The sequence below is a fragment of the Pseudomonas shahriarae genome, assembly GCF_014268455.2.
Classification (GTDB): Bacteria; Pseudomonadota; Gammaproteobacteria; order Pseudomonadales; family Pseudomonadaceae; genus Aquipseudomonas; species Aquipseudomonas shahriarae.
Genome location: NZ_CP077085.1, coordinates 1,318,845 through 1,374,685, shown reverse-complemented (window position 1 = coordinate 1,374,685; position 55,841 = coordinate 1,318,845). Strand labels below are relative to the sequence as shown.

The 55,841-nt window shown below is 56.9% G+C and carries 59 protein-coding genes and 1 tRNA gene (2 of these 60 cut by a window edge); 30 read left to right on the top strand and 30 right to left on the bottom strand.

Annotated elements, in window-relative coordinates:
- The 16 genes from hisS to trmJ all read right to left on the bottom strand — a co-directional run.
- A protein-coding gene (gene hisS, locus HU773_RS06130; protein ID WP_057437949.1) for a histidine--tRNA ligase crosses the window boundary here: on the bottom strand, positions 1-282 show its 5' portion. It extends 1,008 nt beyond the left edge of the window; only the first 282 of its 1,290 coding nucleotides appear in the window; its start codon is at positions 280-282; its stop codon lies off the left edge, out of view.
- Between the two features lie 23 nt (positions 283-305).
- Complete coding sequence (ispG, locus tag HU773_RS06125) at positions 306-1,415, bottom strand: flavodoxin-dependent (E)-4-hydroxy-3-methylbut-2-enyl-diphosphate synthase (RefSeq protein ID WP_057437947.1); 1,110 nt, start codon at positions 1,413-1,415, stop codon at positions 306-308.
- Positions 1,416-1,417: 2 nt separating this feature from the next.
- Entirely contained in the window at positions 1,418-2,413 is a 996-nt protein-coding gene (locus HU773_RS06120; protein ID WP_057960567.1) for a RodZ domain-containing protein, read from the bottom strand.
- Complete coding sequence (pilW, locus tag HU773_RS06115; RefSeq protein ID WP_057437943.1) at positions 2,413-3,171, bottom strand: type IV pilus biogenesis/stability protein PilW; 759 nt, start codon at positions 3,169-3,171, stop codon at positions 2,413-2,415. The genes HU773_RS06120 and pilW overlap by 1 nt, the downstream gene beginning before the upstream one ends.
- Before the next feature lie 12 nt (positions 3,172-3,183).
- Entirely contained in the window at positions 3,184-4,332 is a 1,149-nt protein-coding gene (gene rlmN / locus HU773_RS06110) for a dual-specificity RNA methyltransferase RlmN (protein WP_057437941.1), read from the bottom strand.
- 28 nt (positions 4,333-4,360) lie between these two features.
- Positions 4,361-4,786, bottom strand: coding sequence for a nucleoside-diphosphate kinase (gene ndk / locus HU773_RS06105; RefSeq protein ID WP_017846179.1), 426 nt, complete (start codon positions 4,784-4,786; stop codon positions 4,361-4,363).
- A gap of 91 nt (positions 4,787-4,877) precedes the next feature.
- On the bottom strand, positions 4,878-5,078 hold the full coding sequence (iscX, locus tag HU773_RS06100) for a Fe-S cluster assembly protein IscX (RefSeq protein ID WP_057437937.1): 201 nt from the start codon (positions 5,076-5,078) through the stop codon (positions 4,878-4,880).
- Between the two features lie 14 nt (positions 5,079-5,092).
- Positions 5,093-5,434 carry an ISC system 2Fe-2S type ferredoxin gene (gene fdx / locus HU773_RS06095; RefSeq protein WP_016977666.1) on the bottom strand — a complete coding sequence of 114 codons (342 nt, stop codon included), beginning with the start codon at positions 5,432-5,434 and terminating at the stop codon, positions 5,093-5,095.
- Between the two features lie 3 nt (positions 5,435-5,437).
- Entirely contained in the window at positions 5,438-7,300 is a 1,863-nt protein-coding gene (gene hscA / locus HU773_RS06090) for a Fe-S protein assembly chaperone HscA (protein ID WP_057960568.1), read from the bottom strand.
- 51 nt (positions 7,301-7,351) lie between these two features.
- Positions 7,352-7,873, bottom strand: coding sequence for a co-chaperone HscB (gene hscB / locus HU773_RS06085; RefSeq protein WP_057437935.1), 522 nt, complete (start codon positions 7,871-7,873; stop codon positions 7,352-7,354).
- A gap of 8 nt (positions 7,874-7,881) precedes the next feature.
- On the bottom strand, positions 7,882-8,205 hold the full coding sequence (gene iscA, locus HU773_RS06080; RefSeq protein ID WP_010565230.1) for an iron-sulfur cluster assembly protein IscA: 324 nt from the start codon (positions 8,203-8,205) through the stop codon (positions 7,882-7,884).
- 28 nt (positions 8,206-8,233) lie between these two features.
- A complete protein-coding gene (gene iscU / locus HU773_RS06075; RefSeq protein ID WP_028617851.1) occupies positions 8,234-8,620 on the bottom strand; it encodes a Fe-S cluster assembly scaffold IscU in 387 nt (128 codons plus the stop codon).
- Positions 8,621-8,719: 99 nt separating this feature from the next.
- Entirely contained in the window at positions 8,720-9,934 is a 1,215-nt protein-coding gene (locus tag HU773_RS06070; RefSeq protein WP_057437931.1) for an IscS subfamily cysteine desulfurase, read from the bottom strand.
- Positions 9,935-9,984: 50 nt separating this feature from the next.
- Positions 9,985-10,476, bottom strand: coding sequence for a Fe-S cluster assembly transcriptional regulator IscR (gene iscR / locus HU773_RS06065; RefSeq protein ID WP_038446306.1), 492 nt, complete (start codon positions 10,474-10,476; stop codon positions 9,985-9,987).
- Between the two features lie 299 nt (positions 10,477-10,775).
- Positions 10,776-11,561 (bottom strand): serine O-acetyltransferase, encoded by a 786-nt coding sequence (cysE, locus tag HU773_RS06060; protein ID WP_057960569.1) that lies wholly within the window; start codon positions 11,559-11,561, stop codon positions 10,776-10,778.
- Between the two features lie 2 nt (positions 11,562-11,563).
- Positions 11,564-12,334, bottom strand: a complete 771-nt coding sequence (gene trmJ / locus HU773_RS06055; RefSeq protein ID WP_057960570.1) for a tRNA (cytosine(32)/uridine(32)-2'-O)-methyltransferase TrmJ — start codon at positions 12,332-12,334, stop codon at positions 11,564-11,566.
- Positions 12,335-12,479: 145 nt separating this feature from the next.
- On the opposite strand from trmJ, the gene suhB reads away from it, so the two are divergent.
- On the top strand, positions 12,480-13,295 hold the full coding sequence (gene suhB, locus HU773_RS06050) for a type III secretion system regulator SuhB (protein ID WP_003175971.1): 816 nt from the start codon (positions 12,480-12,482) through the stop codon (positions 13,293-13,295).
- 142 nt (positions 13,296-13,437) lie between these two features.
- On the opposite strand, the gene HU773_RS06045 is transcribed toward suhB, so the two are convergent.
- From HU773_RS06045 to queA, 6 genes are all read right to left on the bottom strand, one after another.
- Entirely contained in the window at positions 13,438-13,980 is a 543-nt protein-coding gene (locus HU773_RS06045) for a glycine zipper 2TM domain-containing protein (RefSeq protein WP_029298576.1), read from the bottom strand.
- A 123-nt stretch (positions 13,981-14,103) separates the two neighbouring features.
- Entirely contained in the window at positions 14,104-15,018 is a 915-nt protein-coding gene (gene secF, locus HU773_RS06040) for a protein translocase subunit SecF (RefSeq protein WP_057437925.1), read from the bottom strand.
- A 9-nt stretch (positions 15,019-15,027) separates the two neighbouring features.
- Positions 15,028-16,896: a protein translocase subunit SecD gene (gene secD / locus HU773_RS06035; protein WP_057437923.1), complete on the bottom strand. Its 1,869-nt coding sequence runs from the start codon at positions 16,894-16,896 to the stop codon at positions 15,028-15,030.
- 62 nt (positions 16,897-16,958) lie between these two features.
- Complete coding sequence (gene yajC / locus HU773_RS06030) at positions 16,959-17,297, bottom strand: preprotein translocase subunit YajC (protein ID WP_003175975.1); 339 nt, start codon at positions 17,295-17,297, stop codon at positions 16,959-16,961.
- 43 nt (positions 17,298-17,340) lie between these two features.
- Positions 17,341-18,456: a tRNA guanosine(34) transglycosylase Tgt gene (gene tgt, locus HU773_RS06025; protein WP_032858353.1), complete on the bottom strand. Its 1,116-nt coding sequence runs from the start codon at positions 18,454-18,456 to the stop codon at positions 17,341-17,343.
- 5 nt (positions 18,457-18,461) lie between these two features.
- Positions 18,462-19,511: a tRNA preQ1(34) S-adenosylmethionine ribosyltransferase-isomerase QueA gene (gene queA, locus HU773_RS06020; RefSeq protein ID WP_057437921.1), complete on the bottom strand. Its 1,050-nt coding sequence runs from the start codon at positions 19,509-19,511 to the stop codon at positions 18,462-18,464.
- Between the two features lie 108 nt (positions 19,512-19,619).
- Between queA and HU773_RS06015 the strand changes: the two genes are divergently transcribed.
- The 10 genes from HU773_RS06015 (at position 19,620) to HU773_RS05970 (ending at position 28,133) form a co-directional block, all read left to right on the top strand.
- Positions 19,620-19,704, top strand: a tRNA-Leu gene (locus HU773_RS06015).
- A 165-nt stretch (positions 19,705-19,869) separates the two neighbouring features.
- Positions 19,870-21,111, top strand: a complete 1,242-nt coding sequence (locus tag HU773_RS06010; protein WP_186626008.1) for a tyrosine-type recombinase/integrase — start codon at positions 19,870-19,872, stop codon at positions 21,109-21,111.
- Between the two features lie 246 nt (positions 21,112-21,357).
- On the top strand, positions 21,358-22,296 hold the full coding sequence (locus tag HU773_RS06005; protein ID WP_186626009.1) for a hypothetical protein: 939 nt from the start codon (positions 21,358-21,360) through the stop codon (positions 22,294-22,296).
- 82 nt (positions 22,297-22,378) lie between these two features.
- A complete protein-coding gene (locus HU773_RS06000; protein WP_026078127.1) occupies positions 22,379-22,633 on the top strand; it encodes a helix-turn-helix transcriptional regulator in 255 nt (84 codons plus the stop codon).
- Entirely contained in the window at positions 22,630-22,935 is a 306-nt protein-coding gene (locus tag HU773_RS05995) for a hypothetical protein (RefSeq protein WP_186626010.1), read from the top strand. Before HU773_RS06000 ends, HU773_RS05995 begins: the two co-directional genes overlap by 4 nt.
- A 530-nt stretch (positions 22,936-23,465) precedes the next feature.
- Positions 23,466-23,750: a hypothetical protein gene (locus tag HU773_RS05990; RefSeq protein ID WP_154841789.1), complete on the top strand. Its 285-nt coding sequence runs from the start codon at positions 23,466-23,468 to the stop codon at positions 23,748-23,750.
- Entirely contained in the window at positions 23,747-24,019 is a 273-nt protein-coding gene (locus tag HU773_RS05985) for a DUF3077 domain-containing protein (RefSeq protein WP_170045500.1), read from the top strand. Before HU773_RS05990 ends, HU773_RS05985 begins: the two co-directional genes overlap by 4 nt.
- On the top strand, positions 24,016-26,904 hold the full coding sequence (locus tag HU773_RS05980) for a DUF927 domain-containing protein (RefSeq protein ID WP_186626011.1): 2,889 nt from the start codon (positions 24,016-24,018) through the stop codon (positions 26,902-26,904). The genes HU773_RS05985 and HU773_RS05980 overlap by 4 nt, the downstream gene beginning before the upstream one ends.
- A gap of 95 nt (positions 26,905-26,999) precedes the next feature.
- On the top strand, positions 27,000-27,842 hold the full coding sequence (locus HU773_RS05975) for a coiled-coil domain-containing protein (RefSeq protein ID WP_186626012.1): 843 nt from the start codon (positions 27,000-27,002) through the stop codon (positions 27,840-27,842).
- Positions 27,843-27,905: 63 nt separating this feature from the next.
- Positions 27,906-28,133, top strand: coding sequence for a hypothetical protein (locus HU773_RS05970; RefSeq protein ID WP_225923840.1), 228 nt, complete (start codon positions 27,906-27,908; stop codon positions 28,131-28,133).
- Positions 28,134-28,333: 200 nt separating this feature from the next.
- Here HU773_RS05970 and HU773_RS05965 read toward each other — a convergent pair whose 3' ends face one another.
- Positions 28,334-29,350 (bottom strand): HNH endonuclease, encoded by a 1,017-nt coding sequence (locus HU773_RS05965; RefSeq protein ID WP_217883918.1) that lies wholly within the window; start codon positions 29,348-29,350, stop codon positions 28,334-28,336.
- Between the two features lie 189 nt (positions 29,351-29,539).
- Complete coding sequence (gene drt4, locus HU773_RS05960) at positions 29,540-31,222, bottom strand: antiviral reverse transcriptase Drt4 (protein WP_080662788.1); 1,683 nt, start codon at positions 31,220-31,222, stop codon at positions 29,540-29,542.
- An 886-nt stretch (positions 31,223-32,108) separates the two neighbouring features.
- On the opposite strand from drt4, the gene HU773_RS05955 reads away from it, so the two are divergent.
- Positions 32,109-33,149: a DUF262 domain-containing protein gene (locus HU773_RS05955; protein ID WP_186626014.1), complete on the top strand. Its 1,041-nt coding sequence runs from the start codon at positions 32,109-32,111 to the stop codon at positions 33,147-33,149.
- A complete protein-coding gene (locus tag HU773_RS05950) occupies positions 33,142-33,795 on the top strand; it encodes an MAE_28990/MAE_18760 family HEPN-like nuclease (RefSeq protein WP_186626015.1) in 654 nt (217 codons plus the stop codon). Before HU773_RS05955 ends, HU773_RS05950 begins: the two co-directional genes overlap by 8 nt.
- Positions 33,796-34,157: 362 nt before the next feature.
- Here the strand turns inward: HU773_RS05950 and HU773_RS05945 are convergent, their stop codons facing one another.
- Positions 34,158-34,859: a hypothetical protein gene (locus HU773_RS05945; RefSeq protein ID WP_186626016.1), complete on the bottom strand. Its 702-nt coding sequence runs from the start codon at positions 34,857-34,859 to the stop codon at positions 34,158-34,160.
- Positions 34,860-35,726: 867 nt separating this feature from the next.
- Between HU773_RS05945 and HU773_RS05940 the strand changes: the two genes are divergently transcribed.
- From HU773_RS05940 to phnX, 11 genes are all read left to right on the top strand, one after another.
- Positions 35,727-36,317 carry a hypothetical protein gene (locus HU773_RS05940; protein WP_186626017.1) on the top strand — a complete coding sequence of 197 codons (591 nt, stop codon included), beginning with the start codon at positions 35,727-35,729 and terminating at the stop codon, positions 36,315-36,317.
- 212 nt (positions 36,318-36,529) lie between these two features.
- Complete coding sequence (locus tag HU773_RS05935; RefSeq protein ID WP_057437918.1) at positions 36,530-36,859, top strand: hypothetical protein; 330 nt, start codon at positions 36,530-36,532, stop codon at positions 36,857-36,859.
- A gap of 34 nt (positions 36,860-36,893) precedes the next feature.
- Positions 36,894-37,265, top strand: a complete 372-nt coding sequence (locus tag HU773_RS05930) for a PH domain-containing protein (protein WP_057437917.1) — start codon at positions 36,894-36,896, stop codon at positions 37,263-37,265.
- A gap of 327 nt (positions 37,266-37,592) precedes the next feature.
- A complete protein-coding gene (locus HU773_RS05925) occupies positions 37,593-38,072 on the top strand; it encodes a hypothetical protein (protein ID WP_120731731.1) in 480 nt (159 codons plus the stop codon).
- Positions 38,073-38,084: 12 nt separating this feature from the next.
- Positions 38,085-38,327 (top strand): hypothetical protein, encoded by a 243-nt coding sequence (locus HU773_RS05920; protein ID WP_120731729.1) that lies wholly within the window; start codon positions 38,085-38,087, stop codon positions 38,325-38,327.
- 352 nt (positions 38,328-38,679) lie between these two features.
- Entirely contained in the window at positions 38,680-39,816 is a 1,137-nt protein-coding gene (locus HU773_RS05915; protein ID WP_120731727.1) for a colicin E3/pyocin S6 family cytotoxin, read from the top strand.
- Positions 39,813-40,037 (top strand): DUF7683 domain-containing protein, encoded by a 225-nt coding sequence (locus HU773_RS05910; RefSeq protein WP_120731725.1) that lies wholly within the window; start codon positions 39,813-39,815, stop codon positions 40,035-40,037. The genes HU773_RS05915 and HU773_RS05910 overlap by 4 nt, the downstream gene beginning before the upstream one ends.
- Positions 40,038-40,318: 281 nt before the next feature.
- Positions 40,319-41,410 (top strand): iron-containing alcohol dehydrogenase PsrA, encoded by a 1,092-nt coding sequence (gene psrA / locus HU773_RS05905; protein ID WP_115127475.1) that lies wholly within the window; start codon positions 40,319-40,321, stop codon positions 41,408-41,410.
- Between the two features lie 92 nt (positions 41,411-41,502).
- The gene (locus HU773_RS05900; protein WP_057437908.1) at positions 41,503-42,798 is read left to right on the top strand and encodes an MFS transporter; all 1,296 of its coding nucleotides are present in this window, start codon (positions 41,503-41,505) and stop codon (positions 42,796-42,798) included.
- A 37-nt stretch (positions 42,799-42,835) separates the two neighbouring features.
- Positions 42,836-43,708: a LysR substrate-binding domain-containing protein gene (locus HU773_RS05895; RefSeq protein WP_057437906.1), complete on the top strand. Its 873-nt coding sequence runs from the start codon at positions 42,836-42,838 to the stop codon at positions 43,706-43,708.
- Between the two features lie 82 nt (positions 43,709-43,790).
- Positions 43,791-44,618 carry a phosphonoacetaldehyde hydrolase gene (gene phnX, locus HU773_RS05890; protein WP_057960578.1) on the top strand — a complete coding sequence of 276 codons (828 nt, stop codon included), beginning with the start codon at positions 43,791-43,793 and terminating at the stop codon, positions 44,616-44,618.
- Positions 44,619-44,681: 63 nt separating this feature from the next.
- Here the strand turns inward: phnX and HU773_RS05885 are convergent, their stop codons facing one another.
- Positions 44,682-45,065, bottom strand: coding sequence for a c-type cytochrome (locus tag HU773_RS05885; RefSeq protein WP_057437904.1), 384 nt, complete (start codon positions 45,063-45,065; stop codon positions 44,682-44,684).
- A 55-nt stretch (positions 45,066-45,120) separates the two neighbouring features.
- On the bottom strand, positions 45,121-45,681 hold the full coding sequence (locus tag HU773_RS05880) for a hypothetical protein (protein WP_029300252.1): 561 nt from the start codon (positions 45,679-45,681) through the stop codon (positions 45,121-45,123).
- Between the two features lie 178 nt (positions 45,682-45,859).
- Between HU773_RS05880 and HU773_RS05875 the strand changes: the two genes are divergently transcribed.
- Positions 45,860-46,579, top strand: a complete 720-nt coding sequence (locus tag HU773_RS05875) for an SDR family NAD(P)-dependent oxidoreductase (RefSeq protein WP_186626018.1) — start codon at positions 45,860-45,862, stop codon at positions 46,577-46,579.
- A gap of 17 nt (positions 46,580-46,596) precedes the next feature.
- On the opposite strand, the gene HU773_RS05870 is transcribed toward HU773_RS05875, so the two are convergent.
- On the bottom strand, positions 46,597-47,529 hold the full coding sequence (locus HU773_RS05870; protein ID WP_128593808.1) for a hypothetical protein: 933 nt from the start codon (positions 47,527-47,529) through the stop codon (positions 46,597-46,599).
- 193 nt (positions 47,530-47,722) lie between these two features.
- On the opposite strand from HU773_RS05870, the gene HU773_RS05865 reads away from it, so the two are divergent.
- The 3 genes from HU773_RS05865 (at position 47,723) to HU773_RS05855 (ending at position 51,154) form a co-directional block, all read left to right on the top strand.
- Positions 47,723-48,100, top strand: coding sequence for a response regulator (locus HU773_RS05865; RefSeq protein WP_057444523.1), 378 nt, complete (start codon positions 47,723-47,725; stop codon positions 48,098-48,100).
- Positions 48,101-48,302: 202 nt separating this feature from the next.
- Positions 48,303-48,917, top strand: coding sequence for a biliverdin-producing heme oxygenase (locus HU773_RS05860; protein ID WP_057437896.1), 615 nt, complete (start codon positions 48,303-48,305; stop codon positions 48,915-48,917).
- On the top strand, positions 48,914-51,154 hold the full coding sequence (locus HU773_RS05855; protein WP_186626019.1) for an ATP-binding protein: 2,241 nt from the start codon (positions 48,914-48,916) through the stop codon (positions 51,152-51,154). Before HU773_RS05860 ends, HU773_RS05855 begins: the two co-directional genes overlap by 4 nt.
- Positions 51,155-51,326: 172 nt before the next feature.
- Here HU773_RS05855 and HU773_RS05850 read toward each other — a convergent pair whose 3' ends face one another.
- The gene (locus tag HU773_RS05850) at positions 51,327-51,785 is read right to left on the bottom strand and encodes an REP-associated tyrosine transposase (protein ID WP_186626020.1); all 459 of its coding nucleotides are present in this window, start codon (positions 51,783-51,785) and stop codon (positions 51,327-51,329) included.
- Between the two features lie 174 nt (positions 51,786-51,959).
- On the opposite strand from HU773_RS05850, the gene HU773_RS05845 reads away from it, so the two are divergent.
- Together HU773_RS05845 and HU773_RS05840 are read left to right on the top strand one after the other, a co-directional pair.
- Entirely contained in the window at positions 51,960-53,879 is a 1,920-nt protein-coding gene (locus tag HU773_RS05845; RefSeq protein ID WP_186626021.1) for an alkaline phosphatase D family protein, read from the top strand.
- Between the two features lie 138 nt (positions 53,880-54,017).
- Positions 54,018-55,031 (top strand): sensor domain-containing diguanylate cyclase, encoded by a 1,014-nt coding sequence (locus HU773_RS05840; RefSeq protein ID WP_057960584.1) that lies wholly within the window; start codon positions 54,018-54,020, stop codon positions 55,029-55,031.
- 3 nt (positions 55,032-55,034) lie between these two features.
- On the opposite strand, the gene HU773_RS05835 is transcribed toward HU773_RS05840, so the two are convergent.
- Positions 55,035-55,841 carry the 3' portion of an amino acid ABC transporter substrate-binding protein gene (locus HU773_RS05835; RefSeq protein ID WP_057437889.1) on the bottom strand. The gene runs 222 nt beyond the window's last position, so 807 of the gene's 1,029 nt are visible here — the last part of the coding sequence; the start codon falls outside the window, past its right edge; the stop codon is at positions 55,035-55,037.

The window sequence follows — 55,841 nt, the reverse complement described above, 5'->3', positions numbered from 1 at the left end:
CTCGAGCACAGCGCGCACGCACGCGGCGGTACCTTCCGGACGCAAGGTCAGGGAGTCGCCGTTGCGATCTTCGAAGGTGTACATCTCTTTTTCGACGATGTCAGTCACTTCACCGATGGAGCGCTTGAACAGCTCGGTGAACTCGACGATTGGCATGCGGATCTGCTTGTAACCGTAGTTATCCAGCAGGCGCGCGACCGTGCTCTCGAAATAGCGCCACAGGGGCGTCTGTTCGGGCAGGATGTCGTTCATGCCACGAATGGCTTGCAGAGACTTGCTCACATCAAATCCTTAAATTCGTTCGATCAGCCGCGAGCGATCAGCGCTGCGTCAGAGGCGACCTTCTCGGCCGCTTTCTCGCGGATCAGCCGTTCCAACTGATCCACCAGATTATCATTCGTCAATTTCTGCGACGGCTTGCCGTCGATGTAAATCAGGTTCGGGGTACCGCCGGTCAGGCCTACGTGCGCCTCCTTGGCCTCACCCGGCCCGTTGACCACACAGCCGATCACCGCAACATCCAGCGGTACCAGCAGGTCTTCCAGGCGTACTTCCAACTCGTTCATGGTTTTCACCACGTCGAAGTTCTGCCGCGAGCAACTCGGGCAGGCAATAAAATTGATGCCACGGGAGCGTAAATGCAGGGATTTGAGAATGTCGTAGCCGACTTTCACTTCCTCTACCGGGTCCGCCGCCAGGGAGATACGAATGGTATCGCCAATCCCGTCGGCCAGCAGCATACCGAGACCCACCGCAGATTTCACTGTGCCTGAACGCAAACCACCGGCTTCGGTGATGCCCAGGTGCAATGGCTGCACGATTTCCTTGGCCAGCAGGCGGTAGGCTTCTACCGCCATGAACACGTCGGAAGCCTTTACGCTGACCTTGAAATCCTGGAAGTTCAGGCGTTCAAGGTGCTCGACATGGCGCAGTGCCGACTCGACCAGGGCTGCCGGGGTAGGCTCGCCGTATTTCTTCTGCAGGTCTTTTTCCAGGGAGCCAGCGTTGACACCGATGCGGATCGGGATCCCGCGGTCACGGGCTGCGTCGACCACGGCACGCACGCGGTCTTCGCGACCGATGTTGCCCGGGTTGATCCGCAGGCAGTCGACGCCCAGTTCGGCCACGCGCAACGCGATCTTGTAGTCGAAGTGGATATCGGCGACCAATGGTACCTTGACCAATTGCTTGATGCGGCCGAAGGCTTCGGCAGCGTCCATATCCGGCACGGAAACCCGCACGATATCGACGCCAGCGGCTTCCAGGCGGTTGATCTGGGCCACGGTGGCCGCTACGTCATTGGTGTCGCTGTTGGTCATGCTCTGCACGGCGATGGGGGCATCACCACCCACCGGCACGGAGCCGACCCAGATCTTGCGCGATACGCGACGTTTGATTGGAGATTCGCCGTGCATGACTATTGTCCCAACTTCAGGCGAGCGGTCTCGCCACTGGTGAACGGCGCCACGTCTACAGGCTGGCCGTTATAGGCCACTTGCGCGCCACGGGCAAAGCCCAGACGCAGCGTCAAAGGAGGCTTGCCGACCTGCTCAAGCGTATCTCCCTTACGCTTCAAAGCACTGAACAGGACTTTGCCATTGCCATCGGTGACTTGTGTCCAGCAGTCAGCGACGTAGGTAATGTGGAGACGGCCATCCCCCGCCACGCCGGCAGGCGCCTGGTCGGCAGGTGCAGCGACTGTTGGTGCGACTGGCGCGGCCGGAGCCTGGGCCGGTACAACAGGCGTCTGGACCGTGGCGGCCGGGGCCTGGGTCACGGGAGCCGTTGGAGCCGGTGCAACGGCGGCCGGAGCTGGCTCACCGCTGGCTTCGGCAGGCTGCTGGCCCGCTTGCAGCTCAAGATTGGTTTCAGGGGCCGCCTGGCCCTGGACGACAGCCTGGTCTTCCGGCTCGTCCAAGGGGTGAATCTGGGTGGTACCGTCAGCGCTTTCGACTTCGACGTGTTCCAGGGCGTTGCTGATCAGATCCTTGCTGCGCAGCGAGGTCTGGTCCTGCCACCAGATAAAACCACCACCGATCACTGCAATCAGCAATAACAGGCTGACAATTCGCAAAATAGTATGGGAAACCCGCACCGGCTCTTCAATACGACCGAGACCGTGTACGTTACTGCCCTGGGAATCCGTACCGGTGAACTGGTCGAATTGCTGGACCAGGATGGCCTGGTCAGTACCCAGCAGCTTGGCATAGGCGCGGATATAACCACGGGCGAAGGTATGCCCTGGCAGTTTGTCGAACGCGCCGTTTTCCAGGTTACCCAGGGAAGTGGTGGTCAAATTGAGCTTGAGGGCCACTTCTTCCAGCGACCAACCATTGCTTTCGCGGGCCTGACGCAAGGTCTCGCCTGGGTTTACGCGATTAGCGGCTACAACTTCCGGGTGCGCGGCTTTCATCATTGCTCCGACAGGTATTGCTGATATTCCGGGGTACCGGGATAGAGTCGTTCTAATTGCTGACCAAAACGTGCGGCCTTGTCGCGTTCTTCATGAACCGTGGCCAGGCGCACACCAAGCAATAGACTACGTGCATTTTGCCCACTGAGCAGGCTAAAACGCTCGTAATAGTCACGTGCCGGCACATAATGCCTGTCTTCAAACGACAACTGGGCCATTTCGAGCAAGGCCCGTGGCTGGCGCTGATTCAGGTGCAGGGCTTTTTCCAGTTGCTGGCGGGCATCTTCACGCTGGCCGAGACGCACGGAGGTCACTCCCAGGTTCTCGAAAACCCGCGAACGTTCAGGATATAGGGTATCAGTGGCTGCTTGCTGGAAATAACCGGACGCTTGCTTATAACGCTCCTGCTGAAACAGGAAGCTGCCGTAGTTGTTGAGCAGGCGTGGATCATGGGGGCGAACAGCCAGGGCCTTGCGGTAATACTGGTCGGCCAGCTCGGGCTCGGCCTGGGCCTGGAACACCAGGGCCAACGCCGCATTCGCGTCGGCATCATGGTTGTCGAGGGCCAGGGCCATTTGCAGCGGCACCTTGGCCTGCTCGCTCAGGCCCTGGCGCAGGTATCCCAGCCCCAACTGCACATAGGCAGCACGCGCTTCGTCACGGCCCTTGCCGGTTTGCAACGGACTATCAGAGCCCGATGAAACACAGCCAACCGACAGGCTGGCAACAAGCAACAGCAGCGCAAGGCGCAAGGGCATAGAGATCCTCTCTCAGGTTCGTGTCGCGGCGTTCTGCGCCAGATCGCTGTCGGCGCTCAATTCGCGCACTGCGATGTAACGCTCGCTACGACGGGTGCGATCCAGCACCTGTCCTACCAATTGGCCACAAGCGGCGTCGATGTCCTCACCACGGGTGGTGCGCACAGTGACGTTGAAGCCAGCCTGGTGCAGTTGATCCTGGAAACGACGGATGGCGTTGTTGCTCGGCCGCTCGTAGCCAGAATGGGGAAACGGGTTGAACGGAATCAGGTTGATCTTGCACGGGGTGTTCTTGAGCAACTCGATCATCTCGACCGCGTGTTCAACCTTGTCATTGATATCTTTGAGCAAGGTGTACTCGATGGTCAGGACGCGCTTTTCGCCCAGGGACGACATATAACGCTGGCAAGATTCGAGGAGCATCTTAAGCGGATACTTCTTGTTGATCGGCACCAATTGGTTACGCAATGCGTCATTGGGTGCGTGCAGCGACAACGCCAGGGAGACGTCGATGTGCTTGGACAGCTCATCAATCATAGGCACCACGCCGGAGGTCGACAGGGTCACACGGCGCTTGGAGATGCCGTAGCCCAGGTCGTCCATCATCAGGTGCATGGCCGCAACCACGTTGTCGAAGTTCAGCAGCGGCTCACCCATGCCCATCATCACCACGTTGGTGATGGCACGGTCGACGGTCGCCGGGACGCTGCCAAAGGATTTGTTGGCAATCCACACCTGGCCAATGACTTCGGCGGCGGTGAGGTTGCTATTGAAGCCTTGCTTGCCGGTGGAGCAGAAACTGCAATCCAGGGCACAGCCTGCCTGGGACGAAACGCACAAGGTGCCACGTTTGCCCTGGGGAATGTAGACGGTCTCGACGCAGCTGCCGGACGCCACGCGCACCACCCACTTACGGGTGCCGTCGCTGGAGATGTCCTCGCTGACCACTTCAGGACCACGGACCTCAGCAATCGCCTTGAGCTTGTCGCGCAGGGCCTTGCTGACGTTCGTCATGGCGTCGAAATCGTCGACGCCAAAGTGGTGAATCCACTTCATTACCTGACCGGCACGGAAACGCTTCTCCCCGATTGAGTCGAAGAATTTTTCCATTTCCTGTTGAGTCAGACCCAGCAGGTTGGTTTTTACAGTCGATGTAGTCATGGATTCACCTTCACTCTTAAGCCAATGCTTAGCGAGTGGTTACTTCAGTAGCTGCGAAGAAGTACGAAATTTCGCGAGCAGCAGCGGCTTCGGAGTCCGAACCGTGTACAGCGTTGGCGTCGATGGAATCAGCGAAGTCAGCACGGATAGTGCCGGCAGCTGCTTCTTTAGGGTTGGTAGCGCCCATCAGCTCACGGTTCAGAGCGATAGCGTTTTCGCCTTCCAGAACCTGAACAACAACAGGACCGGAGATCATGAAGGCAACCAGGTCACCGAAGAAACCACGAGCGCTGTGCTCAGCGTAGAAGCCTTCAGCTTCAGCCTTGGACAGTTGCTTGAGTTTCGAAGCTACAACCTTCAGGCCGGCTTTTTCGAAACGAGTGGTGATCTCGCCGATGACGTTTTTTGCAACAGCGTCAGGCTTGATGATGGAGAAAGTACGTTGAACAGCCATGGTGTAACTCCAGAAACGGTAATTTGCGAAAAATTAAACCCGCGAATTATACGCGGGTTCTTGGGTATTGCCTAACTGCGTAAGGGAGGCTTCAGTCCTGTTCTTCTTTCCAGGCAGTCTGGATCGCTTCGAGAACCTTTTCACCACCACGATCCCGCTCGTCTTCGAACCCTGGCAAAGCCATGACCATGTCACGCAAAGCTACAAAGTTCACCGAATAGGGATCCGTATCCGGATGGCCGTCGGCCAGCAGAATAGCGATTTCTTGCACATCAACCCATTTAAGACTCATGACACTTCCTTGAATCAGTGCGGCGCTTCGGCGGCATGGTTGAGCGAATACTTCGGAATTTCGACGGTGAGGTCTTCTGTCCCCACCTTGGCCTGACAGCTCAGGCGCGAAGTCGGTTCCAGGCCCCACGCCCTATCAAGATAGTCCTCTTCCAGCTCATCAGCCTCTTCGAGACTGTTGAAACCTTCGCGGATAATGCAGTGACAGGTGGTGCAGGCGTTAACACCACCACACGCACTCTCGATCTCGATATGGTTGTCATGGGCAACTTCGAGAATGGACTTGCCGGTCTCAGCCTCCACGACCATACCGTCCGGGCAATGCTCGGCGTGTGGCAGAAAAATGACCTGTGGCATCAGTTATTCCTCGATTTCATTCAGGTTGCGTCCCGCCAGGGCGGCTTTCACCGTCTGGTTCATACGACGGGCAGCAAAGGCATCGGTTACTTGTGAAAGGCGCTTGGTCTGTTGTTCGATGGCATAGCCATCGGTGCCTTTCATCAATTGGGCCAGTTCCTGCATCTGCAGGTCGATGACCAGACGCTCTTCAGCATCCAGCAGGCGCTCGCCGTCGGCCTCAAGGGCGCCCTGCACCGCTTCAAGCAGGCGCTGGGCATCGACTTGCTGCTCACGCAACACCCGGGCGACCTTGTCATCACCGGCGTACTGGAACGAATCCTTGAGCATCTTGGCGATTTCGCCGTCAGTCAGGCCGTAGGACGGCTTGACCTGGATGCTCGCCTCAACGCCCGAACCCAGCTCGCGTGCTGCCACGCTGAGCAGGCCGTCGGCGTCAACCTGGAACGTCACGCGGATCTTCGCCGCACCCGCGACCATGGCCGGGATACCGCGCAATTCAAAACGCGCCAGGGAGCGGCAGTCGCTGATCAGCTCGCGCTCGCCTTGCAGCACATGAATCATCATGGCCGTCTGGCCATCTTTATAAGTGGTGAAGTCCTGGGCGCGGGCGACGGGAATGGTGGTGTTGCGCGGAATCACCTTCTCCATCAGGCCGCCCATGGTTTCCAGGCCCAGGGACAACGGAATCACATCAAGCAGCAACAACTCGCCGCCATCGCGCTTGTTGCCGGCCAGGGTATCGGCCTGGATCGCGGCACCGATGGCCACCACCTGATCCGGGTCGATTTCGGTCAGCGGCTGGCGACCGAAGGCGTCGGCTACCGCTTCGCGAACCCGTGGCACACGGGTCGAACCGCCAACCATGACCACCGCGCCAACTTCTTCCAGTTCGATGCCGGAATCACGTACGGCGCGACGGCAAGCCTTCAGACTACGGGCGACCATTGGCTCGATCAGCGCATCAAAGGCTTCACGGGTCAGTTGGGCCGACCAGGAGCCGTAGGAAACTTCAACAGATGCGGCGTCAGTCAGCGCTTCCTTGGCGGCGCAGGCGGTTTGCAGCAGGTTACGCTGCTCGCCCGGATCCAGGTCGGCGGACAAACCGGCACTGGTGATCATCCAACCGGCAATGGCGTGGTCGAAGTCATCCCCACCCAGGGCACTGTCGCCACCGGTGGCCAGCACTTCAAACACACCGCCAGTCAGGCGCAGAATCGAAATATCAAAGGTGCCGCCGCCCAGGTCATAGATAGCAACCAGGCCTTCAGCGTGCTGATCCAGGCCATAGGCCACAGCTGCTGCCGTCGGCTCGTTGAGCAGGCGCAGCACGTTCAGACCGGCGAGTTTCGCCGCATCCTTGGTGGCTTGGCGCTGGGCGTCATCAAAATAAGCCGGGACCGTGATGACCGCGCCGACCAATTCGCCACCCAAGGTAGTTTCTGCACGCTGGCGCAGCACCTTGAGGATATCGGCCGACACTTCCACCGGGCTTTTCGGCCCCTGCACGGTGTCGATGAACGGCATATGGGATTCGCCGCCGACAAAGCGGTACGGCAGTTGGTCGCCCAATTGCTTGACGTCGGACAACCCACGACCCATCAAGCGCTTGACCGACAGTATGGTGTTCAGCGGGTCGGCAGACGCCGCCAACCGAGCGGACTCGCCCACTTCGATGCGGTCAGCGTGATAGCGCACGGCGGATGGCAGGATGACCTGGCCATCAGCATCGGGCAGCGGCTCGGAGAGACCGCTGCGCAGTGCGGCGACCAGTGAATTGGTAGTACCCAAGTCGATGCCAACCGCCAGGCGACGCTGGTGCGGTTGAGGACTTTGGCCGGGTTCGGCGATCTGCAGTAGAGCCATGGTAATCAGGTCTTATCTGTCTATCAGGCGTGCAATCTGTGCAGCACTGGGTTAATCGTCGAGGCGCTCTTCTAGCTGGCGCACTTCGTAAGTGAGCTTGTCGAGGAACTGCATGCGCCGCATCAGGCGTTCGGCCTGTTCACGTTGCGCTGCATCGTCCCAACAGGCTGCGAAGCTTTCGTTGAGTTCATCCTGGGCCACTTTCAGACGCCGCTTGAAGACTGCGACGCCAGCCAGATCGGCCTCGTCCTGCAAGTCTTCAAGCTCTTCACGCCACTGCATCTGCTGCATCAGGAAATCAGGGTCATGGACCGTGACTTCCAGCGGCATTTCGCCACCACCCATGGCGAGCAGGTAACGCGCGCGTTTGGGAGGGCTTTTGAGCGTCTGATAGGCTTCGTTGAGGCTGGCTGACTGCTCCAGCGCCAGGCGCTGCTCACGCTCGGAAGCGTCGGCAAAGCGATCCGGATGCACCCCACGCGCCAATTCACGGTAGCGCGTGGCAAGCTGCTCGAGGTCCAGCCGAAAGCTCGGCTGCAGCTCGAATAAAGCGAAATGACAAGGAGTACCCACAAATAGCCTCAGATGTTGAAGCTTTCGCCGCAGCCACATTCACCGCGTACGTTGGGGTTGTTGAACTTGAAGCCTTCGTTCAACCCTTCCTTGACGAAATCGAGTTCGGTGCCGTCCAGGTAGGTCAGGCTTTTCGGGTCGATGATCACTTTCTCGCCGTGACTTTCGAACACCTGATCTTCCGCAACCACCTCGTCGACGAACTCCAGCACGTAGGCAAGGCCGGAACAGCCTGTGGTGCGCACACCCAGACGAATCCCCTCACCTTTACCGCGCCCATCCAGGGAGCGTCGCACGTGCCGCGCAGCCGCTTCTGTCATGCTGATAGCCATCGTTGACTCCTTACTCGTCGCCAAATGCTTAGATCAAGCCTTTCTTCTGCTTGTAATCGCGAACGGCCGCCTTGATGGCGTCCTCTGCAAGTACCGAGCAGTGAATTTTCACGGGCGGCAGGGCCAGCTCTTCGGCCAACTGGGTGTTGCTGATAGTGACAGCTTCATCCAGGGTCTTGCCTTTCATCCATTCGGTCGCCAGGGAACTGGAGGCGATGGCTGAACCGCAGCCGTAGGTCTTGAACTTGGCGTCTTCGATAACGCCAGCGTCATTGACCTTGATCTGCAGGCGCATAACGTCGCCGCACGCCGGAGCGCCGACCATGCCGGTGCCCACATCAGGATCTTCCGCGTCCATCTTGCCGACGTTGCGCGGGTTTTCGTAGTGGTCGATGACCTTTTCGCTGTAAGCCATGGTACTGAATCCTCACTCATCAGGGCCGCTCTGGAACCCTGTAAAAACGCCTGCGTTTTCCGCCACGTTCCTACAGAGCTTGGGTGGCGGCTTCTATATTTAGTGTGCCGCCCACTCGATCTTGGAAATATCGACACCGTCTTTGTACATGTCCCACAGCGGCGACAGAGTGCGCAGCTTGGTGACCGCTTCGCAGACTTTCTGCGCTGCGTAGTCGACTTCTTCTTCGGTGGTGAAACGGCCGAACGTAAAGCGGATCGAGCTGTGCGCCAACTCGTCGTTGCGGCCCAGGGCGCGCAGGACGTAGGACGGCTCAAGGGAAGCCGAGGTGCAGGCCGAACCGGACGAAACCGCCAGATCCTTGAGCGCCATGATCAGCGACTCGCCCTCGACGTAGTTGAAGCTCAAATTCAGGTTGTGCGGTACACGGGCGGTCATGCTGCCGTTGATGTACAGCTCTTCAAGGTTCTCGACCTGCTTGTAGAAGCGATCGCTGAGAGCCTTGATGCGCACATTTTCGGCAGCCATGTCTTCTTTGGCTACACGGAAGGCTTCGCCCATGCCGACGATCTGGTGGGTCGCCAGGGTGCCCGAGCGCATGCCGCGCTCGTGACCGCCGCCGTGCATGGTGGCTTCGATACGGACGCGAGGCTTGCGGCTCACGTACAGCGCGCCAATGCCTTTAGGGCCGTAGGTCTTGTGGGCCGAGAACGACATCAGGTCGACTTTCAGCTTGGACAGGTCGATATCGACCTTGCCGGTGGACTGGGCAGCATCGACATGCAGCAACACGCCTTTGGAGCGGGTCAGCTCGCCGATGGCGGCGATGTCGTTGATGGTGCCGATTTCGTTGTTCACGTGGATCACGGAAACCAGGATGGTGTCTTCACGCATCGCGGCTTCGATCATTGCCGGGGTGACGATACCGTCGGTGGTGGGCTCGAGGTAAGTAACCTCGAAACCTTCACGCTCCAGTTGGCGCATGGTGTCGAGGACAGCCTTGTGCTCAATCTTGGTGGTGATCAGGTGCTTGCCCTTGGTCGCGTAGAAATGCGCGGCGCCCTTGATTGCCAGGTTGTCGGACTCGGTGGCACCGGAGGTCCAGACGATTTCACGCGGGTCGGCATTGACCAGGTCGGCGACCTGGCGACGAGCGTTTTCCACCGCTTCCTCGGCCTTCCAGCCGAAAACGTGGGAACGGGAGGCCGGGTTGCCGAAGTTTCCGTCAACCAGCAGGCATTCGCTCATCTTTTGCGCGACACGCGGATCAACCGGGGTGGTCGCTGAGTAATCAAGGTAAATCGGCAATTTCATGGACTTTCTCCTAAATCAGGCTGGCTGGCGTGCCGTTAGCTCTTCGGCTGTCACTCGACGGCGGACGCTTCAATCTTGTCCAGACGCGGCACCTTGGTGTTGCATCGGCGCTGGTCCTGACGCTGGGCTACTTCCTGCACCTCACGGCGAGTCACAAGATCAGCCAAGCTGATACCACTCAAAAACTCATGGATCTGCAGGCTCAGGTCACACCACAAGTGGTGTGTCAGGCAGGTGTCGCCGGCATGGCAATCACCCAGGCCCTGGCATTTGGTAGCATCGACGGACTCATTGACCGCGTCGATCACCTGGGCCACCTGGATGCCCTGCATATCGCGGGACAACTGATAACCGCCACCCGGGCCACGCACACTGGAAACCAGGTTGCTGCGGCGCAGCTTGGCGAACAGCTGCTCAAGGTAAGACAGGGAAATGCCTTGGCGCTCGGAGATATCGGCCAGGGACACCGGCCCGTTTTGCGCGTGCAGGGCCAGATCGAGCATGGCGGTCACCGCATATCGGCCTTTTGTAGTCAGTCTCATGGACAAGTACCAAGGTGTTTCAGAATGGGAGCAAGTATGCGATTCCCGAGTATTTAAGTCAACTATAAGACCTAGTACTTTAGTCAGGAATACCCGTAAAAAGGGCGCGCGAATCATAGCAGGATGGGGTGGGATCGAACAGCAGGAACAGGGCCAGGGCTCAATCTCAAGACCAATGGAGATCAAATGGGGGAGCTGGCTTGCCTGCGATAGGGGTGGATCAGCAGCCCAAGGGGTGACTGGCAGACTGCTATCGCAGGCAAGCCAGCCCCCACAGGGCATTTTATCGGACTTAAAACCTAACCAGCCTTGGTGGCACCGGCCTCATCCTTGATCTCGGCGAAGTCCTCTTCGCGCAACTCAGGGAGATCTTTCGCACAGTAAGGACTACCCAGATCCTTCAGCGCGCCGCACATGCCATCCAGCTTGCCATCCACCGCCTGCAGGTGGTCGAGCAACTGGCCGATGGCGCGAGCCACCGGGTCCGGCATGTCTTCGCTGACGCCATAGGCGTCGAAGCCGATCTTCTCGGCCATGGCCTTGCGCTTGGCCTCCTGCTCATCGCCGACTTCCGGCTTGACGATGATCCGCCCAGGAATGCCCACCACGGTTGCGCCCGGTGGCACCGCCTTGGTCACCACCGCATTGGAACCAACCTTGGCACCGGCACCCACGGTAAACGGCCCCAACACCTTGGCGCCCGCCCCTACCACTACACCGTTTTCCAGGGTTGGGTGACGTTTACCCTTGTTCCAGGTGGTACCGCCCAGCGTCACGCCTTGATACAAGGTCACGTCATCACCAATTTCGGCGGTCTCACCAATAACGATGCCCATGCCGTGATCGATGAAGAAGCGACGACCGACCTTGGCCCCCGGATGAATCTCGATCCCGGTCAGCCAGCGACCAAAGTTCGACACCAGCCGCGCCAGCCACTTCCAGCCCATGCCCCACAAGGCACCGGACAAGCGGTGAATCCAGATCGCGTGCATGCCCGGGTAGCAGGTCAGCACTTCAAAGGCGTTGCGCGCCGCCGGGTCACGATGGAAAACACTCTGGATATCTTCTCGCAAACGCTCGAACATTTTTAATCCTTCCGCTTAAGAAGCTCGCCACGGGCCGCTTTCTGGGTTTCCGTGAGGATGCCACGCAATATATTCATCTCTGCCCGGCTGACCGAGCTGCGCCCATACAGCCGGCGCAGGCGCGCCATCAAGTGCCGTGGTTTTTCCGGATCAAGGAATTCAATGGCCACCAGGGTCTGCTCCAGGTGTTCATAGAACCGTTCCAGTTCATCCATGGTGGCCAATTCACCACTTTTGGTGGATGCGACCTCGTCCTTCTCCATCTTGCTCGGCTGGCCTTGTGCTGCCAGCCAGGCCATGCGCACTTCATAACTCAACACCTGCACGGCTGCCCCGAGGTTCAGCGAGCTGAATTCAGGGTCTGATGGAATGTGCACGTGATAATGACATCGCTGCAGCTCGTCATTGGTCAGGCCGGAGTCTTCACGGCCAAATACCAGAGCGATTTCAGCACCGCCAGCAGCCTCTTCGACCACTTTGGCCCCGCACTCGCGGGGATCGAGCAGCGGCCAGGGGATGCGCCGGTCACGAGCACTGGTGCCGAGCACCAGGTTGCAACCGACCAGGGCGTCTTCCAGGGTGGCGACAACCTGGGCTTTTTCCAGGATGTCATTGGCGCCTGAGGCACGAGCGTCGGCTTCGTGGTGCGGGAACACCCGTGGCTCCACCAGCACCAGGCGCGTCAGCCCCATGTTTTTCATGGCCCGCGCCACCCCGCCGATATTGCCGGGGTGACTGGTATTGACGAGGACGACACGAATGTTTTGCAGCAAGGGAGGCGCTCTCGGACATGGGAAAGGGGGGCAAATATTACAGAACAGCCTAAGGTTATGCCATGAAAGCGAACGTCGTCCTTCACCTGAAGAAAGTTTCTGCTAGAATGCCCGGCTTTCTTTAACAACCTTAGGTGACACATCCATGCAGCCCATGCTGAATATCGCGCTGCGCGCCGCCCGCAGCGCCAGTGAATTGATCTTCCGCTCCATCGAGCGCCTGGATACCATCAAGGTCGACGAAAAAGACGCCAAGGATTATGTATCCGAGGTGGATCGCGCCGCCGAACAGAAAATCATCGACGCCCTGCGCAAGGCCTACCCTACCCACGGCATCCTCGGTGAAGAAACCGGCCTGCACAAAGGTAGCGGCGAAGGCGAAGACTACCTGTGGATCATCGACCCACTGGACGGTACCACCAACTTCCTGCGTGGCATCCCACACTTTGCCGTGAGCATTGCCTGCAAATACCGTGGCCGCCTGGAACACGCCGTCGTGCTGGACCCGGTTCGCCAGGAAGAATTCACCGCCAGCCGTGGCCGTGGCGCCCAGTTGAACGGTCGTCGCCTGCGTGTCAGCGGTCGCACCAGCCTGGACGGCGCCCTGCTGGGCACCGGCTTCCCGTTCCGTGACGACCAGATGGACAACCTGGAAAACTACCTGGGCATGTTCCGCGCCCTGGTTGGCCAGACCGCCGGCATCCGCCGCGCCGGCGCCGCCAGCCTGGACCTGGCATACGTTGCCGCCGGTCGTTTTGATGCGTTCTGGGAGTCGGGCCTGTCCGAGTGGGACATGGCCGCAGGCGCCCTGCTGATTCAAGAAGCCGGCGGCCTGGTGAGCGACTTCACCGGCGGTCACGACTTCCTGGAGAAGGGTCACGTGGTAGCAGGCAACACCAAATGCTTCAAGGCAGTCCTGACGGCGATCCAGCCGCACCTGCCGGCTTCGCTGAAGCGCTAAGCGAGCGAGCACAAAAAAGCACCCCTCGGGGTGCTTTTTTTATGCCTGGGATTTGGCCAAGCCTCGCTTTCAACGACAACACAAATCAAATGTGGGAGCGGGCTTGCCCGCTCCCACATTTTGAGCTGCGCCAGGCTTGGGATTACTGTTGATTTTGGCCCAAGATCAAACGCCCTTCTTTATCCACTGGGATCTGGCTACCCGGATCACGCTCCATGCGCACCGATCCTTCCTTGCCATCCAGGTTGTAACGCACGTCATACCCGACAACCTTGTCGCTGATGTCGTTGACGGTATTACAGCGCGTCTGGGTGGTGGTGTAGGTATCACGGTTCTGCATGCCTTCCTGAACCTTGTTACCGGCATAACCACCACCGACTGCGCCGGCTACGGTGGCAATCTTCTTGCCTGTACCGCCACCGATCTGGTTACCCAGCAGGCCACCTGCCAGGGCGCCGACCACGGTACCGGCGATTTGATGCTGATCCTGCACCGGACGCTGCCGGGTTACGGTGACGTCCTTGCAGACCTCACGCGGGGTTTTGATCTGGGTCTTGACCGGCTGCACTGCCAGCACTTGCGCATACTCAGGGCCGCTTTTTACCAGGCTGTAGGTGGCGACAGCACCCCCGGCAGTCACACCGACAGCACCCAATACCGCACCAACCAGTAACGACTTGTTCACGTGAACCTCCTGACCATCACAAGCGGACTGAAACGTCCGCGCTATACCCAGCCTTGGAGCAAAAAAAAAGGCGCGAGTTCAATACTCGCGCCTTCTTTGTAACAGCCGATCAACAAGCACCCATCAAGGGCGGTCGTCGATCTCCTTGTCTGTCGCAACAGGAGGAATCAGGTCTTCGCTGTTGAGGTTCAGCCAGATCAGCACCACGTTGGCGATGTAGATCGACGAGTAGGTGCCTGCCAGGACGCCGATGAACAGCGCCAGGGAGAAGCCCCACAGGTTGTCGCCACCGAAGATCATCAGTGCGGCAATCGCCAGCAAGGTGGAGATCGACGTCGCCATGGTACGCAGCAGGGTCTGGGTGGTGGAGATGTTGATGTTCTCGATCAACGTCGCCTTGCGCAGCACCCGGAAGTTCTCGCGAACCCGGTCGAATACCACGATGGTGTCGTTCAAAGAGTAACCAATGATCGCCAGCACCGCCGCCAATACCGTCAGGTCGAAGGTGATCTGGAAGTACGCCAGGATACCCACGGTCACGATCACGTCGTGGATCAGCGAGACAATGGCACCGACGCCAAACTTCCACTGAAAGCGGAACGCCAGGTAGACCATGATGCCGGCCAGCGCCATCAGCATGCCGAGGCCGCCCTGGTCGCGCAGCTCTTCACCCACCTGCGGGCCGACGAACTCGACGCGCTTGACCGAAGCCGGGTTGTCGCCACCGACCTTGAGCAAGGCCTCGGCCACCTGGTGACCCAGTTGCGGGTCTTCACCGGGCATCCGCACCAGCAGGTCGGTGGTCGCACCAAAGCTCTGCACGATCGCCTCGTTATACCCGGCCTCGTTCAGCTGGGCACGCACCTTGGTGACGTCGGCCGGTTTCTCGTAGGTCAGCTCGATGAGCGTACCGCCGGTGAAATCCAGGCCGTAGTTCAACCCCTTATGGAACCAGCTGAACAGCGCCAGGACGGTAAGGAGCACAGTGACGCCGAACGCAACGTTGCGAACGCCCATGAAGTTGATTGTACGTAACATGGCAGCCCCTTAAATCCACAACTTCTTGAAGTCACGCCCGCCAAAGATCAGGTTGACCATTGCGCGGGTCACCAAAATGGCCGTGAACATCGAGGTAAAGATACCGAGGGACATGGTCACCGCAAAACCCTTGACCGGGCCGGTGCCCATGGCAAAGAGAATCCCGCCGACCAGCAATGTGGTCAGGTTGGAGTCGAGAATCGCGGTAAATGCCCGGCCGAAGCCTTCGTTGATTGCCCGCTGCACGCTCATGCCCGCCGCGATCTCTTCACGAATCCGCGAGAAGATCAGCACGTTGGCGTCTACCGCCATACCCATGGTCAGCACGATACCGGCGATACCCGGCAGGGTCAGTGTAGCCCCCAGCAGCGACATCAGGGCCAGCAGCATCACCATGTTGCCCGCCAAGGCTACGGTGGCGATGACGCCGAAGAAGCGGTAGATGGCAATGATGAACAGCGAAACGAACAGCATGCCCCACAGCGCCGCATCGACACCCTTGGTGATGTTGTCAGCACCCAGGCTTGGGCCAATGGTGCGCTCCTCGGCGAAGTACATCGGTGCGGCCAGGCCACCGGCACGCAACAGCAGCGCCAGTTCGGAAGACTCACCCTGGCCGTTCAGGCCGGTGATGCGGAATTGAGCACCCAGAGGCGACTGGATGGTCGCCAGGCTGATGATCTTCTTCTCTTCCTTGAAGGTCTGTACCGCCACGTCTTTCTCGACGCCATTGACCATTTGCTTGGTGTAGGTGGTCACCGGGCGTTGCTCGATGAAGATCACCGCCATGCTGCGACCGACGTTGCTGCGCGTGGCGCGGTTCATCAGTTCGCCACCATGACCATCCAGACGGATGTTCACTTCAGGCGTGCCGTGCTCGCCGAAACCAGCCTTGGCATCCGTCACCTGGTCACCGGTGATGATCAGGCTACGCTCGATCTGCGCGGCCGGGCGGTTGCCCTCGCGGAACTCGAAGGTTTCGGAAGTGGCCTTGGAAGCACCCGGTTCGGCCGCCAGGCGGAACTCCAGGTTGGCAGTCTTGCCGAGGATGCGCTTGGCTTCAGCAGTATCCTGCACGCCCGGCAGCTCAACCACGATGCGGTTGGCACCCTGGCGCTGAACCAGAGGCTCGGCCACACCCAGCTCGTTGACGCGGTTACGTACCGTGGTCAAGTTCTGCTTGATGGAGTATTCACGGATTTCCGCCAGCTTGGCCGGGGTCATCGCCAGACGCAGTACCGCCTGACCATTGAGGTCGGCCGGAACAATGTCGAAATCGTTGAAGCTTTTGCGGATCAGTGCACGGGCCTGTTCGCGGCTTGCTTCGTCAGCAAAACCCAGCTGGATGGCACCATTGAGCTGCGGCAGGCTGCGATAACGCAGGCGCTCTTTACGCAGCAGGCTCTTCACATCGCCTTCGTAGACTTTCATGCGTGCGTCGAGGGCTTTGTCCATGTCCACTTCCAACAGGAAGTGCACACCACCGGACAAGTCCAGACCCAGCTTCATGGGATGCGCGCCAATGCTGCTCAGCCATTTTGGCGTGGTCTGAGCCAGGTTCAGTGCAACGACGTAGTCATCACCCATGACCTTGCGCACAACATCCTTGGCCGGCAATTGGTCTTCTTGCTTGGTCAGGCGCAGCAAACCGCCCTTCGCATCAGCTGCCAATGTTGCCGCTTTAACCTGGATACCCGCGTCGATGAGCGCCTTGCTCGCACGGTCCAGGTCAGCCTGATTGACCTGCAGCGAAGTGCTGGCACCGGTGATCTGGATCGCCGGGTCATCAGGATAGAGATTGGGAGCGGAATAAATAAAGCCGATCGCCAGCACCGCCAGGATCAGTACGTATTTCCACAGAGGGTATTTGTTCAGCATCACGCCGCCCGCTTATGACGCGGGGCGCCTTGCGCGCCCCGTCGATTGGTAAAAGTTGTTACTCAGATCGCTTTGAGCGTGCCTTTTGGCAGCGTGGCGGCGATGGCGCCTTTCTGGAACTTCATTTCAACGGTGTCGGAGACTTCCAGTACCACGAAAGCATCGGAAACCTTGGTGATCTTGCCAGCGATACCGCCGGTGGTGACCACTTCGTCGCCTTTTTGCAGGCTACCCAGCAGGTTTTTCTGCTCTTTGGCGCGCTTGGCCTGTGGGCGCCAGATCATCAGGTAGAAGATGACCAGGAAGCCGACCAGGAAAATCCACTCGAAACCACCGCCCATAGGACCGGCAGCGGCCGGTGCAGCGGCGTCAGCCATAGCGTTAGAGATAAAAAAGCTCATTTAGCACTCCAGTTGCAAATAGTGAATCTTAGGGTCGGGAAACTCAGTCCAAGGGCGGCACGGGCAGCCCGCGCTTGGCATAGAAGGCATCGACAAAGGCGGCCAATGTACCCTGTTGAATAGCCTCGCGCAAACCAGCCATCAGGACTTGGTAGTGACGCAAATTGTGGATGGTATTCAACATGCTACCCAGCATTTCCCCGCATTTGTCCAGATGGTGCAGATAAGCACGGGAGAAGTTCTGGCAGGTGTAGCAATCACAGGTGGGATCCAGCGGCGAATCATCATGGCGATGGAACGCGTTACGGATCTTCAGCACGCCTGTATCAATGAACAGATGCCCATTGCGGGCATTACGGGTTGGCATCACGCAATCGAACATGTCCACACCGCGGCGCACACCCTCTACGAGATCTTCTGGTTTGCCAACGCCCATAAGGTAACGAGGTTTGTCAGAAGGCATCAGGCCTGGCAGGTAGTCCAGCACCTTGATCATTTCATGCTTGGGCTCGCCCACCGACAGACCGCCAATGGCCAGGCCATCGAAGCCGATCTTGTCCAGGCCTTCCAGCGAGCGCTTGCGCAGGCTTTCGTGCATACCGCCCTGGACGATACCGAACAACGCCGCCGTGTTGTCGCCGTGGGCATTCTTCGAGCGCTGGGCCCAGCGCAACGACAGCTCCATGGAGATCCGCGCCACGTCTTCATCGGCCGGGTACGGCGTGCACTCGTCAAAAATCATCACAATGTCGGAGCCCAGGTCGCGCTGGACCTGCATCGACTCTTCCGGACCCATGAACACCTTGGAACCGTCCACCGGCGAGGCGAAGGTCACGCCCTCCTCCTTGATCTTGCGCATGGCGCCCAGGCTGAACACCTGGAAACCACCGGAGTCAGTGAGGATCGGGCCTTGCCACTTCATGAAGTCATGCAGGTCGCCGTGCTTCTTGATCACTTCCGTGCCCGGGCGCAGCCACAGGTGGAAGGTGTTGCCAAGGATGATCTCGGCGCCGGTGGCGACGATGTCACGCGGCAGCATGCCCTTGACCGTGCCGTAGGTGCCGACCGGCATGAACGCCGGGGTCTCCACGGTACCGCGAGGGAAGGTCAGGCGGCCGCGACGGGCCTTGCCGTCGGTGGCCAATAATTCAAACGACATACGACTCATAGTTGTTCCTCTGGGCCGCGCGGCGCCGGATTACGGGTGATAAACATCGCATCACCGTAGCTGAAAAAACGGTATCCATTGTCAATGGCGGCGTTATACGCGGCCATTGTTTCGGGATAACCCGCGAAGGCCGACACCAGCATCAACAGCGTGGATTCCGGCAAATGGAAGTTGGTGACCAGGCAGTCGACCACATGAAACGGCCGGCCTGGATAAATAAAGATGTCGGTGTCGCCACTGAACGGCTTGAGCACGCCATCGCGCGCCGCGCTCTCCAGGGAGCGCACGCTAGTGGTGCCCACTGCGACCACCCGCCCACCGCGCGCCTTGCAGGCGTTGACCGCGTCCACCACGGCCTGGCTGACTTCCAGCCATTCGCTGTGCATATGGTGATCTTCGATGTTCTCCACACGCACCGGCTGAAACGTCCCGGCCCCCACGTGCAGGGTCACATAGGCAGTCTCGACACCCTTGGCGGCAATCGCATCCAGCAGCGGCTGGTCAAAATGCAACCCGGCCGTCGGCGCGGCGACGGCGCCGAGGCGTTCGGAGTAAACCGTCTGATAGCGCTCGCGGTCCGAGTCTTCGTCGGGACGGTCTATATAAGGAGGCAACGGCATATGGCCGACACGCTCCAGCAGCGGCAGCACTTCCTCGGCAAACTTGAGCTCGAACAGCGCGTCATGGCGCGCGACCATCTCGGCCTCGCCACCGCCATCAATCAGAATGCTCGACCCCGGTTTCGGCGACTTGCTGGAGCGCACATGGGCCAGCACACGATGGCTGTCCAGCACCCGCTCGACGAGGATTTCCAGCTTGCCGCCGGAAGCCTTCTGGCCAAACAGCCGCGCCGGAATCACCCGGGTATTGTTGAAGACCATCAAATCGCCTGGGCGCAAATGCTCAAGCAAATCAGTGAATTGACGGTGTGCAAGGGCACCGCTGACCCCGTCCAGGGTCAACAGTCGGCTGGCGCGACGCTCGGCCAAAGGGTGGCGGGCGATCAGCGAATCCGGGAGTTCAAAAGTAAAGTCAGCAACGCGCATGATGGGGTTCGTCTAGCAGGGCCGGGAAGTCTAGCGGAAATAGTGAAAATAGACCATGAAACGTGATTGACCAACGGTAATCACCTCTCTATACTTCGCCGCCATTGAGCCCTGATGGCGGAATTGGTAGACGCGGCGGATTCAAAATCCGTTTTCGAAAGGAGTGGGAGTTCGAGTCTCCCTCGGGGCACCATATAGCAGTATCTGAAAGTCTCTACCAGGCTCTCAGCAGCAGAGAAACCGGCCACTTGAGCCGGTTTTTTTGTGTCTGGCTATCTACCTCTGTATCCCCTTATCCGTTGTATCCCTGTATCCCTGCTTGTATCCTGAGAAAAATACCTAACTTTGGGATACAAGGATGAAGCGCGCAGATATCAAGCGCCGCCCTCTCGCCGACACGACGCTTGCAGGGCTGGAGCCGGAGTCAAAGGAATACCGGGAGCTAGACGGAAACGGCCTCTACTTCAGGGTCAAACCTGATGGTGGTAAATCCTGGCAGCTCCGCTACAAACGTCCGGCAGGCAATTGGGCTTGGATGGGGCTCGGGGGTTACCCAGAGGTCAGTGGTGCACTGGCAAGAGACAAAGCTGCCGATCTACGCAAAGTAGTGAGTAGCGGCGCCGACCCCCTTGAGCAGAAGCGATCCGCCAAAGCTGCAATCGATGCGGCCAAGGCCCGAACGTTTCGAACTGCTGCTGAAGCTTGGCTCAAAGCAAAAGAAGAAAAGGGCCTCGCACCCTCTACCCTTCACAAAATCCGGACCTACCTCGACAAGGACATACTCCCTGCATTGGGAGATAAACCCCTCGACGAAATCACCCGCACCGACTGTGCAGATCTCCAGGCATCCCTCGAAACTAGAGACGCTCACAACGTGGCGGAAAAGTGCCGCACCTGGATCAACCAAATCTTCGGTCGAGCCATTGGTTTAGGACTCACCGAAAACGATCCGGGCAGCCGCCTTCGTGACATTGCCGCCCAGGCACCCAAGACTCAGCAGCATCCACATTTGCTGGAGCCTGAACTGGCTGAATTCCTCCAAGCACTCCAAAACACTCCGAGCAGACTGACGGCACGCACCGCCGCTTGGCTTTGTATCTGGACGGCTTCCCGACCAGGCATGGTTCGCTTGGCTGAATGGAAAGAGTTCGACCTTGAGAAGGCAATTTGGACGATGCCTGCTGCCAAGATGAAGATGCGCCGGGATTTTGTATGCCCCCTTCCCCATCAAGCAGTGACAGCTTTGAGGGATCTGCACAGCTTAACGGGGCGGAGTCGTTGGCTTTTCCCCGGTGTGGGAGCGAAGAACCCAACCATCAGCGAAAACACAATCAACAAAGTCTTCGCAACCATCGGGTACAAAGGTCGTCTCGTAGGCCACGGCACTCGACACACCGCGAGCACGTTACTTAGAGAGCATGGCTGGCCGAAGGAACACGTTGAAGCGCAGTTGGCTCACAAAGAGGAAGGCATCTCGGGGGTATACAACAAGGCACAATACTTTGAGCAACGTGTAAACATGATGCAATGGTACGCCGATCATCTTGATTCCCTAGTGGCCGGAAATGTAGTGCAAGGTCAATTTGGGAAGGCCGTGTGAAGCCGTTAACCCTATACCCCTTCAAAAATGGTGTTACGGGTGTTACGCGCGTTACACATCTCGATAACCTTATGTTTTTATTGAATATATTAGGCGTTACACGCACTGAAAAACTTCTGAGCACCACGTGTTACATGGAGGGGTCGTGTTACAGAACGGCCACACCCGTGAACCTGCTGGCATCGGCGCTTTTATCCGCAAATCGCTGCGTTAGCCCACTGGCCTCGGGGCGTCGGGGAGACCTAAATGGACATTGAGCGAGGCATCGATGCAGAGGAACTCGAAATTGCAGGAGTCGACGTAACGTGCCTGGTGTGGGATCAGGACGACGTCGAGATTGCCGTTCGCAATCTTGTGCTGTTTCCGCAGTTCAACGAACATTTCAAAGATGCCTTCGATCTGATCAGCACCGCTACATCGTTCTGGCTTGAGGACGGCTCCTACGCTCCGTGCGCAGAGTCGGTAACAAGAACTCTTTATCGACTTCGCGATGCCATTAGCGAGCATGCCAGTTATGCAGAAGCAGGCTCATTGCCCAGTGTCATTCGACGGCTTCTTGGAGTCAGTAATTCCGCAGCAGACTCACAGCTTGTAGCCACCTTTGCCCTGGTACTGGGAACTCAGGCCGTGGAGAAGCTTGCAAATTGGCTATTCGACCTTGAGCTTGCGACCTACGACATTGATGCGGACCTCATAGAACAGCTGAAACATGACTCACCACGCCAGTACCTTGCCCTGATTGAAAAAGAGCGGGACCGCAGTAGCGGAAACGAAATCCGAGCACGAGAAGACTTCGCTACTTTGCTAGGAGAGGCGAACCAGGCGTTGTTGATGGCGAGTCTTTATCGCCAAGTGGAGCAGATGGATGTGTTTAAAAAAGGCTTCAACACATCAAGCCTGATGCATCGAATTCTCGACGACGCTTTTTCGACAAAGGCGACGAGAAGGGGCCAGGAAGCAGGTAATGGGAACCGCAATCCCAACTCAGCGATACAGACCTCCGCTACGGATAGGCGGGCAAAAATTAAGGCAGCCGCAGAGCAAATCATTAACGGCCGGAAAAGTGAAAAACGAAGTCTGTCCGATGCTGAACTGACCAATCTACTTTTCGACCAAGCCGGCAACGGCACGAAAAAAACCATTCGAGAGCACTTAGTCGCTCTGGGCCTTAGACCTCTGAAATAAAAAAGGGAGCGGACACAGTCCACTCCCCCTCCCCTGCGTAGCGTATGACCCGTTGTCTCAATTAACAAAGGGTTAGCTCGCTATGACTACCGTATTAAAAGCAATTCCCTCGCATGATCCCTCCATGACCCTCATCCGCATGCCCGAGGTCATTTCAATCGTAGGGCTCGCACGCCCGACTATCTACAAGCTGATGCGTCAACCTGAAAGCGGATTCCCGTTACCGGTAAAGCTGAGTAACAGCAATGCACGAAGTGCTCCGGTTGCGTGGGTATTGGGGGAAGTTCAGGCATGGACACGGGCACGCATCGCTGCCCGCGATCAGGTGGCAGCATGAAAAATCGTATCGCCAACAGGGCCATCTTGCAGCCCTTTTCTGTACTCAGAAAAGTCGGGTTCTCATCACGAGGTATGCAGCGTTTCGAGCGCCACCGCACAGAGCAAAAACGCCTTAACCGGGACGTAATGGTAATGCGATGGGCAGATGGCATCTGGTGCGCACTATCAGTTCCCTGCCAAGCCCCGCGAGCAATCATCGTCGACGAAGGCCAACAAATCGACGCCTACGAGGATGCACGCGCCTGCCTCGAAGGCGACCTGCTGCCCTTTGTCTCCCTGCGCTGGGAAGTCCATGCCTGAAACGAAAACGCCCCCGGCGGCAACCGGAGGCGTTGAGGTGAATCTACATGCCTGGTCAATTTATGCCGCATCGAAAAAATCCGCAAGCGATCCACACAGTTGCACTTTCAAAAAACGGGCGTTACTCTCTGGCTGTCGCTGCAAATTCAGCGACCGGGTTTGGCGACCCGATCTACAATAGGCGCACAGGCGCCCCCATTACGATTGCAGGCGCTTTTTTTGTGCCCGCATTCACGCGTTATGGCGGCTGTGCGTGGGAGACCTTCGGGTCTGCCGGGTTCCTATTGTCCCGGTTCGCCAACCTGCGCACAGCTGCCACCCTAATTCGTTTGGCGACGAAGTGTGGCAGCTCCTCAACAATAGGAGTTTCGCCCCATGCACGCCCTCAATCCGTTCGGAATTCGCGCCGCCGCTCATCGAGCAATGGCTCTCGCCGCTTTACACGCCAACTCCAGCCTCGCTACACGCCTCTCCCGTTACAACGCCCATATGTCCAAGGCGCGAGCCCTAGAAGCCGCAGGGGGTGCCCAATGAGCATGCTCCCAGGCTTTTCATTACCCGAGGATCTGCTCTGCGTCAGCCCAGACGCGGAAGCCGGCCTACCTATCGACGCCATCACCTGCGCGCTCGACCGTGCCGATTCAGTTCTCATGCTTTTGGAAGATCACTTAGACGGCGATAAACCCCTACTTTCCAACCGCGTGCTGTCGTCCGTTATTTGGGACGTGCGCGGCACCTTGGGCCTAATCAAAACGCTCACCATGTACGGTGATGCCTCCTCTGTGCCAATGGGCCAGAAAGGCGGTGCCCTGTGAACACTGCCAACACTCTCGGGCGTACCGAATTTTCCTGCGCTAACAGCAGCAATCAGAAACTGTTCCGGGTCAATGCAGGCGTGCCAATCGAGGATGCGCTTGAAGCGATATCGCTGTTTCAGTACTACGCCAATCAACTGACCCTCGACGCCGCCATGAGTAACGAAGGTGAGCGGTTCAGTTGGCCAGCGTTCTACCTGGGCGAGATGGCAAAAGCGCTGATTGATGACGTGAACGATGCGCTGTATGCAACGAGGACAACGCCATGACTCAGCGCACCGGCAATACCTCAAAACGTCCCAGCTTTGCCGACGTAAAAAGCTCTGCCCTAAAGAACATCGACCGCGTCCTTACTCACTGGCTGCCGAACGGCAAACGCGTAGACGGCGGCAAGGAATACACAGCACCCAATCCGACGCGTACAGACAAGCGCGCTGGCTCGCTCAAGGTCAATTTGAGCAAAGGCACCTGGGCAGATTTTGCCACTGGCGATAAGGGCGGCGACATGATCGATCTGGTGCGCTACATCGACGGCGGCACCGACGTTGATGCCTGCAAAAAACTGGCAGATCTGCTGAGTGTTTCCGCCGGCTCTGCGACCACCAAAAGCGCACCGGCCAAGAGCGCAACGCCGGAGTGGATCGCAATTCAGCCAATCCCGGCCGAGGCCATGAACAAGTGCCCAGCCAAACACCGGCAACATGGTGTTCCGTCCAAGGTGTGGATCTACCGCGACGCTCAGGGCCAGCCGGTCATGGCGCTGTATCGCTTCGACTTGGGCCCCGATGAAGACGGCAAACCACGAAAGGTCTTTGCACCGCTGACCTGGTGCAAGCGCTCCGATGGGCAAACCACACAATGGCGCTGGCAAGGATTGCCGGAGCCTCGGCCATTGCTGCGCCTGGATGAGCTGGCAAAGCGCGCCGACGCGCCTGTGGTGTTGTGTGAAGGCGAAAAGGCCGCTGACGCCGCGGCTGAACTCATGCCCGACCACGTAGCCACCTGCTGGCCGAACGGGTCGAACTCCTGGCACAAGGCCGATCTGACGCCGCTCAAAGGGCGCACCGTGGTGCTGTGGCCGGATAACGATGCCAGCGGCAAGAGGTGCATGGACGCCATCGAGCTCAAGTTGATTGAGCTGGGCGCCGCTTCGGTACAACGAATTGCGCTCGACGTGTTCACGCTCAAGCCCAGCAGCAAAGGCGGCAAGCCGACACTCGTCAAAGGTGGAAAATGGGCTGACGGCGACGATGCTGCAGACGCATTAGCCAAAGGCTGGACCGCAGGCCACGTCGCCGAGCTGGTGCGCGACGGTAAGCTTTTCGGCACTGTCGCGGAGCCCACTGAGCCCCAAGAAACGAAGGCTAAGACACCTGCAAAACGTCCTGCCAAATCTAAGAACGACCTTTTACCGGGCGGCTTTCGCCTGACGCCTGAAGGGGTCTTTTATTCCGGCGATGATGGTGAGGCGCGTCCCGTGTGTTCGCCTCTCGAAATCATCGCTCGCACTCGCGACGACAAGGGCCACAACTGGGGTTTATTGGTCGAGTTCGACGACCCGGACGGCGCCAAAAAGCGCTGGAATATCCCGGCCAGGACCATGACCGGCGACTTCGGCAAGGACGTCCTCGGACCGCTGGTAGACATGGGCCTACGCCTTGCCGGAAGCCGCTCGGGACGTAACGCACGTAATGACTTGCAGAGCTACCTCGGCGGCTTCGACAGCGCCCAGCGTGCCCGCTTGGTGACGCGTCTCGGCTGGCACGGCAACGCCTTCCTTCTGCCCGAACAACAGATCGGCTCGCACGCCGAACACCTGCATTTTTATGAGGCCGGTGCGCAGTTGCCACCGATCAGCGAGGCGGGCTCTCTGGAGCAGTGGCAGCAGCAAATCGGCGCGCTGTGCGTTGGTAACCATCGCTTGGCGTTTGTCGTCTCTGTGGCCTTTGCAGGGCCTCTGCTGAACCTGCTGGGGCATGAGTCAGGCGGCTTCCACCTGTACGGCGACAGTTCCGGTGGCAAGACCACTCACCTACAAGTCGCCGCCTCGGTTTATGGCGGGCCACGTCTGGTGCGTTCATGGCGATCGACAGATAACGCCCTGGAGTCCATCGCAGCCGCCCATTCAGACGGCCTCCTGGTGCTGGATGAAATTGGCATGTGTGACCCACGCATTATTGGCGAGACGGTTTACATGCTCGGTAACGGCACAGGTAAAGCCCGGGCGAATGATCGAGGACAAGCGGGCCGACAGGTGCAGGAGTGGCGCCTGCTGTTTCTCTCGACCGGCGAGAAGACGTTGGCGCAGCACATGGCAGATGCCAACAAGGAGCTGAAAGCCGGTATGGAAGTTCGCATGCTGGCTGTGCCAGCGGATGCAAGCAAAGGGCTCGGCATGTTCGATGTGCTGAACGGTTTTGAAGACGCCGCCGCCCTCTCCGATGCGCTCAAGGCCCGTGTATCCAAATACTACGGCACACCCCTCACCGCCTTCCTGCATGCACTGTGCGCGCCTGGCGAAATGCTCAGATGGACGGTGATCATTCGCCGCACGGTGGAGCAGTTCATCACCCAAAACCTACCCGCCTCGGCCAGTGGTCAAGCCCAACGTGCAGCTCTTCGCTTTGGCCTCGCAGCAGCGGCCGGAGAGTTGGCCACCGCCTTCGGCGTCACCGGTTGGCCTGATGGCACGGCCACGACCGCAGCACGGGTGTGCCTGCATGCATGGCTGGCCGAACGCGGCGGCGCCGGTAACTTTGAGGGCGATGCGATCTTGGCGCGTTTACACCAGGTCATCGAACGGTTCGGAGAAAGCCGCTTTACCCGCTGGGAATCTGCCGCCGCCAAGATCGATGAGCACGGCCCACGCACGATTGATCGACTGGGCTTTCGCAAGACGATGGAACACGGCATGGGCGATGCACTGCACACCACCAACACCTACTACGTACTGCCGGAAGCCTGGAGGGCCGAAATTTTCAAGGGCATGAACATCAGTGCAGTGAACAAGGAGTTGCTGCAACGAGGCGTGCTGGAACCGGGAAGCGACGGAAAGGCTTACAGCTTGATTCGCCTGCCAGGGTTAGGACCTCAACGCTGCTACGTGGTGAAGACGGTTCCAGGAACGGATGAAAGCGAGGCCAAGGCCGCCTGATGGCATGCCTGCTGATCGAGGTAGCGCCGGCTTATTCCCGGCCTCGCCAGCCGTTCAACCATCCTTATCAATCGTAATGCACAGAGACAATACAGATGAACACTATCCAAGAACTGAAAGACCGCCGCGACGAACTGACCCTAGAAATGGAGAGCATTCGGCTCGACCTGGCGCCGTTCGAAGAAGCGCTGGAAAACCCGGAGGTTATCCAGCAGGGCCGTCAACGGGCAGTGCAAGATGAAATCAACGATCACAAAAGACGCATCGACTCACGAGATCATGAGATCTATCGCCTGAATCAAAAAATCAATCGCCTCGAGGCTCTGGCGAACCGTGAGAGCTTGGCTGCGGGTTACCTGAGCGGCATTGCGAACTGGAAAGCCGACGAGATGGAGCTTAACGAAAAGCGAAGCAGCATCGAGACCAGGTTGCAGCAAGTCCGCCAGAGCGATCAGGAAGACATGGCAAAGGCTCGACAAGCTGAAACGGACGCAGCCACCGCTTATGCGCAGGCTGTCGCCTGGGGCGATGTGGAAGGCGAGAAAGCCGCTAACGCCGAAGCTCAAAAGGCAGCAAAAAACCTTACGGCGGCGGTTGAGCATCACCGCCGCCAACAGTTGCTCATCACGGCGCTGGAGCAGGAGCTCGTGACGATTGATCAGCACATCACAGAGGCACAAAAAGAACGCGCCAAGATCGAAAACCAAGCGGCTCATCTGGCAAACACTGTGCTGGAAGAGCAATGGAACGAGGCCGCAAAAGCACTACTGGAGACCGGTGGCAAGTTGTGGGCTGCCCGCAAACTGATTAATCGTGATCCGGTTGCGCTGCTGAATCTGGACATCCCTGAGCAAGGTGAAAGCTTCGGAAGCTGGACCTTCCGAGAACTTGCAGAACGATCACACCAACACAGCCTGCTTGACCTGTTGGCGGCCTAACCTCAACCCTGCCCGAAGCAATCGGCGAAGGCGGATTGCTTTGGGCCTACCATCGGTCTAACCATGAATGAACCATCACAGAACAGCGCTCAGATGCCGGATTACCTAAAGGCCCGAAAGCTGCATTTGAACGGAATAATTGCCGATATGGCGGGCATAAAAAAGCTCAAAGCAAGAGCAAACAAAGACACCAAGGTTGAGACACTCACGATTGATGCAATCAAGGCAGAGCTTGATTTCATTGACGGCCAACTCAAAAAAAGGGAGGGTGATGAAGAAGCGGAAGCCTAAGAAGCTTCCGCCTCGCTATATCCTTCCATTACAAAAAATACCCCAGATTTTTCGGCTTTTGGTCTGTGGCGGCTGCAAACTTATGACCGCTTCCGGCCATAGGCGGACACTAACTTATGGATTTTATCAACCAATTGTGTTGAAGAGATGTTCCGGTCCAGCTAGCCATTGGGTGGTTCCAATCAAAATAAGTTCTGGATTCAGTCGTTGACTGGTGGTTCTGGAGCAAACTCCAAGCCTAGCTCTTTAATTCTATTAAGAATTTCTACTGGTATCTCCTCGAGAGGAGGGGATGTCCATTTTTGCGTTGTTTGCATATAGGCTTTATCTTGATTCCTCTTTGCTAATTTTCCAGTTAGGTCTAGATCCTCCGTTTGCGACCGACCTTTTTGCCTTGGTAACATCCCTTCAATAAAAGGAAAGGTCAACAATTTTGAGTTCCCCCAATCAACAATTTTATCTTTTGAACCAAAAGGTACTATGAAATTAAATATAAAATTATAAAAAGCAATATTACAAATCATGTGTGGGTATGTCTTCTTATCCCCTGTTCTCTTGAACAGCTTGATCCATATTGCCGGAAATGGCCTGTGTCCCGGCACAAAAGTTCTACTTATTTTTAAAGCGCTTGAATTAAATTTTGCCGGCCTCTTATTGAGTCGTATCCATTCGATACATTGCTTGTATCCCTTCAATTCTGCTTCAGGCATTATGGAGAGGGCCATTTTCACAAAACACTTATATACCTGCTCGGGAATGTATGGTTTGGTTTCTGTATTTATAGTGAGCAACCCTGCCCCCTCGTCAAGCGCAGTCAAGTTAGAGTCCTGAGTTTCTAGAATGACTAGGCTATTCCCGATCATTTCCACGCGCTCGCCAGAGTTGGATTTAAACTTTGGCGTACCTTTTTTACTATCGACTCTAGCAGTAGTCCTTGAAATCCCCAGAAAATTAGCGAGATGATTTTCTAAATGCTTATCAAAGTATTCGTTGCACGTATTACATTCATCTCTAGAGAAAAGCAGCTTATTCCCTATAAGCTCAGGCAAAGAATGCGCCACTTTGCTGAACTTCACTTCTGGTTCCAGCCCCCCACAGTACCGGCACTGTCCGACCTCTCCAACAAAGTGCCTTTTTCTTAATATGATGATATTGGATGGCCTGTAATTTTTCGCGAATTCAATCAACTTAAAATATCCCTGATTTTGCATGCGCATTGTGATTCCATATCATAAATTTAAAAATTGATGGTGCATCTTTTTTCATCCAGACTGCTAGTAAAAAAGCTCTCATTCCAGCGAATCACAAAACAGGTTTCGATGCCCTCCAGCAACTAACCATCATATTGAAAGGCAGTCTTGAGAGGCAGTCAATTAAGCTGTGTCAGGGCGATCCCTTTGTAGTCATCATCCAAAAAGAGATGGAGGTTTAGGAGGAGGTAGTGGTGCTACACGTCTTTGCATCCACTGATTGAAAGGCACCGTTTGACCGGGAATTTGGAACGGGTTTGAAAGGACGTGGCAGAATTGTTCTGCGTGACTTGTTCTGTCAGCAGGATAAAAAAAGGATACATCGTATTTTTTTAAGACATCGAATGTGCTTTCAGTTTGGTAGGGGTTGTTAATGTGATTATGTAAGAATAGTTCGTAAAGCAATAGCCAATTTTGATCTAGTTCATAAAGGGTTGCGTTTTCGATAACTCTAAGTGCATAATCTTTGGCGAGAGCGATAGAGTTGTTGAATTTGCATAGCATGGTAATCGCTGCGCAGTCCTTTGATTTGATCACCTCCTTGATTTCATCTTCGCCAGGCTCGCGATTTAACTGCTTCAAATAATAAAGCGCCCAACACATTCCGTCCGAGCGTCTATGCAAGGCATTTATTTTAATGATCTTGTTAAGTTTGTCATGTGTTGCATCTACATCGTATGCATCTGAGCGAGCATCAATTTTTTCAAGTAGTGGAAGTAAGGCTGGGAAGTGCCATGCAAGATTTAAAGTATAGTTAAAAATTGCAATCGCGGCGTCACTAGTTCCTCGAGAAGCTATAGCGCCGATAGCATATCTGAGCACGCTGCCATCTGGAGTTTCTTTGTTAAGGTGGACGGCAAAGTCAAGAAAGTTGATTGCCTCGCTAGTGCTCAGTGTAAGTATTCCTTCGCTATCTGTACGCTTCGGTAGAGCATTGTTAAGCAAAGAGGTCCATGGGTCTTGTAAGGGTTCGGGCAGCTCTTTAATGGTGGTTTTATTTAAGTTTAGGGATAGTCTATAGCTGGCGAGCTCTTGCCCCAGTAATCGGATGAAATTTTGTGCTTCGTCATGGGTTTCGCAGTATGCTGTGTAGTCATCTATATATCGTGTAAAGATAAAATTATGCCCTTCAAGCACCTTGTCAATTCGACACAAAATTATCTCTACGGCTATATTGGAGGCTGCTGGCCCAATAGGAAGGCCAGAGGTTTCGTTTCTTTTTGTGTTCCTGAATGCAGCGTCTAGAAGACTGCTCCAATGTTTCGGTTTTGCAAAAAGATTATTCTTTGCTTCTTCGTATCCTTGTATGGCCCATTCCAGGGAGTGCGTATAAACGGAGCCAAAGCAGTTAGAAATATCTGTGTGGGCGCGAAATCGTTTCCCAAAAGTTCCTTCAAGAGCGGCACTGGTGCGATCATCATGACTTTCATAGTTCATGATGATGATTCGTCCATCAATATGCTCTTCTATTTTAATGGCGCTTTGGTTGCTGGACGTCAATCCCGCTATTTCCTCGTAGCTGGCCATAATTCTCGCATGCAATCTTGCATAAGAAAGTGGGTGTAATAGAGCTAGAGTTCGGGAGATATTATTGTATCTAGTTACGCGGTATTCAACAAGATCGAACCAGTGCTGTCTTCGAGCATCCTGAATAGGAAGTTTTGAGAGCTCCTCGGCGATTTCTGGCGTAAAACGCCTTGTTGTAAAACAAGGAGGCAGTTCGCTGGCTGAATCTTTCTGATTCGGGAAGTAATTCCATCTTGTCAAAGCTTCTGAGAAATGTCGCTCAGGAGAAAGACCTAGTGGAATGCTAGAGAATGGACTAGTGAACTCTTTCAATTAAACCTCCTTATTTAACTGCTTGACTATTTGCCAAAAAATCATGATAGCACTCTGCTACAGACTACTCGAGTCGTCGAGTCGTGTTAAGTGCTGAGGGCGGTCATGGCCCTAACTGACCAGAACGGCGCCTTCTGACTCGGCAGCAGGTTAACGGATCTAAAGGGATTAGGAGGGGCAATTTGAGGCTAGCAGCTACAAGGTGCAAGGGCCAGTTTGTACAAAATTGGTACAAAGGGATACGAAGTATCTTGAAGGCTCCGCAATGTAATGCACTGGGGAAATGTACCCAATCCATCATTAGTATGAACGTATGACAGCGAAGGGCTGCTTCTGGCCGATTCTGTTGAAAAAGTCGGCTATGGTTTCCACGGCAGAAAAGTACGCGCTTGAGATTGAAATCTTTACTTTGAGTAGAGGGATCTCGGGCTCGGATTTCGCGTAGCTGCGCGCAAGAAAGGCGTTTTCAGCGGTCAATATTACGGCAGGCTGGAAGAACCGACTTTTTCAACAGAATCGGCCGATTTCTGCCCCTCGTGACAGGCAGAAATCGGCCAGAAGCCGCCGTTCAAGGATGGGCCAATCCGACTCTATGTCTCTCAATAAATCGTCCAGTTTTGAACGCTCGACACGAACGAGCCCATCGCAGATCACCAAACGGCCCTACTAGGATGCCGAGGAACGTATGCCACGGATCGCCTACTGACGACGCATCACATGCGTCGCGCCAATTTTGTATCAGCAGCTATCATCTATTGCTGGGATTTTCCAGAATGTCACCTTGACACCAGCATTGCCAAACGATGAAAGTACCCAGCACGCGCGTGCGCTATCTCTGAATTGTCGCAGAAAGCAGACCATTCCTACGTAGTCCCCAGGTAATAACATGACCGACCATCTAGAGCAGCTCGAGAAAGAAAGGCGAAAAGTTGACTTTGATACGTTTGATATCTCTGTAAAAGAGCTCGCCTCAATGGCTGAGCAAGACATTATAAACATTGCTCCGGCCTATCAGCGCCAATTTCGTTGGCCTGCAGCGAATCAATCTAAACTGATTGAGTCTGTATTTCTCGGAATTCCAGTCCCAAGTCTATTCATGGCAGCCAACAAAGATGGTACTTGGGAGCTAATTGATGGTGTGCAACGACTTAGCACCCTTATACATTTCTCAGGCACCGATGAACAACTTGAAAAATTTGGATTCCCCAGTGGCCTGCGCTTACAGGGACTCGAAGTGCTCTCAAAGTTCAATGGCCTTCGATTCAACGACCTTCCTCAAACTCTGCGATTAAAGTTTTCGCTTCGCCCTCTAAAAGTTACCACGCTCAGTGATAAAAGCGACCTAAAAGTAAGATTTGATCTTTTTGAACGCCTGAATACAGGAGGAATAAAATTAACTGATCAAGAGATCAGAACATGCGTCTTCAGAGGCCAGTTTAATGACTTTCTTAGCGAGCTTTCCGAAAACGAAGATTTCCGAACCGTTGTCAACGTTCCTACCTCAAAAGAAAATGACGGAACTTATGGAGAGCTGGCACTGCGATTCTTTGCATATTTTCATAATAAGGAAAATTTTGACCATAGCGTGGTCGGCTTCCTAAATGACTACATGTCAGAATCATCAAAAAACTTTAATTACAAAAAGAATCGCAAGCTGTTCGAGAAGACCTTCAGTGAGCTTTCAAAGCTTTTACCCGAAGGCATTAGGCGCGGAAACAGAAAGCTCACCCCTGTGAATCTTTACGAAGCTGTGGCAGTCGGAGCGGCGCAGGCAATCGACGAAGGCAAGGACATCTCACAAAGCGACCCAAGCACCTTCATGAATGATGATGAACTTACAGCTTTAACTTCCGAGGCCAGCAACTCTAGAGTTAGGGTACTTAAACGAGTTCAATACTGCTACGAGAGATTCAGCGACGATGTTTGAGGCTACGCGCAATGGTGCGACGGACCGACTTAGCCAAGCCTTTGCGCTAATCAATACTATCAAAATGATCGAAGACAAGAGCGAAGTGGCGGAAGCGGTAAAAACGCAAAAAGGATTAGTCTTCATATTGCTATATGCTGCATTAGAATATACCGCAACCTCAATTGTTTCTGAATTTCTTACTCACCTCAAAACAGAAGTCGTTAAAAACCATGAACTAAAGATATTTTATTTAGCAGTAACATTGGACGCAAATTTTAAATCTTTAATTGCATGTAGCGACAAAACCTTTTGGAGCAAAAAAACGTCCATCATTGAAGCCTTTCATTCACAAGATGCTGCCAAAATTGATGATTCGATTTTTCCTGCCACAGGAACCAATATAGCTTTCGATCAATTAGAGCATATTTGGAAAATTTTCCACCTAGCCGGTTCCCCGCTCCCTGCCGGAGTAGCAGTTTTTCACCTCAGCGAGTTACGAGAACATCGCAACGCCATAGCTCATGGGCGGGAAACCGCTGCAAGTGTTGGAAGGCGATTTTCCTCCGAGACTCTTACGGCGCGCTACAACTTAATAGCACTACTTTGCGAGCACATAATCTCAACATTTGAAGATATCACACACACGAAAGCATATTTAAAATAGTGCAACATACCTTGCAGCCCTCAAAACGTCCCAGTCACGCTTGCTGCGTTCTATGAGGGCCAGTTATGGGGACAAAGCGAACCAGGAGGGATGTCCGCTTTTGGCCGGTTGTTGCCTGTTGCTACGGGCTGCAACCGACCCGAAGCTGACAGCAGGTGATGGGATGTTCGGGGATTTCAAATCCACCTATGCCGGTTCGATTCCAACGTCGGCTTCCACTCTTAAAACCCCGTAGTTCAATGATCTAAGGGATTTTTATGTCCGCAAAAAAGTAAAGTGTCCCGCATCTTTTTGGATGTGTTCCGCAATTGGGTTGTAAATTGGTGCTGACTACGACCATCTCCATTGCCGTGGCTGGCGGCTCAATCTCCTTTTTTACTCGACCTCATCTCTTCGTACATCTTTGTAAGATTAATCGCATCAGTAACTATTTCATCATCGGGTGTGCCAATCTTGCCATCACTTCCAGGAAACGTTATGCGATATTTTTCTACAGCGTCAGTAGAACTTTCGATTAGAATTTCTGATCGGCCTATCAGATCAAAATATTTCGTTATGTATGGGGACTTGCTCTCAAGTTCTTCAATGCTCTTCGGTAGGTGCTTTTCTTTTATAAGGAAATGTTCGACGGCGACTTGAATAGCGGCTTCACCTTTGTAGATTTGCATCCTGCTGTTGGAACCTAGAGCGTAGCCTAAGCCACCAGCTACTAAGGTAGAGATAAACACTAAATGAATTACTGGCTGTACCGAGATGGCTCCTATAATTGTTTTGCTTGAAAGTCTTTTACCGCTTTGTTGTTGGGAGGCGATCCAGTCCAAGAATATGACTTTCTCTAAGATGGTGTCATATGCAAGTAAGACAAGGACAGCTAGAACCGCGATCCAAAGTTGTGCTGTCATTTCGATGATGTCGCTGCTGCTGAGCTTGAAAGCAGTAACTATTGCTCCAACGGCCGCGATATATGTCAAGTCGAGTTTTTGAAAGGCTCTCACGCTTTCTCTTATGGTAAGCAAAGCGTCGCTGTCGAAATGATCTTGTTGGGGTGCCACCTGTTTAGTCATGATAAATCGCTGTGTTTGGCTGATTTTGTTATTTCATTATCTCTACCATTCATAGGTTATTGAAATCATTTTTTTGGCTTTACGATCTCGGAGACTGAAGCGCCCCTGATTTTGTAGAGCATTGAATGACTGCTTCTGGCCGGTAGCTGCCCTTCTAAACGAAGCCCCTCGGTCGAGATGGCACCCGCCGCAATCATCACAAACAGCTCCTGCCAAGGCATTAATTGATGTAACACCTCTTCGCCATGTAACACGCATATCGGCAAACCAGACCCAGCTGTGTAACGCCACATAAACCTATTAAAATCATATGGTTATATACTCATGTAACACGCGTAACACCGGTAACACGCTTTTATTAGGGCTGCCCCCTAGCCCCTGTGGTATTGCTCCTTCAGCGAAGCGAGGTGGATCATGCTCTTGGCTTGGGTTCGATGGTGGGGACCCTGGAGAATTCTTCTAGGTACGGGGCATAGAACCCGCCGGATCTCGTTAGTGGCTGGGCTCCAAAGTTAGTTGACTGGTTGACCGAGTTGACCAGGACTATCGTTCACTATCCTGAACGAAACCCATGACCGTTACAGATCTGGTAAGGATGCCCTTTTCTCTTCAAGATCCTTTCAATTTCAACGTTGAAATTTCAGTAACCTGGTGCGGCTGCCGCTACCATGATCCCGCGGGTTTCTGACCCCGTATCATCTTCAAAGCCACAGGGTCCCCGGCGATGTTCCCAAGGCCAGAGGCTCATTTTCTTCCTCTTTCATTCGAATCAAGTACCAAAACGATCGGCCGATACGCTCCTGCTAATCATGCTTTACAGGTATCAGGTGGATAAGCATTAGCTACCATCCAAAAAGGGAGAGATCGATGGGCAGCATCAAAGAAATGACTGAAACCCTAACCGAAGGTGTCAGCCTTGCAAGATCAATTGCCCAAAAAGCGGCTACTCGCGCTTGGACCAGGGTTCTGCTGATGGCACTGGTTGGATCGCTTCTTATGGGGTCTTACTGTGCCTACCTCACCTTTTCAGTAGTTGACTACAGGAAAAAAGCAGACGATTTCTTTAGTGAATACCAACTGCTACATAAGGAAAACCTCGACAAGCGTGTCCTGGACTACATCGAGATATGCATTGATGCTCAAAAAAGCGGTGACCCCAACAGGGATTACTACTGCAATGATGCAGTCACTTTCTATAAGGACGCTTTGCAGGACGCTCCCTTCGGCAGAGTTGAAGAGAACATTAGACGTTCTGCCTACGGAGCAATGAAGGTCGAAATGGCGGAGAGGCTTCGTATGACCGCCATAGAACGAACGAAAAGGAACACGCCAAAATTGGAAGGCACGTCTGAATTCTTATTGAGTATCAAGGGTGTTTTTCTTGCTTGCTCACTGATTTCTATCGCCATGTTTAGTACCGCTTTAGTCACGTATAAGCTTGCGCGCTCAAAGCAGTAGGGTATCTTGATGGCAAGGGCAGGACGCATCAGTCTGTATCCCTCCTTGTATCCCTGAATGTATAATCACCCCACAAGCCTTGATTTATATGGATCCCTACAGTCTCCCTCGGGCACCATCTTAAAAAAAGACCTTGAAATTCAAGGTCTTTTTTTTCGCCTGTAGAAAAGTGATCATCGCCCACCGCACCAGACAGTAGAGGTACCAGGACCATGGAATTGACACTCGAAGCCGTTGCTCTGTTCGCCCTCAAACTGGTGCATGAGACGGAAGATGGCAGCCCGATCCTGCGCGACGATCTGGTCATGGATGGGTATGAGCGGGAGGTGTTTGGGTTGTTGGTGCGCACTGGCGACCTGACAACTATCCAACGCAAGTTGGATGAATGCATGAAGTTGGCCCTGGAGACGTTGGGGGGTGCCAACACGGTCATGGGCCGTGAGCTGCAAAAGCTGGCGGCTGAAGTCCAGCAAGCCTCGACGCTGGAGGAACTAAAGACCCCGCTCGACGCACTTATGGACTACCTCAAGGCCATCTTGTAACGCACCCTCCCTGCCCCACCACAAGGACCGCCCAATGATCGACTTCAACAACAAAGGCTTCTTCAAGCTCAAGCAAAACAATGAATACGCCGAACGCGTTGCATCCCTGCTGCTCGATGACGAACAGGTAGTAGATGCCTACAAAGCCATGCGCGACGGCGTAGTGTTTACCACCAAGCGCATCATCGCCGTAAACGTGCAAGGCATCACCGGCAGCAAGAAGGACTTCACGTCCCTGCCGTACAAAAACATTGTCGCGTACTCGGTGGAAACCTCCGGCACGTTCGACCTGGATTCGGAGTTGGAGATCTACTTCTCGTCATTGGGCAAAGTGAAGTTCGAGTTCACGGGCAAGACCTCGATGGTGGAAATCTCCAGGCTGATTTCCAAACACCTGCTGGGTTGATCGGCCGGTAAAAACCAAGGTCTTTTTACCGCAAGCCGTGTGATTCAGCGGCTGTACGCCATCAAATGTGGGAGCTGGCTTGCCTGCGATAGCGCCCACCCCGGCACCATCGAACTACCCGTCTACAGCAACTCTCTCACCCAGCGCTCCAGTCCTTCCTCGGTCAACCATACCGATTTGTTCCGGCTCACCGGATCACAGATGCCCCCTGCTCATGCAATCAGCACCTTACGGCGGGCAACGCACCTTGCCAGGCAGGTGAAATGATTTGAATCCAGCGCGCGCCTTCTAGACAATCCCCACCTTTGGCTCGAAAGGATGCGTGCAATGAAGTTCGAAGGGACTTTCCAATACATGGGCAATCACGGGATCGTGTTCAACGTCTCGCAGATCACCCTCACCGACAGCGAGCGCGGACGCCTGGGCGAGCTGCATTTTGGTGAAGCGAAAAGCGCCCACTATGAGGTCAACCGCAAGGTCGTCGAGGTGTACGACAAGATGCTGGCCAAGAACCTGCCGTGCCTGATGATGATCGGCATCTCCAAGCCGCTGACCCGGCAACAGGGCGATGTTCTCAATGCCCAACGCACCAAGATCGCTAACCTCGCGGCCTCGGCCTTCGCTGGCGCCACCTCTTATATAGCCTCCCCCTACGTGGGTGCCCCTGTCGGCGCCGGTGTGCGCATGTATGTGAATGAAACCCTGCCCACCTATCATGCAGGCGACATACTGGTCAGCATCGAGGCGCAGGTGAATGGCGGCATCGGCCCACAACGTAGCGCCTCGACACTGATCATCAAGACCTGATGGGAGAAACACATGTCTGACATAACCCAGTTGGTCATTGCCCTGGTGCTGTTCTTTCTGCTCGATCGGTTTCTGAAGCCGTACCCACTTCGCAAATGGCTAGGGGGGCTGCTGGTAGCGATCGGAGCGGTCGGCTGCGTGGCTGCAAGCCAAATCCGTTTGTTTGGGTTTGACCTGGGGCTGCTGTCGATCTTTGCCGTTGCACTGGGGGTGGGGTTGTTCCTGAAGCGGCGGCGGTTCGAACAGAGGGGGTGAAGGTGGCAGGAATTTGCGCTGATTAGCGCCCCAAAGCCCCAGCAGTAAAAGGGGACGGACTTGTTTGAAAATAGGTCCGTCCCCTTTTCCCGGTATCTTCAATCAGTTGGTCGTCGTAGTTCATGATCGTTACTCCGTTCAGGTTCAACAGGTATCGTCGAGTTGGTGATGTATACCCGATATACGCCCCACTGCCTTCCATCTGAATACTGCACTCAGCCAGAGTCATACCGACGAGCAGTTCCTGTCATTAGTAGATAACTTTTCCCACATACACCATCGAACACCCCCCATATCCAGCACCAATGCTCTCCCATAGGCTCACTCCCTCGCACAAGGAAGTGATCCCGTCATGCCAGAGCGCGCATATCCCATCACCGAAGAGGAACAGCTGAAACAGCGGATTCTGACGCCAAAACCGTCGCGAGCGCCCTGTCCTGCGCCTATCGACTTGCTCGGCCCAGTACCCGCCTCGATACCGACACCTGTAAAACGACCCGGCTGCGTCTTTACCAAACCCTGCCAACTGCCCGACGGCATCGTTCGCTACTCCAACCCCACCGGCTATGTACCTCTGGAGTTGATCAGCGAATACGGACACTTCAGCCTGCTGGGTGGGCGCGAGGTGGACAGCCAGGGCGAAGTGGCCCTGCGCAAGATCAGTGGCAGTGCGCTGCCCGTCGGCTTGGGTCAGCTGGCGTTGCGTTCTGCGGTCGTGGAATCAGCCGCCACCGCTGTTGGCACCACGGCCGGTGGGCTGCTGGCAGGTCTGGTGGCGTTGGCATGGCCATCGGCGTTGGCTGACAGCGCGCTGTATAGCGATGAGCAACTGCGCTCGCTGCAACAGGCGCGTTCGCAGATGCGTTTGCACATCGAGCAGCGCGAGGACGGAACACTTCAGGGCTATGGGTTTTACACCGGTAACCATACCGATTGGCAGATGATTGATGTGGTGCAACCACAGAGCCGTGGCGATCAGTTTGTGGCAGATCTGGGTGATGGCGTTGAGTTGATCTGGACGCCCGCCACTGATCCTGGCGATACCCTCGGCATCCCCGCATTGGAAGCTGCGCCACAAGCACCGGTGATATGGATTTATCCGCCGACGGAGCGAGCCCGGCAGATTCTGGTGAACCCGATATACCCGCCGGAGTATCGGGATTTTATTTTGGTGTTTCCGATAGAGTCGGGTCTCAGGCCGCTTTATGTAGTGGTGAGTGTTCGTGCGGGAGACCACAAATACCACCCAAAACCAAAATATCTGACTGCATTCCCAAAAGCAGTCCGCGCACAAAGTAAAACACTGATAAACGGCGGAGGAGGGCTTAGACCTCGCTGGAAAGATGCGGACGGCTATCTTTATGAGTGGGACTTTGAACGAGGAAAGGTGGAAAAATATAACAAACGAGGGAGGCATCTGGGAGAGTTCGACCCTATCACTGGTGCACGCACCAAAGGCCCAGAGGACAAACGGAGAATAACGCCATGAAACATTTGATCTATGTAGTCCCCGTAGGATCCGACGATGTTTCGATTGAAATCCCGCTCCGCCTGCAAGCCAAGGATTTGCTGCCCATCATGGGCTGGAAAACCGAGAACGAATGCATCTATGACTACCTACTTACACACCAACAGATAGATGAAATTGAAAAGCTCACATCACAGTCTTTTCCAAGAAACGCATCCATTTACTTGGCTTGCGACGATTGACAAGCCACCAAACCTGCACGCTAGAGAAATCCCCCAGAGCAACCGACATAAATGGCGCGGTGATAGCGATCCAGGCGACGAGCGCTGAAAACCCGTTCAATCAGTTCAGGCACAAACCCCGCATTTCACCCGCAACGACATCTGTCGCAACCTTTCAGGGAAACCATTTAATTCCCACTATCGGCCCAGCCAATCCATCCCCCCAATCTATCGATTTGAGCTCTCCCCCACCCTCCCCGACTATTGGCGCCACTTCCAACAACAAAAACCAGGAACACGCCATGACTGCCCGATTCCATAACCCGGTAGACACCCGCTTCGGCTGGGGCTGCCTGCAAGACCTGGCCAGTATCACTGCGCAGCAGACCGTCGCCCTCGTCACCTTCCCGGAGGCCCGTGGCCTGGGCTTGGTCGAGCGGATCCAGGGATTGCTGGGCGAGCGTCTGGTGTATGTCGTCGAGGATGTGCAGCCCAATCCCGATGTCGCGCAATTGCGTGAAACCTACGAGCGCTTCTGGCTGCAAGCCGGGGATTGCGATGTGGTGCTGGCCGTCGGTGGCGGCAGTGCGATTGATACGGCCAAGGCGCTGATTGTCGGCACTGAGTCCGGGCAGTTCGATGAATTACTGGCATTGTTGGCGACCGGCCAGCCGTTTGTGCCGGCGCACTGCAAGACCTTGATCGCTGCGCCGACCACGGCGGGCACCGGCAGTGAGGTGACGCCCTGGGCGACAATCTGGGATTCGGCCAGCCACAAGAAGTATTCCCTGCACCTGGATTGCACCTGGCCGAAGGTGGCGATTGTCGACCCACAATTGATGCTGACCGTACCGGCCGGGGTCACGGTGTCGACGGGGCTGGACGCCTTGTCCCACGCGCTGGAGGCGATCTGGAACATCAATGCCAATCCGATTTCGGACACGTTCGCGGTATCGGCCATCGAGGACATCCTGGAATGCCTGCCACCGCTGCGGCGCGACCTCGGTAATCAGGAGTTGCGCTCGCGCATGGCCTTGGCCGCGCTCAAGGCCGGCCTGGCGTTTTCCAATACCAAGACTGCGCTAGCCCACTCCATTTCCTACGAGATGACCCTGCACCACGGCCTGCCCCATGGCATCGCCTGCTCCTTTACCTTGCCGCTGGTCCTTGGCTTGGCGTGGGGACATGACGCGGCGCGGGATCGCACCCTGCAACGGGTGTTCGGTGATGACCTGGACAAAGCCCAGACCCGATTGCGCAACTTCCTGCATAGCCTGGAGGTAAAAACCGAGTTTGCCGATTACGGCGTCACGCCCACCGAGGCCGCCGCGATGATCCGCTTCGCCCTGCAAGGTGCACGCGGCAAAAACTTTATCGGTTCGAAAGCCGCCTAGGCTCAACGCAATTCAGTCTTTCCTCTTGCACCTGTAAAGGGTGCCACCCCGTCGCTGCGGCTTCGGGGGCGAATAACAATAAGGAAAACATCATGAATCGTGCACAAACCCTGCCTGCCCCTGCCGTTCGCTCGGCGTCGTTCCGTTTTGCCCAGTGGCGCATGCTGCTCGCGGCGATGTTTTGTTACCTGTTTTTCTACACTGGGCGCCAGACCTTCGGCTTCGCCATCCCGGGAATCCAGGCCGAGTTCGGCCTGACCAAGGAAGTGCTGGGCTGGATCTCGGCCGCCATGCTCTGGTCCTATGCCATCGGCCAGGCGATCAACGGCAACCTGGCCGATAAGTTCGGCGGACGGCGCATTATGACCCTGGGCGCGGTGCTGTCCTGTGGCGCCAACTGGGTCACCAGTTTTGCCAGTGGTTTTGCCGGGTTGATCCTGCCGTGGGGCATCAACGGTTACTTCCAGGCCCTGGGCTGGGCGCCGGGTAGTCGCTTGATCTCCAACTGGTGGAGCGCCAGCGAGCGCGGCCGGGTCTATGGCTTCTACGTGTTCGCCGCCGGCTGCGCGTCGGTGCTGTCCTATGTGACCTCCATCGTGGTGTTGGAGGTGCTGCAACTGGAATGGCGCTGGATCTTCCGCCTGCCGGTCCTGTTGATGTTGGCCGGGGGTATCCTGTTTTACCTGGTGGCCCGTGAGCGCCCACAGGACCTGGGCTTCGAACCCCTGGCCGATACCGGCGTGGCCAACGCCGAGGACAAGGGCCATGAAGTGGCCCACGGCGAAGAGGAAACCTCGGCCCAGCGCTACAAGGCAGTGCTGAAAAACGCGCGCCTGATCATTGCCGCCGTGTCCCTGGGTTTCCAGAACGCTGCGCGCTACGGCCTGATCGTGTGGGTGCCGGTGCATTTCCTCGGCGCCAACTGGAAAAGCGGCGACAGCATGATCGATCCAAAGTGGATCACCGTCGCCCTGCCGGTGGGCATGGCCGTCGGCGCCCTGAGCAATGGCTGGGTGTCGGACAAGCTGTTCGGCTCCAAGCGCTACCTGGCGATCATGCTCTATATGTTCCTCGGCGCCGCGACCAGCCTGTGGATGTGGAGCCTGCCACCCCATAGCGCGATCGGCCTGGTGGCGCTGTTTCTCTGCGGGTTCTTTGTCTACGGCCCGGCGTCCAGCTTCTGGGCTTTGTGCCCGGACCTGGTGGGTGCCAAGCGCGCAGGCACGGCCACGGGTGTGATGAACTTCTCGTCTTATCTGTTCGCCGGCCTGGCAGAACCGCTGATCGGCAGTATGCTCGACAGTACCGGCAATACGTCGCTGATCTTCATCGTCGTCACCTCGGCCTGCCTGTGCAGCGCGGTGGTGGCCCTGTTTATCCGCCGTTGATGACCCGGCTCGGCTGATCCCTGGAACAGGATGCGTTATGTACCAGTACCACAAGTGGCTACGGTCCTTTCATGCGGTGGCGAAGACCGGCAGTTTCACCCTCGCCGCCGAGTACTTGAGCGTCGGCCAGCCGACTGTCAGCGAACAGGTCAACGGCCTGGAAAAGCAGTTCTCGGTGGAGTTGTTCCACCGCCGTGGGCGCTTTATCGAGATGAGCTCGGCCGGCCATGCGCTCTACGGGATCACCCAGGGCCTGTTCGGCCAGGAGGATGAGGCCATGCAACTGCTGCACAGCTTCAAGCAGCGCAAGACCGGGATGTTGCGCCTGGGCGCTGTTTCGCCGCCCATTGCCATGAACCTGACGTACGAGTTGATGCAGCGCCACCCGGATATCACGCTGGAGACCTCGTTTTCCCCGGAGAAGGAGACCCTCGACCGCCTGTTCAATTTTGATATCGACGTGGCAATCCTGGCCCTCTCGGAGTTTGACCAACGCTTCGATACGCAGCTGTACCGGCGTTACCCGATTATTGCGGTGGTGCGCGACGACCATCCCTGGGCTGCGCAGAAAGAGGTACACGTCGAGCAGATCAGCCAGGAGCGTTGGGTCATGCGCGAACGCAGCTCGCGCACCCGGCAACTGGTGGAAGAAAGCTGCAAGCGCCTGGGGGTGGACCTCAACTGCGTGATGCAGCTCAACAGCCGCGAAGCCATCGTGCATGCCATCGCCAAGGGTATCGGCATTGGCTTTGTGTCGGCGGTGGAATACGCCGAAACGCCCGGCACCACACCGATCACCTTCGTCGACCACCCGTTTTCCATCGACTACCACCTGTGTTGCCTGGGCATCCGGCGCAACCGACCGATGATCGCCGAACTGTTCGAGGCCAGCCCCATACCGGCTACCTGATTCGCTTCACCCTTTTGCACTCAACCGGCTTACCTCGTGAATCGAGGGACGGCCTGCTCATACCCGAAAATGGAGATTGATCATGCATTACCAACAACCTTCTACGTTGCAAGCCGTGGTCCTGGACTGGGCCGGCACCGTCGTCGACTTCGGCTCGTTTGCGCCCACGCAGATTTTCGTCGAGGCCTTTGCCGAGTTCGGCGTCGCCGTGTCCCTGGAGGAAGCCCGCGGGCCGATGGGCATGGGCAAGTGGGATCACATCCGCACCCTGTGCAATCAGCCGCAGATTGCCGAGCGCTATCGTGCGGTGTTCAACCGCCAGCCGACCGACGCAGACGTCACCGCCCTGTACGAGCGTTTCATGCCGTTGCAGATCGAGAAAATAGCCCTGCACTCGGCAGTGATTCCCGGTGCGCTGGAGGCGATTGAAACCCTGCGCGCCAAGGGTTTGAAGATCGGCTCGTGCTCGGGCTACCCGGCGGTGGTGATGGCCAAGGTAGTCGAGTTGGCGCGGCAAAATGGCTATGTGGCCGATCATGTAGTGGCCACCGACGAAGTGCCCAACGGTCGCCCGCATCCGGCCCAGGCCCTGGCCAATGTGATCGCCCTGGGCATCAGCGATGTGGCGGCGTGCGTCAAGGTCGATGACACCTGGCCGGGAATCCTGGAAGGACGCAGTGCCGGCATGTGGACAGTCGCCCTGACCTGCTCGGGCAACGCACTGGGACGGACCTACGCGCAATACAAGGCGCTGCCGGCCGAAGAACTGGCGCAGGAACGCGAGCGTATTACACAGATGTTTGAAGGGTCACGGCCGCACTACCTGATCGACACCATCGTCGACCTGCCGGCAGTAATCGACGATATCAATGCGCGACTGGCACGCGGGGAAACACCACAAGGCAGTTGAAATCGCTGCCAATCCTGCAGGAGCCGGTTTGCCGGCTCCTGCAATGGATTTGGGTGTATCGCGCTATTGCGCCTGAAAGGTCTCCAGATAGGTCAGCAGATTCTCGATCTTCTGCTGATCACTGATCCCCCAGAAAATCATGCGGGTGCCACTCACCACCTTTTTCGGGTTCTCGATATAGGCCGCGAGGGTTTCCCGCGTCCACACCACGCCCGAATTTTTCATCGCGTCGGAATACTGATAGTCCGCCGTGGTGCCCGCCAGCCGCCCGATCACCCCGTTGAGCTGCGGCCCAAAGCCGCCACGGGCGTTCAGCCCGACACTGTGACAACCGCCACAGGTCTTGGCGAACAGCCGGCCGCCTGCCTCGGCATCACCTGCTGCCACCGCCGACGTGTTGAAAAGCATGGCCGTGAGTAACAGGGTCAGTAAGGCAGCGGGTTTCATCAGGGGCTCCAGGTCACGGGCTTCAGGCGGTAGAGGCGGCAATTATGCCTGCGGTTTACTTGTCCTCGTCCACGTTATTGAAGCGTGCCCGGTTGATCTGCCAAGGCAGGGCTGGCTGTGAACGGATTTTTTTATGTTTGCCACGGCTGAAAAAGTGCGTTTGCAGTTCCAGGAAGTGCCGGTCGCGCCCTACCGACTCAAAGGTTACGACAAAGAAAATCAGCGGTGTGCTGGCCTTGGCCCAGAGCTTGGACGCCTTCTCGATGGCTTCGGGCAAATGGCTTTTGGTGCTGTAGGACACGAAGGTGGAGAACGCCGCCTGCTCATGGTTTTTAAACAGTTTGCTGATTTCATCCACTTTGTCGTTATGGGACTGGACCCACTCCCATTCGACGTTGGACAGGATGCTCTTGTCGGGATATTTCAGGACCGCATCGGTACGCCCGCCCTGTTCGAAATAGGCACGCGCGCCGAGCAATTTCGCGCACTCGCGCATCACCAGCCCCACATGAATCGTCCACCCGGCACGGTTGGTGACGGCATCCACCTCCACCGGAAAATCCTGGTACCACAGGCAATTGAACAGGGTGATGAAGTCGCGTTCGATCCGTTTCATTTTTACTTCCTTAGCGTCGACTGGACAAATGGCAAAAAGCCATCACTCTAAATCAACTGAAGGCAAATCGCTCCCGCTGTCTGGCAAAACATTTGGACACAGCCATTCAATTGCCATCACTCCCTCCCTCTGTTTGCATGCGCACTTTCCATCAGCGCGTCAGTTCAAGGAGAGATCAATGAGAACCATGGTGGTCGGTGCAAGCAAAGGTTTGGGCAGGGCATTTATGGAAGGCTTGGGCGGCGTGGGGGATACCTTGATCGGGGTCTCGCGTAGCCGTCCTACAGGCTTGGTATCCAGCAGCGGCGCCGAAGTGTCATGGGTCGAAGCCGACCTTGGCCAGCCGGCGCAAGCCGCGCAGCTCATCGAGCAGGCGGTGGCACAGGACGGCCTGGATACGCTGATCTATAACCTGGGTATCTGGGAAGAACAGGCGTTCGATGAGGCCTACAGCTTCCTCAAGGATGAAGACACGCAGTTGGAAGCCATTGTCAGCTGCAACATCACTGCCCCCCTGCTGCTGATCAAGCGCCTGCTGCCCGTGCTGTTAAAAAGCCCCAACCCACGCATCATCTTTACCGGCTCCACCTCAGGCCTGCCACAGAGTGGGCGCCCGGAGGTGACGTTCGGCGCGTCGAAGTTCGCCTTGCGCGGCATGGCCGATGCCTTGCGTGAAGGTTATCGGCACCAGCGCCTGGGCGTGACCTGCCTGAACCTGGGCTACCTGAATACCGAGGATCCATTGAGCACCTCCCGCCTCGAGGCCGAGCAGCGTGGCGACGGGCAGTTGATCCCGGTACACGACGTGGTGCAAGTGGTGCGCATGGCCTTGAGCCTGTCATCGGCCAGCTTTGTCAAAGAGCTGACTTTGCCGGCCCTGCTGGACGAACGCTTCTGACGGAACAGGCCGAATCTTCAGACAGCCAGATAAAGCGCCATCAGGCACAACGGCACCAACACCAGCCCCAGCAGCATCATGAACACCACACTCATGGCGTTGGTCCGGGGCGTGCCGACGTGGCTGACAAAGCCCATGCACAACCGTCGCAACAGCTCCGCACCTCGGGCGAATTGATAGACCACGCCGATGGTGAGCAGCGAGAGGGTTCCGGTCGCCGCGCAGTAAAACAGGATCGGCTCGGGCATGAAATAACTGGAGATAAAGCCTTCGGAGGTGGCATAGATAAACGTCACGGGCTGAAACAGCGCGATCGAATACAGCACATTGCGCAACGGGTTGAACGCGATCGTCGGCCGCACTTCGTCAGCGGGCAACATGGCGTACAGCTCGTTCATGTCCGACCAGCGAAACCAGTAGACCGCCACACTGAACAACAGGTAGGCCAAGGCAATCGTCGCCGAAAAGCACCCCAGGAACTGCCACGAACCAAACCCGCGACGCGCTCCCACGTTGATGCTCCATTTGGTCAACTGGATGGTCACGCAGTCGATCACCATCGCCACCAGCAGCCCCTTGCCGTAGAAGTCCTTGATGGCTTGCAGCACATTCGGCGGCGGCGGCACATTGAACACGTGCTCGGGATTTTTAAACAGGTAGAGATCCAGCAGCCACACCACAAAAAACACCAGCGACACGAGCAAGGTGTACAGCGGGATACTGATCAGTTGGCGCCGGGCGAGGTACGTTTGCCCGAACACCCGTTGGAAGAGGTTGGCCCACAACTGGGCGATCCCGATAAAGCGGTCGCGGCCAAGGCTCATGCCGCCCAAGGTCTTGAGTATTTCCAGGCGGCTTTTCTGGGTGGTAAGCGCGACGGCGACCAATACCCCGGTACACCCGAACAACACGGTGGCAACGACGATCAACGCCCCAATCAGTTCTTTCACACTCGCATCCCTTGCTGTGAAGTTACGTGGCCCACATCCTGGCTTATCCCACCCGCGGCTCGCAAGCAGCGGCCGTTTTATCCACGCTGGCGACACGCCCAAGTGACCACCCATCGAATAAAAAATATTCAGTAGAACCTATCCCGTGGCCTGCCACTCCACCTTACTCAACCCAGATGGTGGAGTAAGGATCATGGCTCAGCCATCGATATTGGTACTGGAAGACGACGAGATAATTCGCTCGTTGATGGTGGATGTGCTGGAGGAGTTCGGCGCGGTGGTGACCTCGTTCCCATCGGCCGATGAAGGGATGATTTTTCTGGAGCGGACCAGTGATCCGGTAGACCTGATTGTCAGCGATATCCAGATGCCCGGCCTGCTCAACGGGTATGACCTGAGCAAGGTCGTGGCCCATCGCTGGCCGTCCTTGCCGGTGGTGCTGACCTCGGGCAATACGGTGATGGCGGCGCAACTGGGCAATACGGTGAAATTCCTGCCCAAGCCATGGAGCACCGAGCGCCTGCTTGACTGTGTGCAGTCGGCATTGGTGCAGGGTACCTCCCTGCACTGATAGCGTCACAACACGGCGGCAATCGAACTTCGCGATAAGGTGTGGGGTCTGTTTTTGAATATTGGGTTATTTTTCTGACAACAACGTCAGATTTTTTACCTAACTTTTCAGATAGAGACGACGGGACAAACAGAATCGTTGCCCGCCCTTCACCCACGCGTCAGCCATGGTTTGCCCTGGCCGACCAGTCCGAGCTTACTGCATGCATCCACAGGCCCATGACGTCGCGGCGCCCTCCCTGCTTGAAGCCTTGCGCGCAGGCACAGCCCTGCTCCATGTGGCCCTGGAAAAACGCTTGCCATTCTTTTCCCCGCAGTTGGATGCCGACGGGTATCGGCGTTTGTTTGAGGCTTACTACGGTTTCTACCACCCGCTGGAATCACGACTGTACGACTGCGCCTTGATTCCTGTGGGATTCAACCAGGCGCTGCGGGTGAAAACTCCTACCCTCCACAGTGACCTGATTGCCCTGGGCCTCACCAGCCAGGCGATTGCCGCCCTGCCCCTCTGCCCTCGCCTGCCACGCCTCGACACCCCGGCCGCCTGCCTGGGCGTGTTGTATGTGCTCGAAGGCGCGACCCTCGGCGGCCAGGTACTGCGCCGGGAGATGGCCCGGCGTCTGGCGCTGGACGCCAGCAACGGCGGCGCCTTTCTCGATATATACGGCACCGAGACTGGTCGGCGCTGGAAAGACTTTCTCGACTACTTGGGCCACGTCCCGCTGGACGACCTCGGCCGGCAGCAGGCGGAGGACGCGGCCTGCTCGACATTCAGCTGTTTTGAGCAATGGCTCGACAGCCAGGAGGTACTGCTATGAAACCCGAAGATTTTGAAGAACTGCTGGCCAACTGTGCCGACGAGCCGATCCGCTTCCCTGGCGCGATCCAGCCTCATGGCGCACTGCTGACCCTGCGCGAACCGGACCTGCAGATCGTGCAAGTCAGCACCAACGTGTCCAGCCTGTTCAATCACCCGCCTGAGACCTTGCTTGGCCAGCCACTGGATACGCTGTTGGGCGCGGATAACGCGCGCACGGTGCAGCAGATCGCCAGTCAACTTAACTTTATCGACGCCCCGGCGCTGCATGTCACCCTCAACGGGAGCGAGTTCGAAGGCCTGCTGCACCGCCATCAAGGCGTGCTGGTGCTGGAGTTCGAGCCACGCTACGAGCACTTCCAGCCCAAGTCGGTGAACGGCCGCGCCAGCAACCTGGGCAAGATGTTGCAACGTTTGCAGTCGGCGAAAACCCTGCAAGCCTTGTACGAAATCAGCGTGAGCGAAATCCAGGCCATGACCGGCTATGACCGTGTGCTGATTTATCGCTTCGAAGAGGAAGGCCACGGCCAGGTCATCGCCGAAGCGTCCGCGCCGTCCATGGAACTGTTCAACGGCCTGTTCTTCCCGGCGTCCGACATTCCGGAACAGGCCCGCGAGTTGTACCGCACCAACTGGCTGCGAATCATCCCCAATGCCGACTACGAGCCGGTGCCGCTGCTACCCAAGCTGCACCCGGACACCGGGAAACCGCTGGATTTGAGCTTCGCCACCCTGCGCAGCGTGTCGCCGATCCACTGCCAGTACATGAAGAACATGGGCGTGCTGTCGTCCATGAGCATCTCGCTGATGAAAGGCGACAAATTGTGGGGGTTGATCAGTTGCGGCAACCGCGAGCCGCTGCACGTGCCCAACGACCTGCGCACCACCTGCCAGACCATCGGCCAGGTGCTGTCGTTGCAGATCAGCGCCATGGAGGCCCTGGATATCAGCCGCCAGCGTGAAGAAAAAGTCGAGGCCCTGGACACACTCAACCAGGCAATGAGCGCGTCAGCGGACACGGTGTTCGACGGCCTGGCCCAATGCCCGCAGGTGTTGATGGACCTGGTCCTGGCCGGTGGCGTGGCGATCATTGAGGGCCAGCAACTGCATCGCTATGGCAACTGCCCGGAACCGGCGCAGATCCGCGCCTTACACAAATGGCTGCAGGACACCGGGCAACCGGTGTTTGCCAGCCACCACCTGTCAGCGGTCTACCCGCCCGCAGCCGACTATCAGCCAGTGGCCAGTGGCGTCCTGGCCATGAGCCTGCCCAAGCCGGTGGACAACGGCGTGCTGTGGTTCCGCCCGGAAGTCAAAGAGAACATCCAGTGGAGCGGCGACCCGCAGAAACCGCTGGCCCTGGAAAAATCCGACGCGGGCCTGCGCCTTCGCCCACGCACCTCGTTTGAAATCTGGAAGGTGGAAATGGCTGGCATCTCCACCAAGTGGAGCTCTGGCGACCGTTTCGCCGCCAACGACCTGCGCCGTTCGGCCCTGGAAAACGACCTGGCCCGCCAGGTCCTGCGCGAACAACAAGCGGTGCACGCCCGGGATGAACTGGTGGCGGTGGTGTCCCATGACCTGCGCAACCCGATGACCGTGATTTCAATGCTGTGCGGCATGATGCAAAAGGCGTTCAGCTCTGATGGTACCCACACCTCGCGGCGAATTTCCTCGGCCATCGACACCATGCAGCAGGCCGCCGCGCGCATGAATGTATTGCTGGAGGATTTACTCGACACCTCAAAGATCGAGGCGGGCCGCTATACCGTCAAGCCGGTGCCCCTGGACGTCAGCCAGATCCTCGAAGAAGCCTATGCGCTGCTGGCGCCCCTGGCCCAGGAAAAGGGGGTTGACCTGTCGTTCAACGCCGAACCCGGCCTGCAGATCAACGCCGACCCGGAGCGTTTGTTCCAGGTACTGTCGAACCTGATCGGCAACGCCATCAAGTTCACCCCGCGCCAGGGCAAGATCGGGATTTCGGCGATGAGCAATGGCGAGGAGATTGTGTTTGCGGTGCGCGACTCCGGCGAAGGCATTGCCCCTGACCAACTGCCCCACGTGTTTGATCGCTACTGGACCCTGACCGAAAACAACCCCACGGGCAGCGGCCTTGGGCTGTACATAACCCAGGGCATCGTCAAGGCCCACGGCGGGCGGATCGAAGCCGAAAGCGAGCTGGGGCGTGGCAGTGAATTCCGCTTTACCGTCCCCAAGGTCACGCAGCCCCCATGCTGACCGCGCGGCCCACTGTGCCTACCTCTGTGGCGAGCGGGCTTGCCCGCGCTGGGCTGCGCAGCGGCCCCCTTCAGACCTCTGCGGTGTGTCAGACATACCATAGCGCCCGGTTTTGGGGCTGCTGCGCAGCCCAGCGCGGGCAAGCCCGCTCGCCACAACCACATCACAAAACTCAGAGCCAGACCGCATCCCATAATGGGTAGTCACCGATATGCTCCACCAGCCCTGCCCTCAGCGGATTGGCAATAATATAGCGAGCGATTTTCCGGTGGTCCTCTTCAGCCCTCACCGCACGGTCATGATAACCACGCTGCCAAAACGGCCCCGTGGTACCGCGAGCACGGTTTATCGTCAGCGTGCTCCGGGACTTGGTCCGCCCCATGACTTGCGCCAACCCCACCTCTTGCAGCTCAAACAGCCAATGAAGGTGATCCGGCATAATGACCCAGGCCAGCGAGTTGACCTGGCCTGAGTCATGGGTACGCTTAAGCTCGGCCACCAACAATCGGCCCAGGCGCAGATCACGGAACAATGGCCGTCGCCCATACACGACGGCGGTTATCAGATAGGATCGGCCTGGCTCCGAGTACCGGCCACGGCGTAACAAATGAGAGTCTGGCTGACGAAGCATTCCTTTGCGCCTTTGAACAATAAGTACATGTCGAGGCTAGCAGCGGGTATCAGCCAATGACCGTAAGATTGGTGAACACATGTATCCGCTTGCCACAGTGAGCCTGCTTTGACAAAACACCGACATCCACTGCGTTAACCTACCCAGTCCAATCCCGCACAGAGCCGTGTTTTCATGCTGCAACCCGACACATTGCCCTCCGTCCTCGCCGGCCCCCTATTGCGTCGCCTGGAGCCGGGTCGCCTGGTGTTGTGGCTGGTGGGCAGTCGCGCGCTGGCATTGACCTTGCGGTTGCAGTTCAGTCAGGACGAGGGCGAACAGTCCCTGGATATCGACCTCGACGCCACACGCTGCCAGGTCATTGCCGTGGGCCGCGCGGCGTTTATCCACCTGATTGATGTGTCGCTGGCCACGCCGCTGCCCCAGGACGTGCCCATCCGTTATGACCTGCTGATCGAGGGTGGCGCCGGCATCGCCCAATGGGCCCCGCATCTGTTGTACCCAGGCGCCCAGGCCCCGGACTTCATCCTGCACAGCCGTATCCGCCAGTTGCTGCACGGCTCTTGCCGCAAACCCCACCATTACGCCGACGAGGGCCTGCTCTGCGCTGATCGCCTGTTGGCCGCCGACCGCAGCCTGGCCCAGCGCCCGGCGTTGTTGATGATGAGTGGCGACCAGGTGTACGCCGACGATGTGGCCGGGCCGATGCTGCGCGCCATCCATGGGCTGATTGCGCGCCTGGGCCTGTTCGATGAGCACCTCGATGGCGCCGTGGTGGACGACAGCGCCAAACTCTACGACCACCCTGCCAGCTATTACCATCGCGCCGATCTGTTGCCGGCCCTGGAGAGCAACGAGACCCTGCGCGAACGCTTTTTTGGCGGGGTGAAAAAGCCGATCTTCACCAGCAGCACCGCCGACAACCACCTGGTGACTTTCGCCGAAGTCATGGCCATGTACCTGTTGGTCTGGTCGCCCACCCCCTGGACCCTGATCGCCACACAGCCGCCCACTCGGCTCACTGCCGAAGAACGGGCGCGCTACGCCCGCGAACAGGTGCCTGTGGATAAGTTTCGCGACGGTCTGGGCGGTGTGGCCCGGGTGTTCGCCCATGTGCCGTGCCTGATGATTTTCGATGATCACGACATCACCGATGACTGGAACCTCAGCGCCCAGTGGGAACAGACCGCCTATGGCCACCCGTTCTCCAAACGCATCATCGGCAACGCCTTGCTCGCCTATATGCTCTGCCAGGGCTGGGGCAACAACCCCGATGCCTTCGCCACGCTCGTGGAAAAAACCCTGGCCCTGAGCGCGACGGCCCAGCAGCACGACAACCATTTACCCGCGCCCGCCCAGGACCAATTGCTTGAAGAACTCCTGCAGTTTCAACAGTGGCATTACGTGCTGCCCACCACCCCGGCGCTGGTGGTCATCGACACCCGTACGCGGCGCTGGCGCAGTGAATTCACCCTCAAGCAACCGTCCGGCCTGCTGGACTGGGAAGCCTTGAGTGAGCTGCAACAAGAACTGCTCGACCACCCTTCGGCAATCATCGTGTCGCCTGCGCCGATCTTCGGCGTCAAGCTGATCGAGACGGTGCAGAAAGTCTTCAGTTGGTGCGGTTACCCACTGTTGGTCGATGCCGAAAACTGGATGGCCCACCGTGGCGCCGCGCAGGTGATCCTGAATATCTTCCGCCACTCGCGCACCCCAGGTAACTACGTGATTCTGTCGGGGGATGTGCACTACTCGTTCGTCTACCAGGTGCTGATCCGCCATCGCAACGGCGGGCCGAATATCTGGCAGATCACCAGCAGCGGCATCAAGAACCAATTCCCGCCGCGCCTGCTGGAATGGTTCGACCGCCTTAACCGCTGGCTCTACTCACCACGCTCGCCCCTGAACTGGCTGACCCGGCGCCGGCGCATGCAAGTGGTGCCGTATACCCCGGAACATGCCGAAGCGGGAGAACGCCTGTGGAACAGTGCCGGCATCGGCCAGGTGTTTTTCAATGAGCAAGGGCAGCCGGAGGCGATTTACCAGCACAACGCCAACGGCTCGGCTCCTACCCGGATGGTGGAACCGCTCTAGCTTGGCCACCAACAATAATGGCGTTTAGCCACAATTTTACCCGGACAAACCTCGCTGTACAGTACGCCCAGCCACGGAGTATCGGCGTTAACACCTGACTGGCCACAATGAGCCGGCATCCTCGCAGGGAGCGCGCAGATGGGCGATACATCCGATTTGGATCCGTTGAACAGTGAGCTTTTCGACGTCAACGCCGACCTGGTCCATGCCATCATGGAACTGGTCAGCGATGGAATCTGGGACTGGAACGCCAACACTGGGTTTGTCTATCGCAACCCCGGCTGGTACGAAATGCTGGGCTACGATCACCATTCCCTGGAAAACACCGTCTTCACCTGGGAAAGCGTGATCCACCCCGACGATTACCCCCATGTGATGAAAGTCTTCGATGACTACATCAATAGCCGCACCCCTCACTATCAAGCCGAATACCGCTGTCGAAAAAAAGACGGTACCTGGCTGTGGATCGAAGACCGTGGCTACATCATTGCCCGCAATGCCGATGGCTCGGTGTCGCGCATGGTCGGCGCCCACCGCAGCATTCATGAGCGCAAACGCTCCCTGGAACAGCTTGAGCGGCGCAACCAATCCCTTGAAGCGCTGGTGGCCGAACGCACCCGCGAATTGTCGCGGGTCAACCAGCAACTGCAGTTACAGCTCGAGGAAAACCGCTCCCTGGCCGAGCGCGATACCTTGACCCGCATCGCCAACCGCTATCGCCTGGAAAAAGCCCTGCTCGAAGAGTGCGCGCGCGCTCAGCGGTTTCGTCTGCCGCTGGCGGTGATTGCCATGGATGTCGATGACTTCAAGTTGATCAACGACCAGCATGGACACGCCGTGGGCGATGCCACTTTGCTGCGGGTAGTCGAATGCCTGGAGCATTGCGTGCGTCAGGGCGACCTGCTGGCACGTTGGGGGGGCGACGAGTTTATGCTGATTATGCCCAAGAGCACCGTGGAAACCGCCCGGATACTGGCCGAGCGCATTCGCCGGGCGGTGCTCGACCTGCCTCCCATGGGCGATTTCAACGTGACCCTGAGCCTGGGGGTGGTACAGCGCCTCGATGGCGAATCACCCGCCGACCTGATGGCCCGGGCGGACCAGGCGCTGTACCGGTCCAAGGCCGCGGGCAAGGACCGGGTTTCGCAATAACCGTTAGCGCACCGGCGGCGCGTACTGGATGCCGCCGTTGTTCCACAGCGCATTGAGGCCGCGCGGGATCTTCAGCACGCTGCCCTGGCCAATGTTGCGCTCGAACACCTCGCCATAGTTGCCTACTTGCTTGACGATCTGCACCACCCAGTCCTTGCGCAGCTTCAAATCCTTGCCGTACTCCCCATCGGCCCCCAGCAGGCGGGCGATGTCGGGGTTCTTGGTGGTCTTGGCCTGTTCCTCGACGTTCTTCGAGGTGATGCCCATTTCCTCGGCATTGAGCATGGCAAACAGCGTCCACTTGACGATGCTGAACCAGTCGTCATCACCCTTGCGCACCAGCGGGCCCAGGGGTTCCTTGGAGATCACTTCCGGCAGCACGATAAACTCATCCGGGTGCGCCATCTTGATCCGCTGGGCGTACAGGCCCGACTGGTCGGTGGTCAGCACGTCGCAACGGCCGGCTTCCAGGCCCTTGGCACTTTCATCGGCGGTGTCGAAGGTGATCGGGGTGTATTTCATGCCATTGGCACGGAAGTAATCCGAGACGTTCAACTCGGTGGTGGTGCCGGCCTGGATACAGATGGTCGCGCCATCCAGCTCCTTGGCGTGGGCCACTCCCAGCTTGGTATTCACCAGAAACCCGATACCGTCGTAATAGGTCACGCCGGTAAACACCAGGCCCATTCCGGAATCCCGTGAGCTGGTCCAGGTGGTATTGCGCGAGATCACGTCGATTTCCCCGGATTGCAACGCAGTGAAGCGCTCCTTGGCGGTCAGTTGGGTGAATTTGACCTTTGAGGCATCGCC

Excerpts from the sequence above, each read along its gene's own strand:
- ispG (WP_057437947.1), bottom strand. The coding sequence starts at position 1,415 with ATGCACGGCGAATCTCCAATCAAACGTCGCGTATCGCGCAAGATCTGG.
- HU773_RS06120 (WP_057960567.1), bottom strand. The coding sequence starts at position 2,413 with ATGAAAGCCGCGCACCCGGAAGTTGTAGCCGCTAATCGCGTAAACCCA.
- pilW (WP_057437943.1), bottom strand. The coding sequence starts at position 3,171 with ATGCCCTTGCGCCTTGCGCTGCTGTTGCTTGTTGCCAGCCTGTCGGTT.
- rlmN (WP_057437941.1), bottom strand. The coding sequence starts at position 4,332 with ATGACTACATCGACTGTAAAAACCAACCTGCTGGGTCTGACTCAACAG.
- ndk (WP_017846179.1), bottom strand. The coding sequence starts at position 4,786 with ATGGCTGTTCAACGTACTTTCTCCATCATCAAGCCTGACGCTGTTGCA.
- iscX (WP_057437937.1), bottom strand. The coding sequence starts at position 5,078 with ATGAGTCTTAAATGGGTTGATGTGCAAGAAATCGCTATTCTGCTGGCC.
- fdx (WP_016977666.1), bottom strand. The coding sequence starts at position 5,434 with ATGCCACAGGTCATTTTTCTGCCACACGCCGAGCATTGCCCGGACGGT.
- hscA (WP_057960568.1), bottom strand. The coding sequence starts at position 7,300 with ATGGCTCTACTGCAGATCGCCGAACCCGGCCAAAGTCCTCAACCGCAC.
- iscA (WP_010565230.1), bottom strand. The coding sequence starts at position 8,205 with ATGGCTATCAGCATGACAGAAGCGGCTGCGCGGCACGTGCGACGCTCC.
- iscU (WP_028617851.1), bottom strand. The coding sequence starts at position 8,620 with ATGGCTTACAGCGAAAAGGTCATCGACCACTACGAAAACCCGCGCAAC.
- HU773_RS06070 (WP_057437931.1), bottom strand. The coding sequence starts at position 9,934 with ATGAAATTGCCGATTTACCTTGATTACTCAGCGACCACCCCGGTTGAT.
- iscR (WP_038446306.1), bottom strand. The coding sequence starts at position 10,476 with ATGAGACTGACTACAAAAGGCCGATATGCGGTGACCGCCATGCTCGAT.
- cysE (WP_057960569.1), bottom strand. The coding sequence starts at position 11,561 with ATGTTCGAGCGTTTGCGAGAAGATATCCAGAGTGTTTTCCATCGTGAC.
- suhB (WP_003175971.1), top strand. The coding sequence starts at position 12,480 with ATGCAGCCCATGCTGAATATCGCGCTGCGCGCCGCCCGCAGCGCCAGT.
- secF (WP_057437925.1), bottom strand. The coding sequence starts at position 15,018 with ATGTTACGTACAATCAACTTCATGGGCGTTCGCAACGTTGCGTTCGGC.
- secD (WP_057437923.1), bottom strand. The coding sequence starts at position 16,896 with ATGCTGAACAAATACCCTCTGTGGAAATACGTACTGATCCTGGCGGTG.
- yajC (WP_003175975.1), bottom strand. The coding sequence starts at position 17,297 with ATGAGCTTTTTTATCTCTAACGCTATGGCTGACGCCGCTGCACCGGCC.
- tgt (WP_032858353.1), bottom strand. The coding sequence starts at position 18,456 with ATGTCGTTTGAATTATTGGCCACCGACGGCAAGGCCCGTCGCGGCCGC.
- queA (WP_057437921.1), bottom strand. The coding sequence starts at position 19,511 with ATGCGCGTTGCTGACTTTACTTTTGAACTCCCGGATTCGCTGATCGCC.
- HU773_RS06010 (WP_186626008.1), top strand. The coding sequence starts at position 19,870 with ATGAAGCGCGCAGATATCAAGCGCCGCCCTCTCGCCGACACGACGCTT.
- HU773_RS06005 (WP_186626009.1), top strand. The coding sequence starts at position 21,358 with ATGGACATTGAGCGAGGCATCGATGCAGAGGAACTCGAAATTGCAGGA.
- HU773_RS06000 (WP_026078127.1), top strand. The coding sequence starts at position 22,379 with ATGACTACCGTATTAAAAGCAATTCCCTCGCATGATCCCTCCATGACC.
- HU773_RS05995 (WP_186626010.1), top strand. The coding sequence starts at position 22,630 with ATGAAAAATCGTATCGCCAACAGGGCCATCTTGCAGCCCTTTTCTGTA.
- HU773_RS05990 (WP_154841789.1), top strand. The coding sequence starts at position 23,466 with ATGAGCATGCTCCCAGGCTTTTCATTACCCGAGGATCTGCTCTGCGTC.
- HU773_RS05980 (WP_186626011.1), top strand. The coding sequence starts at position 24,016 with ATGACTCAGCGCACCGGCAATACCTCAAAACGTCCCAGCTTTGCCGAC.
- HU773_RS05975 (WP_186626012.1), top strand. The coding sequence starts at position 27,000 with ATGAACACTATCCAAGAACTGAAAGACCGCCGCGACGAACTGACCCTA.
- HU773_RS05970 (WP_225923840.1), top strand. The coding sequence starts at position 27,906 with ATGAATGAACCATCACAGAACAGCGCTCAGATGCCGGATTACCTAAAG.
- HU773_RS05965 (WP_217883918.1), bottom strand. The coding sequence starts at position 29,350 with ATGCGCATGCAAAATCAGGGATATTTTAAGTTGATTGAATTCGCGAAA.
- HU773_RS05955 (WP_186626014.1), top strand. The coding sequence starts at position 32,109 with ATGACCGACCATCTAGAGCAGCTCGAGAAAGAAAGGCGAAAAGTTGAC.
- HU773_RS05950 (WP_186626015.1), top strand. The coding sequence starts at position 33,142 with ATGTTTGAGGCTACGCGCAATGGTGCGACGGACCGACTTAGCCAAGCC.
- HU773_RS05945 (WP_186626016.1), bottom strand. The coding sequence starts at position 34,859 with ATGACTAAACAGGTGGCACCCCAACAAGATCATTTCGACAGCGACGCT.
- HU773_RS05940 (WP_186626017.1), top strand. The coding sequence starts at position 35,727 with ATGGGCAGCATCAAAGAAATGACTGAAACCCTAACCGAAGGTGTCAGC.
- HU773_RS05935 (WP_057437918.1), top strand. The coding sequence starts at position 36,530 with ATGGAATTGACACTCGAAGCCGTTGCTCTGTTCGCCCTCAAACTGGTG.
- HU773_RS05930 (WP_057437917.1), top strand. The coding sequence starts at position 36,894 with ATGATCGACTTCAACAACAAAGGCTTCTTCAAGCTCAAGCAAAACAAT.
- HU773_RS05925 (WP_120731731.1), top strand. The coding sequence starts at position 37,593 with ATGAAGTTCGAAGGGACTTTCCAATACATGGGCAATCACGGGATCGTG.
- HU773_RS05920 (WP_120731729.1), top strand. The coding sequence starts at position 38,085 with ATGTCTGACATAACCCAGTTGGTCATTGCCCTGGTGCTGTTCTTTCTG.
- HU773_RS05915 (WP_120731727.1), top strand. The coding sequence starts at position 38,680 with ATGCCAGAGCGCGCATATCCCATCACCGAAGAGGAACAGCTGAAACAG.
- HU773_RS05910 (WP_120731725.1), top strand. The coding sequence starts at position 39,813 with ATGAAACATTTGATCTATGTAGTCCCCGTAGGATCCGACGATGTTTCG.
- psrA (WP_115127475.1), top strand. The coding sequence starts at position 40,319 with ATGACTGCCCGATTCCATAACCCGGTAGACACCCGCTTCGGCTGGGGC.
- HU773_RS05900 (WP_057437908.1), top strand. The coding sequence starts at position 41,503 with ATGAATCGTGCACAAACCCTGCCTGCCCCTGCCGTTCGCTCGGCGTCG.
- HU773_RS05895 (WP_057437906.1), top strand. The coding sequence starts at position 42,836 with ATGTACCAGTACCACAAGTGGCTACGGTCCTTTCATGCGGTGGCGAAG.
- phnX (WP_057960578.1), top strand. The coding sequence starts at position 43,791 with ATGCATTACCAACAACCTTCTACGTTGCAAGCCGTGGTCCTGGACTGG.
- HU773_RS05885 (WP_057437904.1), bottom strand. The coding sequence starts at position 45,065 with ATGAAACCCGCTGCCTTACTGACCCTGTTACTCACGGCCATGCTTTTC.
- HU773_RS05880 (WP_029300252.1), bottom strand. The coding sequence starts at position 45,681 with ATGAAACGGATCGAACGCGACTTCATCACCCTGTTCAATTGCCTGTGG.
- HU773_RS05875 (WP_186626018.1), top strand. The coding sequence starts at position 45,860 with ATGAGAACCATGGTGGTCGGTGCAAGCAAAGGTTTGGGCAGGGCATTT.
- HU773_RS05865 (WP_057444523.1), top strand. The coding sequence starts at position 47,723 with ATGGCTCAGCCATCGATATTGGTACTGGAAGACGACGAGATAATTCGC.
- HU773_RS05860 (WP_057437896.1), top strand. The coding sequence starts at position 48,303 with ATGCATCCACAGGCCCATGACGTCGCGGCGCCCTCCCTGCTTGAAGCC.
- HU773_RS05855 (WP_186626019.1), top strand. The coding sequence starts at position 48,914 with ATGAAACCCGAAGATTTTGAAGAACTGCTGGCCAACTGTGCCGACGAG.
- HU773_RS05850 (WP_186626020.1), bottom strand. The coding sequence starts at position 51,785 with ATGCTTCGTCAGCCAGACTCTCATTTGTTACGCCGTGGCCGGTACTCG.
- HU773_RS05845 (WP_186626021.1), top strand. The coding sequence starts at position 51,960 with ATGCTGCAACCCGACACATTGCCCTCCGTCCTCGCCGGCCCCCTATTG.
- HU773_RS05840 (WP_057960584.1), top strand. The coding sequence starts at position 54,018 with ATGGGCGATACATCCGATTTGGATCCGTTGAACAGTGAGCTTTTCGAC.